This is a genomic window from Planctomycetota bacterium (genome assembly GCA_021414025.1).
Classification (GTDB): domain Bacteria; phylum Planctomycetota; class Phycisphaerae; order Phycisphaerales; family SM1A02; genus SYAC01.
The window spans coordinates 226,698-284,368 of sequence record JAIOPG010000004.1 but is presented as its reverse complement, the minus strand read 5'-3'; the positions used below and the strand labels follow the sequence as shown (position 1 = coordinate 284,368).

Here is a 57,671-nt window from a genome sequence, read left to right as displayed (position 1 = left end):
TCTCGTGGAAACGGGTGAACTCGACCCCGAAAGCATCCACACCCCCGGGATCTACGTCGACCGGATCGTGGTCACCAAATCCGAAAAGCGGATCGAGCAGCGAACCGTGAGCCCCGGCTGAGCGAACCCCGTTTTCGGCGTACATTATGGGCGAAGTCGCGATGCACGAACGAACTTATTGTTCAAGAAATTGCCTTTTGCCCGAATGGGAATGCCTGTTCTTTCGTTGATGAACCCACCCCCTCCGATGGAGATCCCCATGAATCGTCTGCGTTCCGCCCTCCTTGTCCTCTCGCTGCTCGCCCTCGCGCCCGCCGCCTCCGCACAGTTTGGCGGCAAGGCCGGATTCACCGAGGCCTTCAAGCCCGACCTGCTCCCCCGCGACATGACCATGATCGTCGAGACGCTCAAGCTTGAGGATTGGCAGCGCCCCATCGTGCAGAGCCTGCTCGAGGACTATCAGATCTCGTTCAAGACCGGCACCGACGCCATCCGCGAGAAAATGATCAATGCCGCCAAGAAGCAGAAGGGCGGCGCCAAGGACATGCGCTCGCTGCTGGGACCCATCGAGGCATGGGCGCCGGAGAAGGAGCGGATGTTCGACGATCTGATGGCCAGCATCAAGAGCCAGCTCTCGGATGCCCAGCAGGAGCGCTGGCCCAAGTTCGAACGCGCCGTGCTGCGCACCCGCTCTCTTGAAGATTCCGATTTGATGGGCGAGGGCGTTGACCTGGTCCTGATCGTCCGCCAGATGCAGTTGCAGCCGGATGTCCTCGCCACCGCCGCGCCGGCCCTGGACCAGTATGAGCTGGCCCTGGACGCCGCGCTCAAGGCCCGCGACACCAAGATCACGGCGCTGCTGCCCAAGTTCACCGACGCCATGGACTCCATGAACTCCAACGCGGGCTCCGACCTGCAGGAGCAGATCATGGCCGTGCGTGTCGCGGTGCGGCAGGTCCAGGATGAGTCGATCGAGAAAATCGCCGCGTCCCTTCCGGCGCCGCACGCCGAGGACTTCCGGACCCGCGCCCTCTCCCAGGGCTACCGCGAAATTTTCCAGCCCGACGCCCTGGCCAGCTTCTTCGCCGCGGTGCTGAACCTGAACGATCTCACCGCCGAGCAGCGACAGGGAGTCGACGCCGCCCAGACGGCATGGAGCGGCGCCCTGGCCTCGCTGCAATCGCGCATGCTCGAGACCACGCGGGCCGAGGAGCCGAAGAAGGCGCGGCGCAAGACGCTCGCCGTGGCCGCGAAGAAGGCCGCAAAGGATGGAACCGAGGCGCCGGCCGTTCCGCAGGATCCGATGGTTCCCCTGCGCAACGAGAAGAACCGGATTGTGCAGGAGACTCGGGAAGGCGTGCTGAAATTGCTGACACCGGACCAGACCGAACGGCTCGCCGCCGGCGTGCCCGGCTTGCGTCCCCCGCCGCCAACCAGCACGCCGGGCATGTACGAGGGCGCCAACCATCATCCCAAGCCCAAGGGACCCGGAGATCCGCCGGCCGCACCCGCCGCTCCAGGCAACGCCGACCCCGCTCCGCCTGCCGCGGGCGACGATCCCGCACCCAAGAACCAGGAGACCGTGGAGTAATCCCTCGCGACCCGTGCCCGAAGTTGTCCCCAGTCGTGATGCCAATGGACGAGTCGCCGCGATGCTGCGAGCCGCGGCCGCGAACTCGCCCCAGGAGCGCTGCGCCGCCGCGGGATTCACCTGGCTCGCGAAGCCCGTCGCCTCCGACGCCGACGCGGTCCGCCTGATTCCCTCCGAAATCGCCGTGCGGCTGCGGGTGGTTCCGTTGTCGATCGCCGGAGGCAAGCTCCGCGCCGCGATGGCGGATCCCTTTGATCTGCACGCGGTGGACGAGGCGGCCACCATCGCCAACATGCCGATCGAGCGGGTCGGCGTGGCGCCCGAGGCTTTCGGCGAGCTTATGCGGCAGTCCTACGGCGTCACCGCGGCGCGGATGGCGGAGAGCCTGGCAGGCAACAGCGAAAGCAGCGGCGAAGTCGAGCAGAATCTCGACGCGATCCAGGCCGACGACGTGCATCGCATGGCCGAGCAGCCCACGCTGGTCAACCTGGTCAACCTGCTGATTCTCGAGGCCATCCAGAAGCGCACCAGCGACATTCACATCGAGCCCTTCGAGGGCGAATTGAAGGTCAAGTACCGCATCGACGGCGTGCTGGTGGAGCAGCAGAGTCCGCCCAAGCATCTGCAGCCCGCGATCATCGGACGCATCAAGATCATGTCCATGATGAACATCGCGGAGCGCTACGTTCCGCAGGATGGCCACATCACGCTGCGCTTCGAAGGCCGCAAGGTGGACATCCGCGTCTCCACCGTGCCCACGATCTACGGCGAGAGCGTGGTCATGCGCATCCTGGACAAGTCGTCGCTGCCCCTGGACCTGAAGAGCCTGGGCATGCACCAGCACCAGGTGGAGATGATGGACAAGCTGATCTCCAAGCCGCACGGACTCGTGCTGGTGACGGGACCAACCGGCAGCGGAAAAACCACCACGCTCTACGCGGCGCTGAGCAAGCTTTACGACCCGCGCAAGAAAATCCTGACCATCGAGGACCCGGTGGAATACGAGCTCGCCGGCATCAACCAGATTCCGGTGAACCCGAAACGCGGCCTGACCTTTGCCAGCGGTCTGCGCAGCATTTTGCGCCAGGATCCCGACGTGATCCTGGTGGGTGAAATCCGCGACGCCGAGACCGTCGACATCGCCATCCGCAGCGCGCTGACCGGACACTTGATCCTGAGCACGCTGCACACCAACGACGCCCTCTCCAGCGTGGGCCGCATCGTCGACATGGGCGCCGAGCCCTACCTGATTGCCAGCGTGCTCGAAGGCGTGCTGGCGCAGCGGCTGGGCCGCCGGGTCTGCCGGGCCTGCGCCCAGAAGGTGGCGATGTCCGAGGACGACCGCGTGCGCATCTCGCCCGCGGAGTTCGAGCAATTCGCCGGCATGGTCACGATCGGCGCCGGATGCGAGGCCTGCTCGGGCAGCGGATTCCGCGGCCGGCTCGGCTTCTTCGAGCTGGTCCGGATGAATCCTTCCTTGCGGGCGGCGATCGCGGAGAACCAATCCGTCATGGAGCTTCGGCAACTGGTCGACTCGGGATTCGTTTCGATGCGCGAGGACGGCATGGCGAAGGCGATCGGCGGCGAGACCACCATCGCGGAAGTCATGCGCGCCACCCAGGACGTGGACGAGGCCTAATCGATGGCCTCCTGGCGCTACGACGGGCTTGACCGAAGCGGACTGGAATCCAGCGGCGTGGTGGTGGCTACGGACCGCGCCGCCGCGCTCCGGCTGGTGCGCAGCCGCGGCCTGACCCCGCTCAAAGTCGAATCGAATGAAATCGTCGTCTCCACCTCGCGAATTTCAACGCAGCGAACATCAACCTCAACCACGCCAAGGCCCGGCGAAAGCGCTCTGCCCCGCTGGATGACGCTGGGTCCGCGCCGGCCGACCCTCACCCGCTCCGAGCTCTCCAATCTGATCCGCGAGCTGGCCACTGCGATCGAGGCGGGACTACCGCTGATGCAGGCGCTGAAGATCGTGCGCAAGCAGGCTCCTGGCAAATCGCAGCCGGTCATCCTGGACACGCTGATTGAAAAAGTCGAGGCGGGCCAGCCGCTCTACGAGGCCATGAAGTCCTACGGCATTCCCTTCGACGACATGACCGTCGGCATGGCGCGGGCCGCCGACGCGAGCGGCCGCATGCCGGAGGTGCTGCACCAGCTGGCCGACCTGCTCGACCGCTCGGTGGAATTGCGCCGCGAATTGATCGGCGCCACCGTCTACCCGATGATCGTGGCGGCGCTGATCCTGGCCAGCGTCACGCTGCTGGTCACCGTGATCCTGCCGCAGCTGATGATCCCGATCGTCGGGCAGCCCGGCATGGTGCTGCCGCTGCCGACGCGGATTCTGCTGGGTTTCGCTTCGTTCATGCAGCATTGGTGGTGGCTGGTGATCCTGCTGGTCTTTGGGGCCATCATCGGCGCCCGCCGCTGGCTTCAGGACGATGAGCATCGGCGCCTGAAGGACTACGCACTGCTGCGGACGCCGCTGCTGGGCAAGCTGCTGAGGGATGTCGCCGTGGCCCGCTTCACCCGGACGCTGGGAACGCTGGTGAGCGCCGGCCTGCCCATCCTGCAGTCGCTGCGGATCACCAAGGACACGCTGGGCAACGCCGTCCTGATGAGGGCGATCGACGAAGTGGAGGAGAAGGTCACCACCGGACAGTCGCTGGCGGAACCGCTGGAGCGATGCGGATTCTTCCCCCCGCTGCTGGTGCAGATCGTCAACATCGGCGAGCGGTCGGGCCGGCTGGAAGGCATGCTGCTGCACGCCGCCACGGCCTTCGACCGGCAGGTGAACACCAGCATCAAGATCTTCACCAAGGCCCTGCCTCCGATCCTGCTGGTCTTCATGGCGATCATCGCCGGCTTCGTGCTGGCGGGCATCTTGATGCCCCTGCTGCAGTTGCAATCCGCCCTCGGAGGCTGAATTCTTGCCGCTCCGCGGCTACGCTATGGGACCACTGTTCCCGTCGAAGCGGGAAGAACTTTCACTCCAATGGGCAGTAAATTCGCCCGGCCAACGTTGGGAAGAGCCCCTTCCTTATCTGGAACACACCGAAGAGACCCTCATGAAACCCCAAGCCCTCCATCGCCCTCTCCGTCAAGCACGCCGCGGTTTCACCCTGCTTGAAGTGATCATCGCCGTCACCATCGTGGCGCTCCTCTCCATGCTGATCGTCCCCAACGTGATGAGCTTGCTGGGCAACGCCAAGGTCAACAAGGCAAAGGCCGACGTGAACACGCTGGCCCAGAACGTGCGCCTGTACATGGTTCAGAACGGCATGAGCCACGTCACCGACGACTTCGAGCTCACCAAGCTCTGCGAGGGCGACGACGCCCTGCTGAGCAACGCCAACCAGCTGATCGATCCCTGGAAGCACCAGTACGTCCTGGTCTTCCCGCCGACCTACAACAAAGATTTCGACGTCGTGTGCTACGGCTCCGACGGGCAGCCCGGCGGCGAGGGACAGGCCAAAGACATCATCAACGGAGCGCCGTAAAAAGGCGGTGCCCATGCGCCGCGCCTTCACGTTGATCGAGCTCATTGTGGTGATCGCGATCCTGGCGGTGGTCTCCGCGGCGGTGATCCCCAGGCTCCGGGGCCTCTCCAAGGGACAGGCCGACGTGGCCATCGAGCGCCTTTCGGAATTGCTCAGCCTCTTCGCGTGGCGCGACAACGCCGGCTCGCAGCAATGCGCGATCTACATGAACCCCGACTCCAACGCGATCGAGCTCTGGACGCTCGAGCCCAACCCGGCCCGGCCGGCGGATCCCGCCGAGTGGGTGCCCGACCGCTACGTGCAGCCGGTCCGCATGCCGGAGAGCGTCGAGCTGGCCGACGTGCTGGCCGATGGCATGCGCATCGGCGGATCCGAATGGCGCATCGTCGGTTCCCCTTCGGGCAACCGTCCGCGCATCGAGATGCGCGTCATCGCCGACGGCCTCGACACCTCGCTGGTGCTGGAGCCCGGCGCCGCGATGCCGATCCGAGTGGACAATGGACGCATCGTGGAGGACCAGCGCACCATGCGCGATCTCGACGCGCGGGGAATGAGCCGCGAGCCATGGTGAGCCGCGCTTCCCATCCCGTCCGCCGCGGTTTCGCCCTGCTGGACGCCATTCTCGGCGGCGTGCTGCTGGCCCTGGGGCTGGCGGCGGTGATCACGCTTTCGCAACGCAGCCTGGTCATGCTGCAGCGCGGCGAGCATGAGGCCCAGGCTTCGGCGCTGCTGGATGAATTGCTTGGGCAGGTGCTCGCCGAGGGGCCGGTCCAGTTCGCCCGCCGCCGTCCCATCGAGGGCCGCTGCGAAGCCCCCTGGAACGAATGGAGCTTCTCCATCGACATCACCTCCACGGGCGAGGGGGACGCGTGGGACGTGATGGCGACCGTGACCGACACCCACGGCGTCAAGCACCGCTGCGCCACCAAGGTCGCGCCGCGCGACGTGCAGACACCGCCGACCCGCAAGCCGGAGCAGCCGATCGACCGCAAGGAACGGTTCGAGAAGAAACACGAGGCGGCCAATGGCGGCTAGGCGCGGATTCACCATCATCGAGCTGGTCGTCGCGATCATCATCGCCGCGATCATTTCCGGCGCCGTGGCGAGCTCGCTGAGCCAGCTGGGCCGGGCCCGCGACGCCTCGCGCATCCGCATGACCGCCTCGCGCCGCGCCACCGACGCGCTGGAGAACATCCGCCGCGACGTGCAGAGCGTGCTCCGCAGCGACGATCTCTTCGACACACGCCTGCGGCTGGCCCCCGAAGTCACCCGGACGCCGATGGGCGAACTGGACCGCGACCAGCTGCTCATGTTCGCCACGCGGCTTCGGCCCATCCGCTCCATCGACTACTCGGGCGAGGGCGAGGAGTACGAGACGCAATACCGCATCGAGGATGACCGCGACGGATCCGCACTGTGGCGCCGGCGCGACGCGGTGCCCGACGAGTACGAGGACGCGGGCGGCATCGCCGAGCCCGTCGGCGATGGCGTGATCGCCGTGCGCTTCGAGGCCTACGACGGATCGAGCTGGGTTCAGGAGTGGGACAGCGACATCGACGGCCTGCCGATCTCCATCCGGGCCACCGTCACGGCCAGCGGCGTGCGACCCGGCGAGGACGCCTACGAGGATCCGCGCGCCATCACCGTCATGCGGACCGAGATACCCATCGATCGCGTCGCGGCGCCCAAGTTGGACGAGGCGACACTCGCGGCCAATGCCGCCGCCGAGGCCGCGGCGCAGGGCGGAGGCGCCGGCGGCACTGACGCCGTCGGCGGAGGCGCGAGCACGGGCGGAACTTCCAGCGGCGGATCCGGCGCCGGAATGATCAACAGCGGCATGAATCCATCGGGAGGCGGACGCATTCCCACCGGCGGCGGCGGCCAGGGAACCGGCGGAAATCGCGGCAAAATGCCTCCCGGCGGTCCCTCCACCGGCGGTCGCGGCGGCCCTCCCCCAAGCGGCGGCGGCAACCGCCCCGGAGGTCCCTCATGAGCGCGGCCCGGATCATTCCGTTCGCCGGCGGGCGCCGAGGCGTGGTGACCATCACGGTGATCTGGGCGATTGCCATCGCCGCCATCGTGGTCGCCGCCACGCAGGTCATCGCCTTCCGCGAGGCCACGATCGGACGGGAGTCGATCTCGCGGGTGCAGGCCCGCTGGGCCGCCCGCGCCGGCGTCGAGACCATGATCGCGATCATGGAGTGGCACAACAAGAATCCCGATCCCGACGACGCACTGGCTCTTACCCGCGACCTGGAGAGCAACGCCTTCGGCTCGGTGGAGACCGGGACCTGGGACATCCGCCACTTCATCGACGGACAGGAGTGGGCCGGTCCGCTGGACGAAAACTCAAAGCTGAACATCAACGTGGCGACGCGCACGCAGCTGCTCGCCCTGCCCAGCATCACCCAGGACGTGGTGGATTCCATCTACGACTGGCGCGACGCCGACAACGATCCCCAGCAGCTCGGCGCCGAGGCGGAGTACTACCGCAACCGCGGGCTGGGCTACGAGCCGCGCAACGGAAATTTCCATTCCATCGCGGAGCTGGAGCTGGTCGCCGGCGCCTGGCCGCAATACGTCCGCGGCGAAGACTGGAATCTGAACGGACGGCTCGACCCCAACGAGGACGACAACAAGCGCAGCGCGCCGGACGACAATGGGGATGGGAAGCTGGACGCCGGATGGTCGCAATACCTCACCGCGGCCACGCGACCGGTGACGACCTCCGCGAGCGGGCAGCCCCGCCTGGACCTGCGCAAGGCGACGGCCGCAGAGCTGTCGGCCCGCACCAACATCGACGCGACGCAGGCCGCGGCGATCCTGGCCTATGCGAAGACCAACAACGCCCGGATGGCGAACATCCTGGCCACGCCGCTCTCGCAGCTTTCGGCCTCCCGCAACGCGGGCGCCACCGGCGGGACCGCGGCCAACCGGACCGGGCGCTCCAGCGCCGGCCGCGCCGCCGGCAGCGGCGCCGCCGCGACCACCGCGAGCACCATCAAGAATCTGGACAACAAGCAGCTGCGCCTGGTGCTCAACGAATGCTCCCTCGAGGACTCGCGGACCTCGCAGGCCAACGCCGGCAAGGTCAACCTCAACACCGCCAGCCGCGGCCTGCTGCGCGACATCCTGCAGCTGGACACCCGCTTTGCCGACTCCATCCTGAGCCGGCGGATTTCCAAGGCGGAGGGGCTCGTGAGTCTTGCCGATATCGTAGATTTGTCCGGTGCCACGCAGGAGCAACTCATGATTTTGGGACAAGTCGCCGATGTGACCAGCACCGTCTACCTGATCTCCAGCCGAGGCCGGGCCGAAGGCTCGGGCGCCGAGGCCGAGATCGTGGTGCAAGTCGATCGTTCCGAATCCCCCGTGAAGATCCTGGAGTATCGCGAGCCATGAAGCGTCGAACCCGAGCCCAGATCGATCCGGACTGCGTGGTCGCGCTTTCGGCGAGCGACGAGCGGGCGATCCGCTTCCGCCGCAGCGCCGCCGGCGTGGTGATGGAGGGCGACTGGGACGCGAGCCAGGCGGCGAATAACTTCAAATCCCCCGCCGCCACGATCGCGGTGCTGCAGCCGGCGCGGATGGTCTGCCGCACCTGCGAGCTGCCGGACACCGACGAGGACAAATTGCAGGCGGCCCTGCAGCTGCAGGCGGAGACGCAGCAGCTGGGATCGGTGCCCGCCTGGCGCACGGCGAGCCTGGTGCTGGCGTTCCGCTCCGACGATGGCGGACGCACCGGCGTGGTGGTGGACTGGCCCTCGAGCGATCCCGGCCCCTCGCTGGCGCGGGATCTGCCCCCGGACGGAGAGCCGCTCTTCGCCGGCGACTCGGCCATCCTGGCCGCGACGATGGATGGATACGCGGACGGCCCGCTGGTGACCGTCACGCCGGACCGCACGGCTTTCTCCTTCGCATTGCGGACGCCGCAGGGACTGACGGTGCGCAGCACGCGCATCGACCCGGAGCAGTGGCCCGAGGCCGCGACCGTGGCGGTCGTGGAGAGCGCGCTGCGCGGCGGCATGAACGCGGCGCAGGCGGAGACGCTGGTCGCCCAGCTCGACGAGGCGATCGCCGCGGCGGGCGAGGGCGGATTCGGCTGCACCCTCGGCGACCGCACCGCGCTGGAGGAGCGCGTGAACGGACTCAACGACGCCGCGGCCTGGCGCGAGCATGGCCTGAAGGCGCTGGCGGCCCTGATCTGGTTCAGCCCGAAGAAGCCGCTGGTGTCGCTGCGCGCCCAGCCGATGGGCGAGCGGCCCAAGCGCCTGGGCGAATGGCTCAACCGCCTCGCCGAGCCCCAGTCGCTCGTGCGGGCCGTGCTGCTCTGCCTTCTGGTGCTGGTGCTGGCCCCGCCGCTCTTCGCGGGAGGTCGGCTGCTGCTCCTGCACTGGAAAGTCGGCGACCTGGATGTCAAGGAGCGCTCGCTGCGGGCCTATCAAAAGCAGCTGGATCTCTACTCGGATCTCGAGCGCCGCGCCTGGCCCATGGGCAAGCTGCTGGGCGACATCGCCAACGTGACGCCCGAGGGCGTGGAGTGGGACGACCTGACCATCTCGCAGGATCGCAACGTCTCCATCCACGGACAGGCGAAGAGCCACGATGGCCAGTCGGGCATGGAAGTGGTGCTGCTCTTCGAGCGGCAGATGCGCGACTGCAAAATTTTCGACAAGATGACCAAGCGGCTGGAGCCGCCCGACGGCAAGGGAATGGCGAAATTCACGCTGGCGGCGACTGTGACCAAGCCGACCCTGCGACCCAATTACAAGGAGACGCAGGATTTCGCCCGCAAGACTTTGTCGGAGCGCCGCTATGGACCGGCGCCCGCCGGCGCCAAGCCCGCCCACGACGCGGAGGATGCGAGCGCCAAATCCGAAGAGAAACCCGCGGCTTCCACGGAACTCGCCGCGCCGACCCATGGCGCTGCGTCCGCCGACGCCCCCTCGACCGATCCGATGAAGGAGGAGCCCGCCGCCCTTCCATCGGGAACCGCGGCGACGGAGAGCGGCGGCGCGGAGGCCGCCCCCGAAGGCGAAGCCAAGAGTGCGACCGCACCGGATTCGGGCACGCGACGGGGCAGCCGCGGCGCGCGCTCCTCGACGGCAAGGCCCACGGATCTTCCGAAGCGCTCCGAGCGCACGCCCGACAGCGCCAATGTCGCGGCGCCCATCCCGCCGGCACTGAGCGACACCGAGATCAACGCCATGAGCAAGGAAGAGGCTCAGGCCGCGATCAGCCGCGTGGCCATCGCGCGGCAAAGCGCCGAGGTGGACGACGAGACGAAGAAGCGGCTCAAGGAGGAGTTTGACAAACTCACCAAGCACCTGAGGGGCAAGAAATGAATCTCAAGCTCGACTTCAACCTCGATCGCAATCCGACGCTGGCGCAGATCCGCTCGCTGCCCCCCGCCGGCCGCTGGGGCGTGCTCCTGCTGGCCCTCGTGGTCGCCTATTTCGCCGTCGACGCCCTGAGCTGGAGCTGGGCACGATCCTGGAACGAGCAGGCTGACCGAATCCAGAAGATCCTGAGCGACACTGCGGAGACGATCGCCAACAACGACTCCGCCTCGAACGTCGGGCCGGAGACCTTCGGCCCCGCCGAGCCCATCGGCAGCGAGTCCGAGGGCGCCGAGTCGATGGCCAAGGCGATCGTGGGCATCGTGAAGAAATATTCCACCACGAATTTCGGCTATGACGCCCAGCGGGCAAGCACCCGGCTCTCGGGCATGTCCGCCGGCGGCGACAAACTGTCGAAGGTGAGCGGCGAGCTCCAGTTCGAGTGCTCGCCGGAGGTTTTCTCCAAGATCGTCGCTGACATTGAGTCGCACCCGGCGATTGAATCGATCTCCTCCATCCGGCTGCAGCGCAAGGAGGCCGAGCGCAAGGTGGTCGTGCACATGACGGTGGACGCCTGGGTGGTTCCGAGCAAGTCCGCCAGCGGTGGAGGGATCGGCTGATGCCCCTTCCGACCTGGATTCATCCTCCCAAAGGCGTCCACTGGACGCCTCGTCTCTTGGCCGCGCTGGCCTTGGTCGCCATCGCCGGAGGGATCGCCTTCGCCGGCGTGTTGAACGTGCTCTCCGCCCTGCTGGTCTTCGGCGGGGACATCGATCCCGCCTCGGCGCTGCAGGGCTCGCTGCAGAAGCACGAGCAGCTGGCCAAGCTCGACCGCGACCGCTTCGACGGACGCAGCGCCTTCTTCATGCCGACTCCGCCGGTCCGAGCCCTGCCCAAGCCGCCGCCGCCGAAAATCGAGAAACCCGTCGAGCCGCCACCCCCGTCGATCCCCGCCGAATACACGGGCAAGAGACCGATCGCGGTGCTCGGACCGATCGTCTACTTCGACAGTTTCCAGATCAAGACCGGCGAGGAGAGCAACGGCATCAAGGTGATCGCCACCAATGCACCGTGGAGCGTGAAGCTCGGCCACGAGGGCGGCGAGTATGACGTGGCGATCTGGCCGACGAAAAAGGAGGAGTTCTTCAACGGCAAGTGGTCGACGGCGCGGACCGCCGGCATCGAATCCACGGCGCCTGTGACGGGCTCCAAGCAAAAGAATCCTGGCCTTGACTCCACGGGCAAGGGCAATGCACCAGGCTCGAAAAACCCGGGAAACACCAATCGAAATGGGGCCAATGGAGCCGCCGCGCCTCCCCCGGGCACACCTCCGGGATCAACGTCGGACTCGCCTCCCAGCGCCGTTCCCGGTGCGGCGCCGGCCAACCAACCGCAACCCGATCCCGGCGTCGGACCAGCCACGCCACCGGCCGATACCCCGGCCGTTCCCGAACCGATTCCACCGGTGCACCCCCCCGTCCCGGCCCAGCCAAGCGTCGCTGATTCGGCGGCTTCCAACTCTCCAAGTACCGCTCAATAAAAGGGTTGGGACTCGAAGCAGATGGCCGCACCGGCGCCATTCACCACTGATGCAGATCAACGGCATGGCGTTGAACGCAGCCATCACGCCCCAAGCGACGATTGAGAAGGCCAAAACCAATCCCGACCTCGATGGCCCGACGAAGGAGCGCCTGGACAACGAGCTCGCCCAACTCGCGCAACGCATAAATGAATTAAAAAAGGGGCAATCTCCACCTCCCTGAACCGTTGACCGGCGTCTCGGTTGGTACCTTTCCCACGCCGGACCTCGGCGCTACCAAGCCCTGTTTTTTCACTCAAAAAGTGACCATTTGGTCGATATCGAAAGAGTTGTTTGACTCGGATTTCCAAAGCCTTGCGACCATCCACGATCCAACTCCGCGCCATTCGCTCCGTGCTGCTCCTTGCAGCGGCGGTGGTGGCGCCGGCGCTGGCGATGTCCTCGTATGACCGACCGGCGCGACCGCAACCGGCGCCGCAGCCGACCGCGACGATCGCTGAGAAGCCCGTCGCGTTTCACTCGGCGGTGATCCTTCCGCAGGATGCGGGTCGTCGCCCCGCCGCCACGCCGCAGCCCGCCGCCGGTTCCAAGACTTCCGCACCGACACCATCGACCGCGACTCCGGCGCCGCCAACGGATCCCGCCGCGGCGCACGAGGAAACTTCGACCACCGGCGCTCAATCGACCGAGATCGCGCCGGTTCCCAACGAGGTGCCTGCCGGAACGATCCAGCTCGAGGGCTCGCTCCTCTCGCAAGGCGCCAAGGAAATCCGCGGCGCACGCCGTCAGGGTCCGACCGACAAGGTCAAGCTGACGTTCAAGGAAACGAAGATCGAGGACACGATCCCCTTCATCGTCGAGACCACCGGCAAGGCGGTGATGATCCGCCTGCAGCAGGTCGCCGCCAGCAAGATCACGCTGGTCATGGACAAGGAAGTCAGCCGACAGGACGCGCTGGACCTGCTCTTCCAGGCCTTCCGCCTGAACGCGGTCGGCGTGGTGGAGACCGACAAGGTCGTCATGATCGACATGCTGACCGACATGAACAAGCTGCAGCCGATCACGGTGCTCGGACCGGAGATCGACGTTTCAGCGCTCGCCGAGGATGGCACGATCTGCCTCAAGATCTTCAAGATCGAGAACACCAAGGCGCAGAACGTCTACGACCAGCTGCAGAGCAATCTGCCCGACTACGTCCAGTTCAGCGTGGACAACAATTCCAACCAGCTCATTTTGGAAAGCGACATCGGCTTCGCCAAGCGCGTGCAGCGGATGATTTCGCTGCTGGACGTGCCCGCCTACCTCGAGGTCCGCACCGAGACCTTCAAGCTGAAGTACGCCGACGCGACGCAGATCTCCACGCTGATCCAGGAGCTCTTCGCGGCCAAGACCGTGGGCGGCGGCAATACCCAGCCGCAGCAGCCCGGCCAGCAGGGCCAGCCGCAGCGACCAGGGCAGCCCGCGGGGGCCCGCCGCTCCTCCAGCGGCAGCGGCGGCGAAGGCCTGATTCCCGGCACCAGCGAGCAACTGGTCGTCACCGTGCTCCCCACCATGAACTCGCTCACGATCCGCGCCGAGCCGGAGATCCTGCAGGAAATCCGCCGCCTGATCACCACCGCGTGGGACGTGCCGATTACGAAGGACGGCCAACCCTTCCGGTTGTATGACCTGAAGTACACCGATCCGATCAAGGTGAAGGACATGCTGCAGGCGCTGCTGGAATCCGGCGGCGGCGGCAGCAGCACGACGCGGCGCCCCTTCTCCGGCGCGGCGGGCGCGGCGGGCGGAGCCAACCGGAACAACGCCGGCGGCGCGCGGCAAGGCGCGGGCGGCGGCGACTCCACCGGCGCCGACGTCGCGGTCTCCAACGTCTTCCGCATCGAGGCCTATCCGGACTCGGGCCGCCTGCTGGTCGTCACCAAGACTCCGGACAATTTCGTCTGGCTGGACAAACTGATTCAGGACATTGACCAGCCGCTGCAGGCGGGCCTGCCCATCAGCGTGGAATTGAAGCACGCCAACGCCGTGCAGGTGGCCGAGATCCTCAACGCCCTGCTGGCCGAGGCCGGCAGCGGCACCGGCATCAAGGCGCCCAACGAAGGCCTGACCGGCATCGACTTCAGCGGCGCCGCGGGCGGCACCACGACCGGATCCTCCTCGACGAGCCAGCCCACCGGTGTCACCAGCAACGGCTCGACCAGCGGCACCTCGAACGAAATCAAGTTCCCCTGGCAATCCGCTCGGGGAGCCGGCGACACGGCCACCGAGGTCAGCGCCCTGGTGGGCAAGACCCGCGTCGTGCCCAACGCCGGGCAGAACAGCGTGTTGGTGCTGGCGGCGCCGGAAATCCAGCAGGCGATGATGGACATCATCGAGAAGCTCGACAAACCCGGGCGTCAGGTCATGATCAGCTGCGTCCTCGCCGAGGTCCAGCTCGGAGACCAGTTCGCCTTCGGCTTGAAGTTCGGGCAGCGCGGCACCATTCAGCCGCTGACCGGCGCCAACGCCATCGTGGTCAACGGGCAGGGCACGACCCCGATCTACGAAGGCTCGCGCACCGGTGACTTCATCGGCGACCTGACTTCAAGCGTGCTGGCCTTCGGCGTGGACGCGACTGTGATCCTGCAGGCCCTCGAGGAGCAGACCCAGGTCCGCATCCTGCAGCAGCCGCGCGTTTTCACCAGCGACAACCAGGAGGCGAAGTTCTTCGACGGGCAGGATGTGCCCTTCCAGACCGGCCAGACGACGGGTGGCACCACGGGCGGCGGCACCACCGCGAGCTTCGACCAGATCGCCGTCGGCATCGGACTGAATGTGCGGCCGCGCATCACCAAGGACCTGAATGTCGCGATGCAGATCGAGATCCTGCTGAGCAATGTGGACACCACCCCCACGACAGTGACGGCCCCGGGTTCCAATCCGACCATCAAGCGTCGTCAGACCAACACCTCAGTCGTGATCAAGAACGGGCAGACCATCGTCATCAGCGGCATCCGCAAGGAAACCGAGAACAAGGTGAAGACCAAGGTGCCGATCCTTGGCGACATTCCGGTGCTGGACTGGGTCTTCTCCTCGACCGAGAAGGTGGACGCGGCGACCGAGCTCGTGCTTTTCGTCACGCCGCTGGTCGTCGACAATCCGGACGAGAACGACACCAACTTCAATGTCATGGAAATCGAGCGACTGCGGGCGCTGGAGAAGCCGCTGGACAGCAAGCTGGAGGAAATGGTGAAGCGGCTCGATGAGAAGAAAGGCTCGAAGGATCCGCAGAAGCCGAATCCAACCAACGAGCCGCTTGAGCAAGTCAACACGCCGCTGCCGCCCGCTCCGAAGATGCACGAGATGATCCCGCAGAAGACGCAGGAGCCGCTTCCGCCCAAGCCCGAGTGACCGGCGCCCGACGCGCGGACTCGCTTTCCACATTCAAGATTTCGCCTGCGAATCCGCCCTGCCGGTGTCGTACACTTTTGCCCGTCCCAGGAATTGACGCATGAGACGAAACCCCGCCCATCCCATTGCGCGCCTGGCACTGGCCTTGAGCCTGGCGGCATGCGTGAAGCAGGTGACGCCGCTGGGCCCCAGCCGCCTGGTGGTGAACGAGGGCGGCAGCGACCAGGTGGTCCGCAACGATTCCGGCGCGGTGACGCGGGACACCTCGCTGCGATTTCGCATCGAGCCCCTGCCCTCGCTGGCGACCGACGGATTCCAGCTGCCCCTGCCCAGCGCGGATGGCATGCAACTGGCCTGGCAGCGGCAATCCAACTTCAACTGGCCGATGCTCACGGCGGCCCCCGAGGCGCCCCCGGCGGTTCATGGCATTGTCTCGGTGCGCGGCATCGAGGAGTCCGAGGCCGCCCACACCTGGGAAGGCCCCTACATGCTGGGCCGCGGCTGCGACGCGCGGGGCGTGCTGGTGGAAAGCCCGCAGGAGGATGGCTCGCGATGGATCGGCCTGCTGCCCTGGGATGGCGGCGACCCGCGCTGGCTGGTGCAGGATTCCGCGGTGAACGCCTTCGCGTCGCTCGGGCCGCGCGGCGAGTTGGCCTGGTCGCGCCGCGCCATTGGCGAGCGCGAGTTCACCGTGATCGTGGAGCGCCCCGAGGGAAGGTTTGAATGGCCGCGCAAACCGGAGGAAAGCTGGATGCTTCCGATCGTGGCGCCGGACGGCATTTTCGCGATGCGACTGCGCGACGGCACGCTGGAACTGGCCTACCTGCCGCTGCGACCGGGCCAGACGATGAAGACGGAAGAGTCGCGGCCGGCGATCATCCGCCGGAGCCTCTCCATGCGCGGCTCGGAGCGACTGGCCTACCAGTGCTTCAGCTCGATCCCGCCGGACCGCGCGGTGCGGGCGGATGGATCGCTGATGTTCTTCCATCCCGACCTGGGGCGCATGGCGATCTGGCAGCCACGGACGGACACGCTCACGCCCCTTCCGCTGGGAACCCTTTCGGCGACCTCCAACGGCGACAAGCAGCTTCTGGTTTCGTTCAAGGACCGCCTGGCCACGCTTTCACTGCCGGTGGATCCGGTTCGCGGCCCGGTGACGGTGATTCAGGAGCCCTGGCTCGCCCGGTCGCCCAGCGGCCCGGGAAGCAACCCCGGACGAGTGATTCTGCTGCTGCCCGGGGCGGGAACCTGCCGAATCGCGGCCCTGCGCCTGGACTGAGCCGGGTCAGACTTCCTCGTCTTCGTCCTCTTCCTCATCCTCGTCGTCATCGTCGTCGAGGTCCTCGTCGTCATCGTCGTCCTCATCCTCGTCGTCGTCCTCTTCCTCGTCTTCGAGGTCGTCATCGTCTTCGAGGTCGTCCTCCTCCTCCTCGGCGTCGTCCTTCTCTTCCTCGACGACAATCTCGTCCTCCTCGTCCTCGTCGTCGTCGAGATCGTCGTCCTCCTCGACCTCCTCCTTCTCCTCGACTTCAACGTCCTCGTTGCCGAAATCATCCTCCTCGGCGAAGTCGTCGTCGTCATCCTCGAAGGGGTCGATGTCCTCGTCGTCGTCGGGACCGACCATGGCCGGCGCCGCCGTTGCGCGTGCGAGCAGCAATTTCAGAAGATCATGGTCGAGCGTGTTCATGGTCGCGGCGCGGGTCCCTTGGTGGTTGAAAGTCAACAGGGTTTATCCATGAGAACGGGCGGTTTGTCAATGGGGCAAAGGTGCCGGAATCGCGATGGTTCGGTCATCCCCGCCGAGGAAGATCCATCCGTCGATGGCCTCGGCACGGGCGATCCGACCGACCGTGGTCCGCACGGCGACCGGCGCGCCGATGGAGCGAAGTCCGTCGGAGGGGCGGAACTCGCGCAGCAGAAACTCCGGACCGCCGCCGGGCTCGGCGAAGAGATCGGGACGGGTGCCGTCGATGACGAACACCGCGTTGTCGCCGATCACCGCGTTCTCGTAGCGACGGTCCACCGCGACCGCGTCGGCTCCCTGCAGGGATCCATCGTCGGCGTGCAGGCTCATCCGCTGCATGCGCTGCACGAGCCACTGGTTTCGATAAGGCTGCACCGAGATGCGGCCCGACTCTCCCTCGCCGCCCGAGGGAACCACGAAGGGCATCGCGCTGGCGCGCCCGGTGGCCATGCTCAGGGCGACGACATTTCCGGATCGCTCGCGCAGCAGGCACCAGGAGCCCGCAACCTGCGCCGGCGGCGAGTCCTTGTAGCGCCGGTCCAGCTGCGTCCAGCGCGTGGGCAGGCCGCTCTCGAGCTCGAGCGCCGCCACCATTTCATCGGTCGCCACCAGCAGGCAGTCCGGAAGGATCTGCAACCAGCGCACCCGTCCCCATTCCTTGGGCAGGACGCGCTGGGCCGAAACAGCGCCCTTGGCGGCGTCGATCGCCTGGATCAGGTTCGGATTGCTGGTGAGTTCCTCGCTGGTGGCCGTCTCGCGCCCGGCGATCACCACCAGGCTCGGCGAGGATTCCTGCCAGTCGATCGCGTGGATCGCGGAGGCGAAGGACCACTGGACCGCGCCCGTGGCATTGGAGACGCCGACCACTTCGCCGTCGTTGCGGATCAGGGCGCAGACCGGTCCGGCGCGCAGGCAGGCGAGCGCCGCGGCGTCCGCCCGGTCGTTGGCGGTGGCCAGTCCCATCGACGCGATCCGCTCCGGCTGGAACAGCGTCTGAACCGAATCCAATCTCCACACCGTGGCACCATCCTTGGGGTTCAGCGCCAGCAGCGCGCCATCGTCGCGGGATTGCGGGCACCAGAGCACGATGCCGGGCGACATGGCCATCACCGAGGGATCGCGGTCGCCGAAGTTGCTCCGCCAGATGATGCCCAGGTCGTCGCCGCCGCGCAGCAGCAGCGAGGCGGGCTCGGCGAAGAGCATGGAGGTGCGCGGCCGCTCGTCCTGGGCCTCCGCGGACATGGAAAGCAGGCGGCCGACCAGCGTGGTCGCGCGGGGCTCGGCGGAGCCCAGCTTCGGCAGCGGGCCCGCGCCCGCCTCGCCGGGCCAGCGCGTCCCCGGCGGATCGTTGGTGCGCATCGCCTTGCAGATTTGAGCGGCATTCACAAGGCCGCGGCTGCGGGCCAGCTGCTCCGCCTCCTGGAGCACCGCACCCGCTTCGCCGGGGGCGCCCGCCAGCAGTGCGGCGACATGCGCGGCGTGAACCAGGGCCAGATCGCCGCACTCGCGCATCTCGGCGCGGGCCTTCTCGGCGGCGCGCCGACGCGGCGCCATGACGGCGGTCAGCGGGCGCGCCACCACGCGCTCCAGCGCCGCCACCCGCGCCGAGGTCCGCCGCGGATCGTCGCCCACCAGCTCGTCGCGCATCTCTTTCGATTCCAGCAGGGAAATCCACTGATCCAGCGCCTCTTCCAACTTCCCCTGCTCGGCCGCCAAGTCTCCCATGCGCAGGGCCAGCGCCGCCCGCTGTGTCGATGTGCGCGCCGTGCTCCGGGCGATGGCCAGGAGCTTCGACTGCGTGTCCAGGTCGATCTCCTTCATGCCCAGCACCTCCAGCAGCCTGCGCAGCAGCTCGTCGCGCAGGGCGCCGGACGGGCTTTCATCCTTGTTGATCGCCGCGGACATGGCGGTGGCGCCGTCGAGCATCAGCGCCGATCGTCCCCAGGTGCGACCCAGCTCGAAGAGCGCCAGACCGCTGCGCGGATCGCCGGGATTCAGGGCCAGCCGCGCCCGCAGCAGGCGCTCGCCCTCCGCGGCCTCCATTGAAAGCGTGACCCGCTGCGCGTCGACCGTGGCGAGCTGGCCCTCGCGCAGGGAGAGATTGCCTCCTGCTTCCAGGGGCAGCTCGCCCACCAAGCGTCCGGTCTCGGGATCCAGCAGCACGGCGCGACCCGCCAATGGAACCGCCAGCAGCGGCCGTCCGTTGCGATCGGCGCCGAGCGAGCTCTCCCCGCGCACCGTGACCGGCTCCTTCAATTGCTCCGACAATTTCCAGATCGCGCGGCGCGGATCGGCGATGTCCACCGCGACCACGTCCTCGCTCAGCAGATAGAGGCGCTGCGCGTCCGCCAGCAGCGAGCGCGCCGCCGGAAGCTGCTCGTTCACGCCCAGCATCGCCGACCAGATCTCCGAGCCATCCGCCGCGGAGAGGCAGACCAGCGTGTTCTGGTCGGGCTGGATCCAGTAGACGCGGTCGTTGGCGACCACCGGCGAGGGCAGTTGCCAGGCGGGGTTTGAAGTGCGCGGCTCGCGCAGCGGGGCGCTCCAGCGCCGCAGCCAGAGGACATGGCCGTTGGAGGCGTCGATCCGCGCCACCACGCCCAGGCTGGTGGCGGCGATCACGTCCCCTTCGAACTGCGAGGGGGAACTGAGCGGCCGCGAGACGGCCAGGCGGACTCCGCCGGCGGCGCCAAGCGAGTTGGCCCATCGCAGCGCGCCGGTGGCGCGGTCCAGGGCGATCAACCATGCGGCGCTTTCAAGGCGCGAGTTGCTCTTGCGCGCCTGCACCACGACCACGTCGTCAAAGACCAGCGGCTCGCCGTGGGGAAAGAGCTCGTCGAATTCCGTGCGGCCCAACCGGTCGAAGTGCACGTCCCACTGCCGCGCGCCGTTGAGCAGCGAGAGGGCCGTCACGCGGGGCAGACCGGAGCGCTGCTCCAGCAGCGCGTGGCCCGGCAGCGTGATTACCAGATCCCCCGCCGGCACCGCGACGGCCAGGTCGCTGGGCACCAGCTTGGCCTGGTCTTCGGGGGAGCCGATCGAATGTTGCCAACGCTCCAGCCCCGAGTGCCGGTCGAGCAGGCGCACCGTGACGCCGTCGGCGATCAGCACGCCGTCGCCGGAGAAGCGGGCTGTCGCCAGCAGGGCCGTGCCGGTGGCCGCGGCGTCGCGCGTGGCCAGCGCCAGCGCCTGCGGGTCCGCCTCGGCGACATGCCGATTGAGCCAGGCCTCGGGAAGCCACGCACTCCAGAGGGGCCGCCACTGCGCGACCGTGGTGGCTTCAGCCGAGGCTTCGCGTGCCGGCGGCGCGGCGGCGGCCGGCGCCGGGGCCTCGATGCTGCGCCGTGCGTTTTCAAGAAGTTTCTTCTTCGCCGGATCGAGCGAGGGATGGCGCAGCGACTTGTCGATCCAGCGCCGCGCCGAGGAGACGCGACCCTCGTCCAGCGCCTGTTGGGCCAGGAGCATCATGGCCTGCAGCCCCGCCGGCGTCAGTGCCCGCAACTCGGCGACCTGCTGCGCGTCACCCTGGTCGAGCTGACGCTGGGCCGCGGCGGATTCCTCGCGCAGCCAGCTCTCGCGCACCTGTGCATTGGAGAGCAGGAAGCGCTCCGCGGCGTCGGCGGTGTTCTGGTAGCGATCGGTCGAATCGTCCCAGGGCACCAGCTTGCGCGAGAAGCGGTCCACCGCCTCCTGCAGCGCCCGGGCGCTCTCGACCGGATTGGCAGCGGCGGATTCGCGGGCCCGGCGCAGCAATTCCGCCCCGGTGGGACTGGCGTCGATCGTGACCGGCGCCGATTCCTGTGCCCGTGCGATCGGCGCCAGGAGAACCGCCGCCAGCAGGGCCGGCGCGGTCATGCGAAGGAGTCGGGGTCCGGTCGCGACGCGTTTCACGCCTGAACGATACATTGCAACCATGCCGGAGTGCATCCGCCCCCAAGCCGATTCGCGAACCTTTCCCCGCTTTTTCCAGCGTTGGATGGCCGCCTCGATCGCGTGCGCCGCTGCGCTGCTGACGGCCTGCACCACCCCGCCAGGCATCTCGGTGACCGGGGTTGACGTGGTCGAGGTCGGCACCAACTCCAACGAAGTGGCGATCCGACTGCAAATGAGCAATCCGACCAAGGTGCCGATCCGCATCGACACCTGGAGCTACTCCATCCGGGTCCGCAACGAGAGCGTCTATTCGGGTGAATGGGTCGCCGCGGTCACAATCCCGCCGGAAAGCCGCCTGATCACCGCCATCCCCGCGGTCGTGCCGGTCAAGAGCCGGCCGGGGCCGGATTCCCCCTGGAGCGTCAGCGGCTCGGTGCAATATCTTGAAACCAGCCGCTTCAGCCAGCTGCTCTATGACCTGGGCCTGAACCGCCCCTCAACGTCGTTCTCATCCTCCGGCAGCGGGATGGGCTCGGGCGGCTCCATCCCCAGCGCCGGTTAAGCACCAGCCGCCGGCAATACGACAGCGCGGGCTGAGCGCCGTCATTGCAAAGCCACAGCGCCGCAGAGCACCGCGCATCAATCACAACGTGTTCGGGTGAGAAAGCCGGCGGTGCCGCTGGGTTTCGCTGTTCATCAGGAACTGATGCACGCCGATGGCGCGGGGATCGGCGGCGTCGAGGTGATCCCAGCGGACGCGCTCGTAGGTCCCGTCGCCGCGCATCTGCCAGGCCTGGCGGCAATCGTTGAGGCAGGTCTGGATGACTTCCCAGAGACGGGCGCGATGCTCCGCCAGCAGGATCGGCGTGGCCGCCTCGACGCGCGTCTGCAGGTTGCGGTACATCCAGTCGGCGCTGCCGATGTACATCTCGCCCTCCAGCGGATCCTGCTTGCCCGCCTGGAACCAGAAGATCCGGCTGTGCTCGAGGAAACGGCCGACGATGCTGCGGACGCGGATGTTCTCGCTCAGGCCGGGCACGCCCGGGCGCAGGCAGCAGAATCCGCGCACGATCAGGTCGATCTGCACGCCCGCCTGGCTGGCCTTGTAGAGCGCGTCCATGATGCCGCGATCCTCGAGCTGGTTCATCTTGGCGATGATCCGCCCCGGCCTGCCCGGCTTGGTGAGCTCGATCTCCTGGTCGATCAGCTGCACGAATCGCTTCTTCATCGCCACCGGTGCGATCAGCAGGCGCTGGTAGTCGCGCTGGCGGCTGCGGCCCGTCATGTAGTTGAAGAGGCCGGTCAGGTCCTCGGTGATCTCGGGATGGCAGGTCAGCAGACCAATGTCCTCGTAAAGCTTGGCGGTCTTGGAGTTGTAGTTGCCGGTGCCGATGTGCCCGTAGCAGCGGATGCCGTCGGCTTCCTGGCGCACCACCAGCGCCGTCTTGGTGTGGGTCTTGAGTCCGACCACGCCGTAGGCGACGTGCACGCCGGCGTCTTCGAGCTTGCGGGCCCAGCGGATGTTGCGGGCCTCGTCGAAGCGGGCGCGCAGCTCCACCAGCACGGCGACCTGCTTGCCGCTCTCCGCGGCCTGGATCAGGCTGGAGATGAAGGGACTGTCGCCGCTGGTGCGGTAGAGGCTCTGCTTGATGCAGAGCACCTTGGGATCCTTGGCGGCCTGCTCGATGAACTGCTCCACGCTCGCCTCGAAGCTCTCGTAGGGATGGTGCAGCAGCACGTCGCCGCGACGGATCCGCGCGAAGAGGTCGTAGTTGCCGTGGTCGTAGTCCACCGGCTTGAGCGGCGTCCAGGGGGTGTAATGCAGATCGGCGTCGTCCAGGTCGGCGATCTCGTTGAGCGCGCCATAGTCAAGCAGCCCATCGGACTCGTAGATGTCCGCCTCGTCGATCTCCAGTTCGTCCATCAGGAATTTGAGGATGCGCGGATTGGCGTCGGAGGGAATCTCCATGCGCACCACGCGGGCGAAGCGGCGCTCGCGCAGTTGCTGCTGGATCGCTTCGAGCAAATCATCGGCGTCGTCGTTGTCGTTGTCGATCTCCGCGTTGCGGGTGACGCGGAAGGGCAGCACCTTGAGAATCTCCATGCCGGGAAAGAGCTCGTCCAGGTTGTGCTCGATGATGTCCTGCAGCGTGGTCCATCGCCGCGTGCCGGGGACGCGGTAGAGACGCGAGGGAATCTCCGGCACCTTGACCCGCGCGAAGAGCTGCTCGCTTTCGCCCGGCCGCTGCAGCATCACGCCCAGGCTCACGCTCATGTTGGAGATGAAGGGGAAGCGGTGTCCCGGATCGACGGCCAGCGGCGTCAGGATCGGGAAGACATTGTGGCGGAACCATTTGCGGGCCTCGTTCTGCTCGTCGATGTCCAGCCCCTCCCACTTGAGCAGTTCGATGCCGCTCTCCAGCAGCGCCCGCGAGAGCTCGTTCTTGAGCAGTCCCGCCTGCGCCTTGCCCATGGCCTGCACGCGGTCGCGGATGCCGGCGAACTGCTGCGTGGGGGTGAGCGCCTCCACCACCGGGCCGGCGCGGCCCTCCTCGATCTGGTTGCGCAGCGAGCCCACCCGCTTCATGAAGAATTCGTCGAGGTTGTTGGAGAAGATCGAGAGGAAGCGGACCCGCTCCAGCAGCGGAACGCCCGCGTCGCCGGCGACATCCAGGACGCGCCGGTTGAACTCGAGCCACTCGAAGTCGCGGTTGAGAAAGCGGGCGGGATCCGTCAGCGGAGCGGGCGCGGCCTCGCTGCCGGTGCTGGCGTCGGTGGCGATGGGATCGAGATGGATGCGCTCGCGTTTCAAGCCGTCGCCTCCTCGAGGGGCTGGTAGCACGCCTCGCACTGCGGGGCCTCGGTCACGCGGACTTCCTTCACGCGGACGCCGCCGGGAAGTCCGGTCATCATCTTTTTCGCGATGTGCCGGGCCACATGCTCGGCGGTGGGATTGATCTTGTCGAAGGGCGCCGTCTCATTGAGGGAGCGGTTCATGAAGGGGCGGATCGTCTCGTCGAGGGAGCGCTCCAACGCGTGGAAGTCGCAGAGCAGGCCGTCGCCGTCGAGCCGGCCGCCGCACACCGCCACCGTGACTTCCCAGTTGTGCCCATGCATGGGCTCGCGCACCCCCGCCATCACGATGGCGTGGGCGGCCGGAAAAATGCGGCGAACGCGGAGCTCGAACATGCGATCGAGTATATGGCCTGAGCGGGAAACGGCGGCCGGAATCGATGTTTCATCGCGCCGCGGAAAGCGTTATCGTTCCGGCATGGACTCAGCGCCCCTGATGCTCAGCGTCTCCGGTGCCCGCGGCATCGTGGGGCAAAGCATGACGCCGGAGGTGGCCGTCGCGTTCGGCCTTGCATTCGGATCGTGGCTGCGCGACCACGTCGAGGGGACGCCGCGGGTCATCACCGGGCGCGACGGGCGCCACAGCGGTGCGGCGCTGCTGGAGTCGGCGATTGCGGGTCTCGCCTCCACCGGCTGCCGCGTCACCGATCTCGGCGTGGCCATGACGCCGACCGTCGGCGTGATGGTGCTGCACGACAAGGCGGATGGCGCCCTGATCTCGACGGCGAGCCACAACCCAATCGAGTGGAACGGCTTCAAGTGCCTCGACGCTTCGGGCGCGGCGCCGCCGGCTGCCCAAGCCAACGCCATCATCGAGCGCTTCAAGGCCATGGGCAGGGCCCCCGCCGTATCCGCGCCGGCGACTCCGGTCGCGCGGCGCCACGACGCGGATGAAATCCACGTGCAGCGCGTCTTGAAGCTGATCGACCGCGATGCGATCCGCGCCGCGAAACTGAGCGTGGTGGTCGACAGCGTCAATGGCGCGGGCTGCCACGCGGTTCGAGTGCTGCTGAAGGCATTGGGCGTGCACCTTGAGCATCTCAACGGCGAGGTGACCGGCCAATTCGCCCACACGCCGGAACCCATCGAGGCCAATCTGCGGCAACTGGCCGGCGCGGTGGCCAAGGGTGGCTTCGCCTGCGGGTTCGCCCAGGATCCCGATGCCGACCGGCTGGCGATCGTGGATGAGCGCGGACGATTCATCGGCGAGGAATACACGCTCGCCCTCTGCGCGCTGCGCGTGCTGGAGCGCGGCGGCCCCGGCGCCATGGCGACCAACCTCAGCACCAGCCGGATGATCGACTCGGTGGCGGCGATGTTCCCCGGCAGCCGGGTGCTGCGCAGCGCGGTCGGCGAGGCGAATGTGGTCTCGGCGATGAAGGCGGCGCACTGCGTGGTCGGCGGCGAGGGCAATGGCGGCGTGATCTGGCCGAGCGTCTGCTGGATCCGCGATTCGCTCAGCGGCATCGCGCTGACGCTTGAACTGCTGGCGAAGCGCGGCACACCGCTGTCGACGATCGTTTCGGAAATACCCGCCGTGTCGATGATCAAGCGCAAGCTCGAGCTCGCCGGCATCGGCGGCATCGCTGCGGTGCGGCCTGCTCTCGAGCGCGTGACCAAGTCCTTCGCCAAAGCCAAGCTCGACACCACCGACGGCGTGCGCATCGACCTGCCCGAGGGCTGGGTGCATCTGCGCGCCAGCAACACCGAGCCGATCATCCGGCTGATCGCCGAGGCGGGCAGCGTGAAGGCGGCCAACGACCTGGCCGACGAAGTCGCCGCCAGCGCCGGTTTGCCTTCGTAATTCTTGATCGCCGGCGCAGGGCCGGTCGTCGCTCAATTATTTTTTGACCGCGTCGGGAAGCTTGCTCTCGCACAGGACGTGCGTGGGCGGCTCGGTCGAGCAATCGATGTGCACCATGAAGAAGCCGCCGTCCTTGTGACGGCGCACCGCGGGCCACATGATGTGCCGGTCGGTCCAGGGAATGTTGAGCTTTTCGACGTCGCTCAATGGAACCCATTCCAGGCGCCCCTCGTCGAACTCCTGCTCGGGAATCAGCGCGGGATCGATCTTCCGTGTGGTCTCGAAGAGAAAGATCAGCCAGTGCGTCTGCCCCTGGTAACCCTTCTCGCTCACCACGCCCAGGCAGCGCACATCGTCGCTGGCCAGCGTCACGCCCGCCTCTTCGGAAATCTCGCGGATCGCGCACTCGTGCGGCCCCTCGCCCTGGCTGATCTCCAACTTGCCGCCGATCGGACTGCACATGCCGAGATTGGGCTGCTTCTTGCGGTGCAGCATCAGCACGCGCCCCTTTGGATCCCACAGATAGCAGAGCACCGCGACCTTGTAGGGCAGCTTCTCGATCTGGTATTCCGCCGAATGCATGTCGCTCAACGGATCAACTCCGCGGGAGTCGCGCCGTCGCGCCGGCCCGATGGAAGCCCCGCCTCCTTGAGCAGCGCGGCGATGGACTTGAGCGCAGGAGCCGCCGCCTTCACCAGCGGCAGGCGCAAAGCACCGCTGTCGCGGCCCAGCAACTGCATGGCGGCCTTGACCGGAATCGGATTGGTGTCCAGCGCCAGCAGCCCCCTGGAGAGCGGCAGCATCGCTTCATGCAGCGTGCGGGCCTGGATGAAGTCTTTGGCCAGGCAGGCGTCGATCAGCGAGCGCACCGCCGCCGGCAGAATGTTGCTGACCACGCTCACCACGCCGATCGCGCCCGCCTGGGCGAAGTCGAGCGTGAGAATGTCGTCCCCCGAGAGGATGGGCAGGGAGCAGCGGCGGCGAATCTCCCGCGCGGACTCGACGCTGCCGGTGGCTTCCTTGATGGCGGCGATGTTCGGATGGCGCGAGAGGCGCTCGACGGTCTCGGGCAGAATGGCGACGCCGCAGCGGCCGGGAATGGAGTAGAGCACGACCGGCAGATCCGCCGCATCGGCGACCATCATGAAGTGCTGGTAGATCCCCTCCTGGTTCGGCTTGTTGTAGTAGGGAGCGACGTGCAGCGAAGCGTCGGCGCCAAGGGACGCCACCAGTTTTTGCAACTTCACGGCGCTGGCGGTGCTGTTGCTGCCGGCCCCCGCCATCACCTGCAGGCCGAGAGGCTTCGCCGCGGCCACGGCGGCTTCGACCACTTGCCTGTGCTCGTCGGGCGTCAGCGTGGGCGCCTCGCCGGTGGTGCCGCAGGGAACGACCCCCGCCACGCCGCCTTCGGACTGGGCGCGGATCTGCTCCTTCAATCGCGGCAGGTCCACCTGCGATGCATCGGCGGTGAAGGGCGTGATCAACGCCGTCCAGCAGCCGGGGAGTTTGAGCGCTTTCATGGGAGGCATCGTGCTCATGAAAATATCGCCGCTTTCATTTCGCGCACCGCCTCCTTCAGGCCGACGAAGAGGGCGCGGCTCACGATGGAATGACCGATGTGCAGCTCGTGCAGCCCGGGCAGCCTCGCCACCGGCCCCACATTGTGCGTGTTCAGGGCGTGACCGGCGTTGAGCTGCAGCCCCGCGGCGAGGACGAGCCTGCCCGCGGTTCGCAATTTCTCCAGCTCCGCGTCGGAGCGTTTCCCGGCCAACTCCCCCCGCTGCTCCTGCACGGCGTGGGCCCAGGGCCCCGTGTGCAGTTCGCAGATGGAGGCGCCGACCTGCTTCGCCGCGTCGACCTGACGCGCCTCGGCGTCGATGAAAAGGCTGACGGGAATCCCGGCATCACCCAGCATCTTGATGGCTTCGGTCAGCCAGGGAACCTGCGCCGCGGCGTCCAGCCCGCCCTCGGTGGTCAGCTCCTGGCGGCGCTCGGGCACCAGCATGGCGGTCACGGGCTTCACGGCGGCGGCGAACTGGATCATCTCACGGGTCGCGGCCATCTCAAGGTGGAGCCGCGTGGCGACCGCCCGCCGCAGGCGTCGCACGTCCTCGTCCTGGATGTGGCGGCGGTCCTCGCGCAGATGCACGGTGATGCCGTCGGCGCCGCCAAGCTCGGCCTGCTCCGCCGCGAGTACGGGATCGGGTTCCGCTCCCTTTCGAGCCTGTCGAACGGTGCAAACGTGGTCCACATTGACGCTCAGTAGAGGCACAAACAAAGAGTAGCCGCTAAGATCGGCCCGAGATGAGCGCCTTCGACACGCAGCTTGCGTCGCTGAAAAAAGAGATGACGGTGCAGGGCCGCCGCGTCCTCGACCTTTGCACGCGGGCGGTCGACTGCTTCTTCGACTCCGACAAGGCGAAGGCCGGCGAGGTGATCCGAGCCGACGAGGAGATCGACAAGGCCGATGTCGAGATCGAGCGCAAATGCATTCCGCTGCTGGCGATGGGTCAGACCGAGGAGCATGCCATCCGCTCCGTGCTGACCCTCGTGAAGGTGAACAACGAGCTCGAGCGCATCGCCGACGACGGCGTCACCATCGCCGAGCGCGCCTTCGATTCCCGCAGCTTCACCGAGCGTCCGCCCAACACCTTTCGCGTCATGGCCAACAGCGTGCTGGGCATGCTCCGCGACGCAACGCGCTCGCTGGAGCGCGAGGACGCCGAGCTGGCCCGCCAGGTGCTGCTCTTCGACGACACGGTGCAGCGCTTTAAGCAGGAAATCCTGATGGACACCGAGCAGCAGGTCACCAAGGGGGTCTTCAGCGCCGGCTTCGCCTTCCGCCTGCTGGCCGTGGTCAAGGCCGTCGACCGCATCTCCGACCACTCCACCAACATCTGCGAGCAGGTGATCTACCTGCGCCGCGGATTGATCGTCCGGCACCGACCCGAGGGTTGGAGCGATCCCGAGTCGCCGGAGTCCAAGGGCGACGGGACAAAGGGCTGAGGCGACGATGGACCGACTGCAGGAAACCAAGGAGCGCTTGAGCCGGGTGTCGCAGACGCACCTGCTCGACGGCACCGAAAAACTGGGCGCCGCCGCGCGTGAGTCCCTCCTCGACCAGATCCAGTCGCTCCCGCTGGAGGAGCTGGCGGGCATGATGGCGGAGACGAGCGCGCACCATTCGCGCGACCTCTCCACGCTGGCGCCGCCCAATGTGATCCACCATGACGCCCCGGGCTCGCGCGAATTCCGCGAGGCTGGCGAGCAGATGATCCGGCGCGGACAGGTCGCGGCCTTCACCGTCGCCGGCGGCCAGGGCACGCGGCTGGGCTGGCGCGGACCCAAGGGCACCTACCCCGCCACCGTCGTCACCGGCAAGCCGCTCTTTCGCGTCTTCGCCGAGCAGCTGCTGGCCACCGAGCGCCGCTTCAGCGTGCGCATCCCCTGGTTCATCATGACCAGCCCGCTCAACGACGACGACACGCAGGCCTTCTTCGCCGACAACAACTTCTTCGGGCGGCCCAAGCAGGAGCATGTTTTCATTCCGCAGGGTGTCGTCCCCTGCACCGATGAAGAAGGTCGCGTGCTGCTGGCGGCGCCGGGCGAAGTGGCGACCAATCCCGACGGCCATGGCGGCGCCATCCGCGCCCTGCATCATTCCGGCGCGCTGAAGGAGATGGCCGCCCGCGGCATCACCCAGCTGAGCTACTTCCAGGTGGACAATCCGCTGGTGCGCGTCGTCGATCCGATCTTCCTGGGCGCCCACGTGCATGCCCCGGGCTCCAGCGGCGAGATGAGCAGCAAGTGCATCCCCAAGCGCAACGCCGCCGAGAAGGTCGGCGTGCTCTGCCTCACACCGACACCCGCCGGCAACCGCACGACCGTCATCGAATACTCCGACCTTCCCTCTGCGATGGCCCATCAGCGCGACGAGAAGGGCGAGCTCGCCTTCGGCGCAGCCAACATCGCGGTGCACGTGATCTCCGTCGAGTTCGCCCAGCGTCTGGCCGCCAGCAGCGACATCAAGCTGCCCTGGCACCGCGCCCACAAGAAGGTGCCCAGCTTCGACGCCGCCACCGGCGCGCGGATTCTTCCCGACAAGCCCAACGCCTTCAAGTTCGAGTGCTTCATCTTCGACGCGCTGCCGCTGGCCCGCAACAGCGTCACGCTGCAGACCAGCCGCATGGAGGAGTTCGCGCCGATCAAGAATGCCGAGGGCGAGGACAGTCCGGCCAGCAGCCACCGCATCCAGAGCGACCGCAACGGCGCCTGGCTCGAGGCGGTGGGCGTGACCATTCCCAAGCGCACCGACGGCAGCGTGGACGCGAAGATCGAGATTGGCCCGCTGGCCGCGCTCGAGGCCGCCGATCTGCGCAACCGGATCACCGTGCGCACCATCCGCCGCGGCGAAGAATTCGTGATTTAGCCGCCGTCGTGAAAGCGGACATCCTTGACATGGATCGACGGGGGAAAGCGCGGATTGCTGCTGGGTTTGGGACAGCCCACCGCGTCGAAGCGCCGGCCCGGCGTGAAGAGTCCGCGCAGATGTCCGCAGCGCCAGAGAATGAGCTCGCCCTTGGCGTTGGCATCGTCCTCCACCAGCAACTTCAATCCGGTGCCCGCGAGGATGTCGGTGCGCAGGACCCGCAGGCCGCGGATGAGAATGTTGGGCTCGGGGAATCCCTGGCCAAATGGCCCGAGCGACTGGATCTCGGCCAGCGCCGGCTTGTCTTTGGCCGTTTTGTAGGGAAGCTCCGCGTCGATGAACAAATCGGGCTTGCGCACTCCCTCGCGCATCTGGGTCCGCGCCGCGACTTCGAAATCCTTCACGAAGGGCTCGAGCTGATCGAAGGACATCGATCCCCCCGCCGCCGCCGCATGGCCGCCGAAACTGGTGAAGTATTTGGCGCAACTCGTCAGGCAGGCGTGCAGGTCGAAGCCGCTGGGCGCCCGGCCGGAGCCTTTCCATCCGCTCTCGCTGGCGCCGAAGAGCAACACCGGCCGGGCGAATTCCTCCGAGAGCCTCGAGGCTGCGGGGCCGAGAATGCCCGGATTCCAGCTTCGGTCCGCCAGAACGATCGAGCAGGAATCCGCGGCGTTCAGTCCGCCCTCAAGCACCTTGCTGCGGGCGAGCAAGTGCACCACTTCCGTGTCCTGCTTGCGCTGAAAGTTCAACTCGTCCAGCTTCGCGGCCATTTTTTTGCACGCATCGGGCTGATCGCTCAGCAGCAGATCCAGCGCCTGCGTCGCGTGCTCCAGCCGCCCGGCCGAGTTCAGTCGCGGCGCGATCTGAAAACCGATCACGCTTGAATCCATCTGTGGCGACTTGAAGGCGGAGCCGGGGATGACCGAGCGCAGCCCGACCAGGGTGGTGGTGCGCAGCGCCGCCAGCCCGTTGCCGACCACGATCCGGTTCTCGTCCAGCAGCGGCATGACGTCGGCCACCGTTCCCACCGCCGCCAGCGGCAGCGCCTCGTTCACGATCCACTGCGTCATGACCAACGGTGGTTTTTCGCCGGTGCGAATTCGGATCAACCGCTTGGCGATCTTCAGCGCCACCATCGCGGCGCAAATCGGTCGGAAGGGTGTGTCGCCCAGCTCCGGATGGGCCAGCGCCACGCATTCGGGCAGAATGACTTTTCCATCGACATCCCGCAGCAGCCGGTGATGATCCGTGATCGCCAGCTCCATGCCCAGCGATTTCGCCAGCTTCGCCTCCTCGATGGAGGAACCCCCGCAGTCCACGGTGATGACGGCGTCGATCCCCTGCGCGTGCAGCTCCTGCAGCGCCTCGGCGTGCAGGCCATAGCCCTCAACCACGCGATGCGGGATGTAGGCGATCGCGGGCGGCTCCACGTTCAGCAGGCGAAGCAGCCGGATCAGGATCGCGCAGGCGCAGATGCCGTCCGCGTCGTAGTCGCCATAGACCGCGATGCGCCGGCTCTCGGTGATCCAGCGGTCGAGCGTCTGGGCGACCTCGATCGCGCCATGCAGGGAGCCCGGGTCGTGCAGAAGACTCAGCGACGGCTGGCCCGAGGCGAAGAGCTTCTGGTTGCGCTCCCCCAGCAGCCCGCGCCGGCGGATCACCCGCTCGCGCAGCGGAAGGGAGGGATCCTGCGCCGTCGCCTCCACGTGCCACTGGTGCTTGGGAAATTCCACGCACGGAGAGTAGCCCCATTCGCTTTCGCGGAATGGATTCTCATGGCATACTCCGGCGAACCGCTGAGGAACCCCGATGAGCCATCGATACAAATGCATTCTTCTTTTTGGCGCCCCCGGATCCGGCAAGGGCACGCAGGGAAAAATCCTCGGGCACGTGCCGGGCTTCTTCCATCTCGCGTGCGGCGACGTCTTCCGCTCGCTGGACCTGAGCAGCCCGCTGGGAAAGAAGTTCCTGGCCCACTCGAGCAAGGGCGAGCTGGTTCCCGACGAGCTGACGGTGGAGATGTGGCAGCAGAACATGAAGGCCCAGGTGGCGCTGAGTTTCTTCAAGCCCGCGGCGGACCTGCTGGTGCTTGACGGCATCCCGCGCACCGTGAGCCAGGCGAAGGCGCTCAAGGACTATCTGGATGTGCTGGCCGTGCTGCACCTGGTCTGCCCGGACCAGGCGGAGATGGTCCGCCGCATGCGCCGCCGCGCGATGAAGGAGAACCGCCTCGATGACGCCGACGAAAAGGTGATCCAGCACCGCTTCGACGTCTACCGCAAGGAGACGGAGCCGGTGCTTTCCTTCTATCCCAAGAACATCATCCACGAGGTGAATGCCACCAGCAGTCCCTCGATTGTGCTCATGTCGGTGCTCGATCTGGTGGCGCCGATCCAGGACCACCACTTCCGCAATCCGCTGGTCGCCTGAACCGGGTCGCCCACGTCGGGGTCAGGGCAGATCGACCGGGCGCAGCCCATTCGCGGGCGCCGACGGCGCGGCGAAGCGGCGCAGAATGATCGCCGCCTCCAGTTTTCGCTGTTGCAACTGCATGTTCTGCCCGGCTCGGGGATCGCCGGGATCGGCGCGATCCAGATCCTCGGCGTTGCCCAGAGGCATCGAGAGGTCGATCGGCCGCTCGATGTTCTTCTGGTCCGGACCGAGGAGGAACCGCCCCTGCGGGTCGCGCTCGGGCCGCCGCAACTTGATCTTGATCTCACGCCCCGGCGCGAAATTCTGGATCGCATCGACGAGCGCGTTGGTGGTCGGCACGGGTTGGCCGTCGATCTCCTCGATGACGTCCCCGGCCTTGAGGAATTTCTCCGCAGGCATTCCCGGCAGGGTCGCCTGGATGATGACGCCGGGCCGGCCGATCGCCGCCGTGCCCATGCGGATGCCCAGCGCGCCGCGCGGCCGCTCGCTGACGCGCCGATAGGCGACGGTGAGAAGCCGGCCGCGGGCCTCCTCGCTGAGCTTGAAGCGATCAAGCACCGCCCAGATCGCCTCGTCGGGGAAGGAACGGTCGAGCAACTTCTGCGAAGCCGCTTCGCGCACTGCAAAGGAGGGATCGTCCAGCGCCGGCAGGAGATTCAGGACCGCGGCAGGCGGCTCGACGGTCAGCAGCCTTTCGTGCGACATCGACTCGATGATGGCGCGGTCCTGCACCATGTTCATACCGCCGAATCCGCGGCCGCCCGCCTGGTTTCGCATGATGGCGTTGGGATTGGGATTCAAGTTCGCGGGCTTGAGCACCGGCATGCGGACATTGGGATTGGCCGCCGGATTCTGGGGCTTCACCGGAGGATCGGGTGCCTTCGCGGGAGGCGCATCCGCCGCGGGAGGCTCGTTGGCGGGCGGATCGGGCGCCTGCGCCTTCGACGCGGCAGGCGAGGCGAGCAACGCCGCGATCACGACCACGAGATGAAATCCCATCCCTCTCCAGCCCGATGTCAAACCTTGATCTCCAGGGCGAGCCGCTTGGAGAGCATGGCCGCCTGGCCCTGGATCCACGAGGCCCGCCGCAGAATCAGCGACAGCATCTGGTCTCCGGGAATGGTCGCGAAGATCCCGGTCTTGGCGATTGGAATGGCGGCTTCCGCGATGCACGCCTCGATCATAAGCCACGGCACCATCTTCACGAACTTGAGCAACGACCCGGAGTCGGCGCTGGCGATCCCGCGGGCGAATCCAAAGAAGAGGGCTTCGTCGATTTCATGGGGCCATTGGGCGACGGCCCTTCGCGGCCCCGCCCGCACCGAATGCTGCAGCAGGCCGTTGGCGACATCGGCGATCGCGGGCTCCAGCCGCGCCGAGTCGAAGTCGAGCACGCCGGTGACCTCATCGCCCGCAAAGAGGATGTTTCCCGGATGCCAGTCGCCATGCACGACCTGGCTGTCCAGCGCCTGGTACTCCAGCTCATCCACCTTCTCCGACGCCACCTGGTAGAGGCTGGAGAGTTTCTGGCATTGATCGATCAACGGCTGCTGCGGCGTTTCCGGCTGCGCGGCCAGGATCGCCTCGGGCACGCGGCGCAGCGCCTCCACCACCACCAGGTTGCCGTGGTAGCAGGAGGCCTTCACGTGGCCATGCCATTGCATCTCCAGCGCCGCGCGATGCAGGCGCGAGAGCGCCCGCCCCGCCTCGTAGGCCTGCAGCTCGCTGCGCTTCCAGCGCTCGCCGCCGAGGAAGTTGAACAATTCGTAGATGCCGTGCGGGCGGACCTGGAAGGTGGAGCGGTCGCGGGCGGGCTGCGGCAGCGCGACCGGAAGTCCGGCGGCGGCGACCGTGCCCAGCGCGTGGTGGGCGAAGCGGATGCGCTCGAGGTCGGTCTGCTGGACCGGCCGGCGCTTGAGCACGAAGGCGCCGCGCTCGGAGTGGATTCGCATCTTCGGGTTGGCGCGGCTGCCGCCGGTCAGCGGCGCGATCTCGCGCACCGATCCGATCTCCCACTGCCCCAGCGCATCGTTGACTTCCTCGAGCGACACTCCCCCCGCGGGGGCTTCACTCGGCATTCGCCGCCTGTTCCTTGATCCGATCGATGGCGGTCTTCATCTCCACCACGCGCTTGCTGATCTCGTAATCGGAAGCCTTGCTGGCGATGGTGTTGGCCTCGCGCAGCATCTCCTGGGCCAGGAAGTCCAGGGCGCGGCCCACGGCGTCGGGGCGCTTGGGATCGAGCAATTGCCGGTACTGCTCCAGATGCCCCTCGAGCCGGTGCACCTCCTCGGCGATGTCGCTGCGCTCGGCGAAGGCCGCCACCTCGCGGAGCATGTCCTCCTCGCGCACCGCGGCGCCGGATTCGGCGAGCAGCGTCTTCATGCGGGCGCGGAGCCGCTCGCGGTAGAGATCGGCCACGTTGGGAACGCGCAGCGCGATCTCCTTCAGCCGCTCGTCCAAGGTCGCGCCGAACTGCACCAATTGGCCGCGCAGCGCCTCGCCCTCGCGATTGCGCATGTCGTTCATCTCGGCGACGCTCTTGTCAAGCAGCGCGTCGATGCCGGCGCGGGCGGTGTCGCACATCCGCTGCGAGCCATCGTCGATGATCACGCCGGGCAGCGAAAGGAGCGAGCTCGCGTCGAGCGATCCCTTGCGGCCGTCGGGCATCACGCTCTCCAACTGCGAGAGGTAGCTCTTGAGAACTTCGGTGTTGATGCGGCCGGCGCTGCGCGACGTCGAGTCGGTGGCCCGCACGGTCAGGGTCACGCTGCCTCGTGCAACCCGCGCCGCCAGCTTGGCCTCGAGCTCGCCCTCGAGCGGGGCCAGCTCTGTGGGCAGGCGAATCACGCCCTTGAAATAGCGGTTGTTGACCGAGCGGACCTCAAGCGAAAGATGCAGGCCTTCGTGCGTCCCTGACGCCGATCCGAAGCCCGTCATGGAGCGAATCATGATTGCCGAGGCTTCTCGGGATTTGCGGGCGGCGTGGAGGCCGGAGCGCCGGCGGGCGGAGCCGATGGCGCGGTGCTCGGCGGAGGCGTTGTCGACGCAGGCGCCGTGGCCGGAGCGGTCGCGGGTGGCGTCGCAGGCGCGGTCGTCGGTTGCGTCGCAGGATTGCCTGCGGGATTCGCTCCCGGTGGCATGGTGACCGGTCGCATCGGAAGCGTCGCCGCGGGAATGGGAGTGCTGCCGGGATCGGTCGGACTTGCCGGAGTGGTTGAATTGGCCGGAGCCTGCTCGGTCGTGGTCGATGCGCTGCCGGGCACGAGCGAAGACATCGTGGTCTGCGGATTGAAGATGTTCAGCGCCATCGCCAGCAGCAGATAGACGGCGAAGACCGAGACCGTGCCGACCGTCAGTGCGTCGCCGGTCCGTCCGCCGAAGGCCGTATCGGTTCCGCCGCCGCCGCCGAAGGCGCTGGAGAGTCCGCCGCCCTGGGGCCGCTGCACAAGAATGACCAGCACCAGCGCCACGCTGATCAGGATGAAGAGAAAGGTCAAGACGGTGAAGAAGACGCTCATGAAGTCCAAGCTCCTAACTGCGGCGGCTTGATGCCGCCTGTGATGCGCCTCGAAGAATCGAGGCAAAGTCCGCCGCCTTCAAACTGGCACCCCCGACCAGCGCTCCCTGGATTTCAGGTTGCGAAAAAAGGGAGGTCGCATTCGCGGGATTCACCGATCCTCCATAAAGGATTCGGGCCGCTGCAGCGAGCGAAGGATCATACAGATCCCGGATGTCTTTCCGCAGCGACGCGTGGCTTGTGGAGGCATCCTGGGGGCTTGCCGAACGCCCGGTGCCGATTGCCCAGATCGGCTCGTAGGCGATCAGGATCGAGCCGAGGTGGTCCGTGTGGATCCCCTTCAAAGCCGCCGTAATCTGGCGTCTACAGACGCTTTCGGCTTGGCCGGCCTGACGCTCCTCCCAGGTCTCCCCCACGCAGAGCATCACTGAGAGCCCGGAGGAAACCGCCATGGAGACTTTCTCGCCGATCAGGGAATCTGGCTCATTGAGGAGCTGGCGACATTCCGAATGTCCTATAATTACTATCTGGACCCCCAAGTCGATCAACATTTCGGCACTCACCTGGCCGGTGAAGGCTCCATTGGCCTCGGCACTGACCTGCTGCGCCCCAAGCAGCACTCCACTGCCCCGGATGATCTCGCCGACCTGCTGCAGGTAGGGGAAAGGCGGAAAGATGGCCGCGTCCACCGAAGCCGCCATGGGCTCGAAAGCGGCGGCGATCTCCCCCGCCAACCGGCCGGCCGCCTCCCGGGTTCCATTCATTTTCCAGTTGCCGCCCACAAAGAGCCGCTTGGAATCGTGCTGCGCCATGCCCGGCAGGATACCCGCAGATTTCTAGAATCGTCGGATGCGAAGCGCCGCCGACATCCGGAAAACTTTTCTCGACTACTTCGCCAAGCACGCGGGGCACGCGGTGGTGCCCTCGAGCCCGGTCGTGCCGCACGACGATCCGACGCTGCTCTTCACCAACGCGGGGATGAACCAGTTCAAGGATGTCTTCCTGGGCCGCGGCACGCGCTCCTACGTCCGCGCCGTCGACACGCAGAAGTGCATCCGCGCCGGCGGCAAGCACAACGACCTGGAGGACGTGGGCCGCGACGCCTATCACCACACCTTCTTCGAGATGCTGGGCAATTGGTCCTTCGGTGACTACTTCAAGAAGGAGTCGATCGAGTGGGCGTGGGATCTGCTGACGCGGGTCTATGAAATTCCCAAGGAGCGCCTCTACGCCACCTACTTCGGCGGCGACACGAAGGCGGGCCTGGAGCCGGATGAGGAAGCCAAGGCGCTGTGGTTGAAATTTTTGCCGGCCTCGCATGTTTTGCCCGGCAACATGAAGGACAACTTCTGGGAGATGGGCGAGACGGGCCCCTGCGGACCCTGCAGCGAAATCCATTTCGATCGCATCGGCGGGCGCGACGCGGCGGCGCTGGTGAACTCGGGCGATCCCGATGTGCTTGAAATCTGGAACCTGGTCTTCATCCAGTTCAACCGCGAGAGCGGCGGCAAGCTCACCCCGCTTCCCGCCAAGCACGTGGACACGGGCATGGGGCTGGAGCGGCTGGTGTCGGTGCTGCAGGGCAAGCGTTCGAACTACGAAACCGACCTGTGGACGCCGCTCTTCCAGGCGATTCAGACCGCGACCGGCGCCAAGCCCTACGGCAACACGCTCGACGATCCCGCCGACATCGCCTACCGCGTGGCCGCGGATCACGTGCGCTGCCTTTGCAGCGCGATCGCCGACGGCGCCGCGCCGGGCAGTGAGGGGCGCAACTATGTGCTGCGCCGGATTCTTCGCCGCGCTGCGCGGATGGGCCACCAGCACCTTGGCGCGCGCGGACCCTATCTGCACCAAGTGGTGCCGGCGGTCTGCCAGTCGCTGGGTGAAGTCTTCCCCGAGTTGCGTCAGCAGCAGAAGCGCCTGACCGAGGTCATCCGCGACGAGGAGGTCGCCTTTGGCAAGACTCTCGAGCGCGGCATCGAGCTCTTCGAGGCGGCGGCGACCGTGGCGCGGACCAAGGGCGATGTCATTTCCGCGGAGGACGCCTTCCGACTGCACGACTCGATGGGATTTCCGGTCGACCTGACCCAGGTGATGGCCCAGGAGCGATCGCTCACCGTGGACATCGCGGGCTACCAGAAGCTGATGGAGCGGGCCCGCGAGACCAGCCGCGCGGGCACACAGGACGAGGCCCGCATCACGCTGACGCCGGACGCCATCGCGAAATTGCAGACGCTGCATGTTGCGCACACCGACGAGGCCCCGAAGTACCTCGGTCGGCCGGTCACCAGCCGCGTGGCGGCGATCTGGGATGGCCGCCACCTGCAGGAAAAGCTCGAAGCCGGCGTCACCGCGGCGATCATCGTGAAAAGAACCAGCTTCTATGCCGAAAGCGGCGGACAGATTTCCGACACTGGCATCATCGTGGCGGAGCATGCCCTGGGCGCCCGCAAGACGTCCATCGAGGACAACGACGAGTTCACCGGCGGCGTGCTTTCGGCGGCCACCGGCGGGGTGAGCCACAACAGCGACCGGGTCAACGCCGTCGAGTTCGAGGTGAAGGATGTCTTCAACGAGGCGGGCTACGTGCTGCACCTGGGACACGTCAAGCATGGCGAGATCCACCGCGGCGACTCGGTGATCATGGACTTGAAGCGGCCGCGGCGCCACCTGATCGCGGCGCACCACACGTCGACGCACCTGCTGAACTGGGCACTGCGCGAAACGCTGGGCGACGAGGTGCAGCAGCGCGGCAGCCTGGTGGCGGACGACCGTCTGCGCTTCGACTTCTCCTATCCGCGCGGCATGACCGGCGAAGAAATCGTTCGCGTCGAGAAGCTGGTGCGCGAGCACATCGCCCGCAACAGCGTGGTCAACGCGGCCAACGCGCCGCTGGATCAGGCGAAGAACATCGCGGGGGTCCGCGCCGTCTTCGGCGAGAAGTACCCCGACCCGGTGCGCGTGGTCTCCATCGGCGCCACCGTGGACGCTTTGCTGGCCGATCCCGCCAACGCCAAGTGGCGCGGTTGCAGCGTGGAATTCTGCGGCGGCACGCACCTGGCCTCCTGCCGCGAGGCCCACGATTTCGCCATCATGGGCGAGGGCGCGCTGAGCACCGGCGTGCGCCGCATCACCGCGCTGGCGGGCGTGGCTGCCACCGCCGCGATCCAGGCGACCGAATCGTTGCGAGCCCGCATCGAGCAGGCTTCGACGCTGCAAGGTGCGGCTCTCGCCGAGGAAGTTTCCGCGATTGGACAGTTGATGCAGTCGCTGCCGCTGGTCCACTCCCAGCGGCCCGCGCTGAACACCGCGATGGACGCGCTGCGCGAGAAGGCCAAGAGCGCCCGCCGCGAAGGCGAGGCTTCCAGCCGCGAAGCCGCCGTGGCCCGCATGCGGTCGCTGCTCGAATCGCACATGGGCGGGCCGCTGGTGGCTCGCCTTGATCACGCGGATCCACCCGCCCTGCTCGCCGCGCTGGATGCGGCGAAAGCCAAGGCGCCGGAGACCGCGACGCTCGTCGCTTCGCCCGATGCGGAAGCGGGAAAAGTTTCCATCGCCGCCCGCGTGCCGGCTTCGCTCATCGCCAAGGGCCTCAAGGCGGGCGACTGGGTGAAGATCGCGGCGCAAGCCTGCGGTGGCAGCGGCGGCGGCAAGCCCGACATGGCCCAGGCCGGCGGCAAGGACGCGTCGCGACTGGGCGAGGCTCTCGACGCCGCGCTGGCCCACGCCTCGAAGTTCGCCTGATCCAGCGACCGACGTCGCGGTAGCGCCGCGGGTTCAATGGTGGGTTGCACTTGCGGCGCACGCGGGACACCGCCATCATGCCGACATGAAGAGCACCGGCGGAATCCAGAGCATTCAGAATGATTCGGCTGTTTTTCAGGCTTCGAAGGAGTTTGCCGCGTCGACCGGCACGCTCCATGTCCCGGACATGGCGGCCTATCAAAAGCTGCACGAGCAGGCCATCAAGGAGCCGGAAAAATTCTGGGGCGACATCGCCAAACAATTCCACTGGTACAAGCCGTGGAGCAAGGTGCTGGAATGGAAATGCCCCGACGCCAAATGGTTTTCAGGCGGCACCACCAATGCGTGCTTCAACGCCGTGGACCGCATCGTGGCCGAAGGCCATGGAAACGACGTGGCGATCCTCTGGGAGGGCGAACCAGCCGGCGCCGATGGAGACTCGCCCGAGATCCGAAAAATCACCTACGCCGAGCTGCAGAGTGAAGTCTGCCGCATCGCCAACGCGCTCAAGCACATGGGCGTGCGCAAAGGTGATGTGGTCACGCTCTACATGGGGATGGTGCCGGAACTCGCCTTCGCCGTGCTGGCCTGCGCCCGCATCGGCGCGCCGCACAGCGTCATCTTCGGCGGATTCGCAGCCAGCGCCATCGTTGATCGCGTGCATGACGCGGGCAGCAAGGTCATCCTCACCTGCGACGGCGCGTGGCGGCGCGGCTCAGTGGTTCCGCTGAAGGAGAATGTCGACAAGGCCTGCGAGCAACTGCCGGAAGTCAAGAATGTCCTGGTGCTCCGGCGCTGCGGAAACAAGATCACCCTGCACGGCGGGCGCGATCAATGGTGGCACGAGGCGGTCGCAAAGGAATCAGAATCATGCCCCTGCGAACCGATGGAGGCCGAGGATCTGCTCTTCCTGCTCTACACCTCGGGAAGCACCGGAAAACCCAAGGGAATCCGCCACACCACCGGCGGCTACATGGTCTACACCGCCTACACGGCGAAACTGACTTTCAACCTGCTTCCGAATGCCAAACAAGTTTTCTGGTGCACCGCCGACATCGGTTGGGTCACCGGCCACAGCTATGTGATCTACGGCATCCTTCCCAACCGCGTCACGACTCTGATGTTTGAGGGCGCGCCCAACGCGCCGAAAGAAGACCGCTTCTGGCGAATCATTCAGCGCCACAAGGTCACGCATTTCTACACCGCCCCCACCGCGATTCGCGCCTTCATGAAGTGGGGCGACGCGCTGCCCGCGGCGCATGATCTCTCCAGCCTGCAACTGCTCGGATCGGTCGGCGAGCCCATCAACCCCGAGGCGTGGATGTGGTACCGCGAAAAGATCGGCCATGACCGCTGCCCGATCATGGACACCTTCTGGCAGACCGAGAGCGGCGGACACCTCATCACGCCGCTGCCGGGGTGCACGCCGCTGAAGCCCGGGTCATGCACGCTGCCCTTCCCCGGCGTGGACGCGGCCATCGTCGACGAGCAGGGCAACGAGCTGTCGCCGAACTCGGGCGGGCTGCTGGTCATCCGCAAGCCCTGGCCGGGCATGCTGCGGGGCATCCACGGCGACCGCGATCGCTTCATCGAGACCTACTGGAAGCGGATTCCCGGCATGTACCTCGCGGGTGACGGGGCGCGGCGCGACGGCGACGGATTCTTCTGGATCATGGGCCGAATTGACGATGTGCTCAACGTCAGCGGTCACCGCCTTGGAACTGCGGAAGTGGAGAGCAGCCTGGTGGGCAGCAAGATGGTCGTCGAGGCGGCCGTGGTCGGCATGCCCCACGAGATCAAGGGCACGGGCATCGCCGCGTTCTGCGTGCCGCACCCGGACTTCGCCCACGCGGCCGACGACTCGCTGCGCCAGATGCTGATGGAGCATGTCGCGGGCGACATCGGCGCGATCGCGCGGCCCGACATGATCCGCTTCACCAACGGGCTGCCCAAGACTCGCTCGGGAAAAATCATGCGCCGCCTTCTGCGCGACGTCGCCGCCGGCAAGGAGACCACGCAGGATGTGACCACCCTCGAGGACTTCAATGTGCTGGCGAAGCTCCGCGAGAGCGAAGAGTGATTTCCGCGCGGAGGATCGCTCTCCTTGCGCCGACCCTGCCTCTATTTCCTGGCGTCAAAAATAAAAACGCCGCGTGCGAATCCGGTTTGAATTCGCCGCGGCAAGTGAATGGAGCCGAGGGGAGTTGAACCCCTGTGCCGAAACGCCCTGACAAAGGCCTCTACGCGCGTAGTCAACTCTTTGATTTCGGACTTGCTTCGGCTATTGACCGCCTGCGCAAGACCTATGCATACAAAGTGTCGCGGGAAACCGCATGCCAGGGTTTCTCCGCCAGCCCGATGTTTTTTGGATGCCGCCCCATCGGACGTCAGACGTCATCCATGCAGCCTAATTAGGCTGCGATTGCGTACTGCGTGTTGGCAGTCGACTTTGTGCCTACTTTTTACGTGGCCAGCAGGCTCCACGGCGCGCCACCAGTGTCTGGAATCGTCCGGTCGATACCGGTACGGCCCCGTCCAAGAACGAGAGTGTAGCCCGTCCGACGGACAAATTGAAACCGCCGGAGAATTTATTTCGTCGTCGATTCAGCTTCCACGGCGCGGAAGCGGTTCAGCGCGTTCAGCGCCGCCACCTTGTAGCACTCGGCGAAGGTCGGATAGTTGAAGACCGTGTTCACGAAGTAGTCCAGCCCGCCGCCCAGGGCCAGCACCGCCTGGCCGATGTGCACGATCTCCGTCGCCTGGCTGCCGATGCAATGCACGCCCAGCAGCTTGCGCGAATCGCGGTGGAAGATGAGCTTGAGCACGCCCTGGTCGTCGCCGCGGATCTGCCCGCGGGCGCTTTCGGAATAGCGGGAAACGCCAATCTCATAAGGCACGGCGTCGCGAGTCAGCTCCTGCTCGGTGGCCCCCACCATGCTCAGCTCCGGCACCGCGTAAATGCCGTAGGGCCAGTGGCTGGGTACGCCTCCATGAGAGAGGCCGAACATGTCGCAGGCGGCGATGCGCCCCTGCTCGTAGCTGGTGGCCGCCAGGCCCGGCGCGCCGATGACGTCGCCGGCAGCGTAGATATTTTCAACGGTTGTCCGGTAGCGCGGGTCCACCTTGATGCGCCCGCGCTCGTCGGCCGCGATGCCGATCCGGTCCAGGTCGAGCCCCTCGATGTTGCCCTGCCGGCCCGCGCTGCTGAGCACGACATCGGCCACGATCCGCTTGCCGCTGCGCATCTCGATGTTGACCGTCGGCTTCTCGCCGTTGGTCCGGGTCACGCTGGCCACCTCCTCGTTCAGGCGGAAGGTCACGCCTTTCTTGCGCATCTGATGGACCAGCTCGTCCACCAGCTCCGTCTCCATGAAGGAAATCGGCCGGTCCACCTTGTCCAGCACCGTCACCTGCACGCCGATCTGGGCGAACATGCTGGCGTATTCGATGCCGATCACGCCGGCGCCGATCACGACCATGGTACGCGGGATCTTGGGTATCGACAAAATGGTGTCGCTGGTGAAGATGCATTCGAGGTCCGGGATCATCTTCACCGGCGTGGCGGCGCGACTGCCCGTGGCGATCAGCGCGAACGAGGTGTGCAGCGCGCGGTTGATGTCCACTCCCTCGACATTGATCTCATGGGGCGAGACGAAGCGGCCCAGGCCGGGCACGATCTCGACGTCGTTGCGGTCGAACTGGTCGTGCACGACCTCGCTCTCTCGGTCGACCACCATGTCGACGCGACTCAGCAGCGCCTCCATCGTGGGGCGCACCGGCCGCGTGCCCAGGGCGTGCATGCTCAGCGTGATGCTGCGGCGGGTCAGGCTGCGGACCGCCTCGCGAAAGGTCTTGCTGGGAATCGTCGCGGAATGAATGCAGGCGCCGCCGATGCTCGGGGCCTTCTCCACCACGCAGACGCGCTTGCCGAGCTTGCTGGCCTGCACCGCGGCGCGCTGCCCTGCCGGACCGCTGCCGATCACCACCAGGTCATATTCAAAGGACTCGGCCATGGATGGGCTGAAGAGTAGCGGCTGCGATTGGGGTCAACCGTGCCGCCGCGCGAAGTCGACCATGAGGTCGGCCAGCGCCTTGGCCCCCGCCACGGGCATGGCGTTGTACATGCTGGCGCGCATGCCGCCGGTGGCGCGATGGCCGGCCAGCGCGTCGAGCCCGGCTCCGGCCGCCTCCTCCAGGAAGGCGGCCTCGTGCTTCGGATCGGCGGCGTGGAAAAGAACATTCACCAGGCTCTGGCATTCGGGCTCGGCGTTGGCGATCCAGAATCCCTTGGAATCCTTGATGGCCCGCATCACCAGGTCGCAGCGGGTCCGCGAGCGCCGGGCCATTTCCGCGAGCCCGCCCTGGCGGAGGATCCACTCGCACATCACGCCGACGGCATGAATGCCGAAGGTGGGCGGCGTGTTCAGCCGGCTGGCGGCGTGCACATGTTCGTCGTAGCGCATCATGCTGGGCAGCGTGCGCACCGGCGCCTTCACCAGGTCGCGGTGCATCACCACCATGGTCATGCCCGAGGGGCCAAGATTCTTCTGCGCGGAGGCGTAGAGGAAAGAACAGCCGGTCAGGTCCAGCGGCTCGGCGTAGATGTCGCTGCTGGCGTCGCGGGCCAGCCAGGCGCCGGCGGCGGGCTTGGGCGGCGCGACCCACCGCGTTCCATAGACGGTGTTGTTGGAGCAGTAGTGCAGGTAGGTCGAGCCCGGCGTGGTCTTGAGCTCACCCGGCCGAGGCGTGCGGCGATATCCGCACTCTTTCCCCTTCCAGATTTCGTTGACGCGCCCGACCAGCTTGGCGTCCGCGATCGCCTTAGAGGCCCACACACCCGTGTCCGGATAGTCCGCGCTGCCGCCGTCGGGCAGGAAATTCATCGGCAGCATGCCGAATTGCTGCGTCGCGCCTCCGGGAAGAAAGAGCACCGCGTAATCGTCGGGGATGTTGCCGACCTTGCGGAAGGCCGCCTCGCTCTGAGCGAGGACCTTTTCAAACAAGGTTCCGCGATGGGAAATCTCCAGGATGCCGGCGCCGCCGCGCTCAAGGTCGATCAGATCGGAGCGCAACTGCTCGAGAACCTCCAGCGGCATGCCGGCGGGACCCGCGGAAAAGTTGTAGACGCGGCCGCCGGGCAGCGGTCGCACGGCGCCGGCCTGAGCACCAGTGTGCGTGGCATGGATCACGGCTTGCTCGCGATCGATGCGATGCTGGCACTGAGCACGTTGGCGTTGCGGCGGATGGTGTTCATCTGCTCCTCGGTCGGCGTCTGGTTCAGGTGGATGCGGGCCAGCGCCGCCTCGCCTCCCTCGTAGATGATGTTCTCCATCTCCTCGGCGTTGATGCCTGCCTGGCCCAATGTGTAGAAGACATGCGCCAGCACGCCGGGCCGGTTCAGGTGCCGCACCGAAAGCAGCGTGGTCGCCGGCGTCGAGCGGGCGCGGTTGACGCAGTTGGGGGCCGAGCCGCTCTCCAGCCATTCGCGGATCACCCGCACCGTCTCCGCCGCGACCGCCAGGGCCGCCTGCGTGGTCGAGGCTCCGATGTGAAAGGTTCCATAGACGCCCGCCATCTTGGCGAGCGGCTCCTCGAAACGATCGTCGTCCTTCTCCGGCTCATGGGCGAAAACGTCCAGACCGGCGCGGATGCCGCGGCTCTTGACCGCCGCCGCCAGCGCGGCCTCATCGATCACGCGGCCGCTGGAGGTATTCACCAAAATCGAGTTGGGCTTGAGGGCGTTGAGGAATTTCTCGCCGATCAGCCCGTCGGTCTCCTCGTTCACGGCCAGGCTCACGCTGACCACGTCGGCCAGCTTGGCCAGATTGACGATGTTGGCGCAGAAGTGCACGCCCGCTGCGTCGGCTTTCTCTTCGGTGAGATGACGGCTCCACGCCACCACGCTCATGCCGAAAGCCTTGGCCCGCCGGGCGATCTCCATGCCCACCTGGCCCAGACCGACCACACCGAGCGTTCGACCGTGCAGCCCCGCCGCCTGCAGAAATTCCTTGCGCTTCCAGAGTCCCTTGCGCATCTCGATCACCTGGTCGGGCAGGCGCCGGTCGCAGGCGAGAATGTGCGCCCAGGCCAGCTCGGCGACGGCGTTGGCGTTGCGGCCAGGGCAGTTGGCTACGAAGACACCGCGCCGGCTCGCCGCACCCAAGTCAATTTCATCGACGCCCGCGCCGGCCTGCACCACCAGCGCCAGCTTGGGGCTCGCCTCGATGGCCTCGGCGCTCACGGACGTTTCGCGCACCACCAGCACTTCACTCTGGGTGTCCGCCAGTCGCTTGGCCAGGTCCTTGGCGGCCAGATCGGGCTCGTGGAGGACTTCGCAGCCCAGGTCCTGAAGCGCGCGGACGCCATGATCGCCGAAGGCGTCGGCGACCAGCACCCGCACCGTGCTGCGCGGAATGGAGTTCGGATTCGAGTTGCTGCGGGAAAAGACGGTCATGCGCCAAGTGTATCGGCGCGTTCACTCGATCGGTTGAATGAAAAGTCCGCTGGGCACGGCCAGGTCGACCGTGATGGCGCCGTGGGGCACGCCTTCGCCGCCCCGGGCGATCTCCAGGAGATCCTCCATCGATGGAATGGCGAAGACGAAGGCTGCGGCGGCCTCGCCCGAGTCCACCATCTGGGCCAGTGCCGTGGGGCTGATGGTGGCGCTGACCGAGCATTTCCGGGGGGAATTGACCTGATTTCCCGCAGACAGCAAAGGTTCGAGCACTCCACGTTCGAAGCGCGTCCGCTCCCAGTTGGCCGCCGGGGAATGCCCCGGCTTGGCGGGCGGGATCCGGCAGCGGATCCAGGAGCCCTTGCCGGAAGTTGCCGCGGTGCCGCGCAGGTAGGCGTCGAAAAATCCCGCCGGTGGCATGCCCGGATTTTCCGGATTCTTTGCGCATCCTGACTCAAGCAGCTCGGCAAGTTTTTTCTCCAGCGCCGCTTCGTCGCCTCCCTGCACGATGAGATGCGATGCGTGGATGGAAATGTGCTCGAACTCCACCAGGGCCATGGCTCGGGCCGGCGGTCGTCCGGGCGAGGCGCCCTCTGCTGAATACAATTCGTCTCCGTTCACCGCCACCAGCGACTTCAGATCGTTCACCAGCTTCGTCACCAGCGCCGTCTCACGGCAGGCCCAGATCGTGTGCGTCGCGCCATCCTTGCCCAGGAAGTGGGCGAGCGGCCTCTCGATGGTGCTGCCTCGGATCGCGCTTCCAAGCTCCTCCTGGTCCATGAATGCAAAGAGCGGAATCTCGGCGTGGGCGCCAAGCTGTCGATCCTGCTCACTTGTCTCCTGTGCCTTGGCGGCGTCGCCGGCCTGAAGGCGCAGAATCCCCTTGAGGAAATTCTCGGAGAGATCCATGGCCGCGATCAGGGCGACCGACTTCTTCTCACCGCGGACTTGCCGGTAGACGTACATCTGCGGGAGCGGATCCTGGACGAGCCACTTGCTGGCCTTGAGCCGCTCAAACTGCTTCACGCCGGCGTGGGGATCGCCGAGCTTCTGCCGAAGGTCCGCCCGAACCGCCGGCAGCCAGGTGTTGGGCACCTCCTCCAGCCGGCGCATGGCTTCCGCCAGGGAAAGCCGGCCGCCGGGCTCACAGGAGATGTCCGCGGACTTGGCCGGGATGGGTCGAAAGGCTGCGAATTGGTGAATTCTGAACACGAAAGACGATCCTGGCGGGGATGGTAGCCGCCGCTTCCGGTGACCGTGGAGGCGAAATTATGGACTGCCCGAAGGCGCCGCGCCGGTTCCGTCTGATCGGTCTATGCGGACGGGGTGTGACCCTTTGCTCTCGAAAACACCAATGTGACTTCAGCGTGAAGTTTTTATAACCGACCTTCCCCATGGAATTGTCTTGTGAAGACAGTCTCAGCTTGAACCACTTCGGAGAAGTACCCCCATGCTCGTCGAATCGACTTTGGATGCGAATGTGTTCTCACTCGACGCACACATTGAAGCCCCCTCCGCCAGCGACCGCGTCGGGGAACGATTCGAGAGACTCGCCCACCGGCTCCGCAAGGCGGGCCTGATCTGGGCCCAGGCCGAACCCAGTTGCCTCCGCTTCTCCACCGCCGACGAATGGCTGACCCGACTCACCTCGGGCAGCGCCTGGATGCGCCGCGCCGTCGACCAGGTCATCACGCAATGGAACGCCAACGGCTGCGTCGCCTCCATCGAAGCCATCCCCGGATGCTGGGTGCTGCCGGCGGGAGTCAAGGTGCGCTCCGACGGCGTTTCGCGCGGGCTGGTGGTGGCCATCACCCGGGACGCGATCGGCCAGCATGGATCGTTCCAGGCCCTCTGCCAGTCTTCCGGCGTCGACTTCGAGCTGACCCGCGACCTGCTGCGCCGCGAGCCGGCGATCCTGCGCCAGGAAATTCCCCGGCTCAGCGCCATGGTATCGCTGGTGCGCCCGGCGGCTCTTCGAACCATGTCCGCGATCCCGACCATCGAAGCCCTGCTTCGCGCGGTCGAGACCGCGGACCAGTCCATCCGCGGCCACAGCGAGCGGACCGCGAATCTCGCACTCCGCCTGGCCACGACCTGCCGCCTGAACCCGACGGATCAGGAAACGGCGCGCGTGGCCGGGCTTCTGCATGACGTCGGCAAGATCGGCATCCCCACTTCCATTCTCCAGAAGCGCGGCGCCCTGACCCTGGAGGAACGGGCCCTGGTGAACATGCATCCGGAGATGGGCAAGCAGATCGTTTCCGGCCTGGGCGGGCTGGAGCGCACGGTGCCCGCGGTGCTTTGGCACCACGAACGATGGGATGGCGCCGGCTATCCCCACGGACTGGCCGGGGAGAAGATTCCCGTGCTGGCGCGGATCATGTCGGTGGTGGACAGCTTCGACGCCATGCGCCGCAACCGCCCCTACTGCGACTCGATGTCGATCGAGGCGGCGCTGCTGGAGGTCCAGAACGGCGCCGGCCGGCAGTTTGACCCGAAGATCGCCCACACCTTCGTGGGCCTGATCGACCGCGAGCCCGTGCTCGCCGCCTGAAAAATATTTTTCCGGGAAAGCGCTTCCCCCCTTGTGCCCGCGCCGCGGCGGTGGCACAATTCCGGCATGGGCACTGAGGCCAAGGAAGGCTTCGCTGGACATGACGCCACAGAGCATCCGTACCGAACTCTGAGAATGGCGGTTGGTTCCCTCACCAAATTTGATCGGCGCGTCCTGTTGCTGCGATGGGGCGACGAACTGACCCGGCATGAGACCGCGGCCGTGCTGTCGCGCGAGCCCGCCTCGGTGCTGGCCGCGGAAAATCGCCTGCGCGACTGGATGCGCGAGCAGATCGACCTGGCCCAGCACACGCTGGTGTGAGCCGGGGCTCTGCCGCTCAATCGGAAATTATGGAAGGATTCGCCCCGGCAGGCGCCCCCGACGGCTCGGGCGATGGCTTCGGCTCCACCGGTGGAGTCTGCGGCGCCGGCACGCCCGTCGACGGCATGGGCGGAGCGGGCGAGATCGCCGCGGGATTGGCGGGATCCACCGATGTCGGATCCATCTTGGGCACCGCATTGGGCAGCGGCGTTTTGAGCCCGGCGATGGGCTCGACCGGAGGGCCGAGTTCCGGCATCTCGAAGGGCTTGGTATCGGTCTTCTTCAGCGCGGAGCCGGTGGTGTCGTTGGGCTGGTTGCCCTCCTCGTAGCCGACGTTGACGCCCCAGGCGCCCCAGCCCGTGGTCGCCTCGGTGGCGCTGGGCACCTTGAGCTCGGCGGTCCAGTCGATTTGCGCCTGGCCCAGCTGAGTTCCGGTGGCGAAGGCCAGGTCGACCAGCGAGATCTGCCATCCCGCCAGCGCCGTCACTTCCTTGCTTTGCGCGTCGCCCAGCTGGTTCGCCGCGATGAGCACGTCGGTGCTGGTGCGAATGCCCAGGTCGAACTGGCGCTTTTCCGCCTCATAGGTCCGGCCCGCCAGCGCCGTCTCCAGGCGCGCCGCCAGGATGCGCCGCCAGGAGTTCTGCAGATTGTCCATGGCGTTGAAAAGCTCCTGGCGGATCGTCTGGCGGCGCAGATCGCGCGTGGCCAGTCGCTGCAGACGGGTCAAAATCGCCTGCTGAACCCGGTTCTTGGCGGCCTCGTTGCCCAGCGGAATGTTGGCGTTGGCGGAGGCCGTGAAGCCATCGTCGTTGCCGATGTTCCAGCTCTTGGCGAAGTCGTCGTTGGTTCCCTGGATGTTGTACTGGTAGGCCACGGTGAAGAGTGGCAGCGCCGCGTTGCGGGCCAGCCCCAGATTGGTGGCGTCGACCGCCAGCTGCAGCTCCAGCTCCAGCATCTCCATGCGATTCTCCACCGCCTGCTGGGCCAGCTTCTCCGGGTCGAACTTCAGACCCAGCGGCCTCGGCTCGGTGACTGTGATCACATAGATCGGCGTGTCCATGTTCAGCTCGGGGTCATTGATCAGGCGCTTGAGGTCGCGCTGCCGCAGGCGCAGCAGGTTGTCCGCGATGATGATGTTCTCGATCGTGCTGCCCAGGCCGCTCTCGGCGCGGATGACCTCGATCTGGGCCGCGTCACCGGCGTTCACGCGCCGCCGCGCCCGCTCCAGCTGGGCCAGCGCCAGCTTGTACTGGTTGAGGCGCACGTCCAGCTCGCGCGACGCCGCGTAGACGTTCCAGTAGGTCTTGTCAACGTTGGCCAGCAGCCGGATCGATTCGAGCTTGGTCCGCGCGTCGGCGATCTGGCTGTTGAGCTTGGCCACGCGGATGCTGGCGGTGTTGGCCTCCACGCCGGCACCCTGCAGCAGCGGCTGGCTGATCGAGAAGGCCATGCCGCTCTGCCAGTTGTCCGTGCCCGTCGCCGCGGCGACCGTGGGCGTGTTCTCCGTGGAGAGCGCCGAGGCGGTGAAGGTGCCGCCGGTGGCCAGCGGAAAATTCAGTCCGGTGGTGAAGTTGTCCGTGGCCAGGTTCCCGGTGGTGGGGTCGTTGCCGACCAGATTCGACGACTGCTTCTGCCAGTTGGCGGTGATGGCGGCCTCGAACTTGGCCTCCTCCTGGCTCACCTGCGAGCGCGCGATCGCCGGGTTGTAGAGCTGCACCTTCAAGTCCAGGTTGCGCTGCAGCGCCGCCGAGCGGCACTCCGCCAGGGTCAGCTCGCGCGTCGGCCGATCCTCCTGCTTGGGCAGCTTGTCCGCCGAGAGGCTCTTCTCGATTTCCTTGAGGGTCTCCGGCGGCTGCGACGCCGCCTTCACCGGATTGAAGGTGCCGACCTCGTGCAGCCGCTTCGCCGGCGCGGTGTAGGGCGTCTCGGCGTCCTGAAAGAGCTCGTTCTGGCAGCCGCACAGCGCGGCGCACAGGATCAGGCCGGTCGTTCGTGCGATGCGCGACGCGTCAATCATGCCGCAGCGCCTCGATGGGATCCAGGCGCGAAGCCTTGATCGCGGGGAACATGCCGAAGACCACGCCGACGATCGCGCTGAAAAGAAACGCCAAGGCGATCGCCCAGCCCGGAACGCTGGCTTCCTTGAGATAGGTGCCGAGAAACACTCGCAACAGCATGGCGAAACTCTGCCCGATCATCACGCCGACCATGCCGCCGACCAGGCAGAGCGTGACCGCCTCCAGCAGGAACTGCAGCAGGATCGCCGACGGTGTGGCGCCGACCGCCTTGCGCAGTCCGATTTCGCGGGTCCGCTCGCTCACGCTCACCAGCATGATGTTCATGATGCCGATGCCGCCCACCAGCAGGCTGATGGCCACGATGCCGCCCGCCACCGCGGTGATGCCGCTGGCGATGCTCTTGAACTGGTTGATGAACTGGTCGATGGCCTGCACGCGGAAGGTCTCGGGATCGTCGGGCCCCAGCTGGCGGATCTTCTTCATCACGCGGGTGATCTCCATCTTGGCATCGTCGGCGTCCGCGGGGCTGTTGGCCATGGCCACGATCTGCATGAAGTAGTCGCGATCCTGGAACTTCTCCATCATCGGAAAAGGGATGAAGAGCTCGGCACTGATGGTGCTGAAGCCGGTCATGCGCTCGGTGATGGTCTCGACCACACCCACGATCAGGAAGCGCCGGCCGCCAATGATCAGATGCTCCCCCACCGGGTCGTTGGGCAGCTTCAGGTCGCGGATCCCCAGCTCGTTCACCATGCAGACCTGCCGGGCGTTGTCGATGTCGGCGGCGCTGAAGGGCCGCCCCATGATCACCTGCCGGTTTTCGGTCTGGTGCCATGCGGGCCACATGCCCGTGATGGACACACCCTCGAGCGTTTCGTTGAGGCTCTGCACGCTCAGGCTGGTCTCGCTGATGGGAGTCACGCATTTCACGCTGCGGCACTGATCCGCGATGGCCTGGGCTTCCCGGGCCTTCAAGCGCACTTTTTCCCAGGGATACTTGTTGCGCGGAGCGTTCTCCGGCCGGCTCGGCCACACATAGAGTCGCGCCGCGCCGAAGGTCTCGAACTCCTTGAGCACCTGGGTCTTCATGCCGGTGAGCGCCGCGATGACCGCGGTGGTGCTGGCCACGCCCACGATGATGCCCAGCGCCGTCAGCGCGCTGCGCATCTTGTTGGCCCAGATCTGGCGGAAGGCCAGCAGAATGCTTTCGAAATAGAAGAGCGGGCTCAGCATGCGACGGTGAGCCTCCGGGCCTTGGCCAGCGGCCCCACGGCCTCGTCTTGCTCAGCGGGAAGATCGCTCAGGATCAGCCCGTCGCGCAGCCGCAGCACGCGCTCGCAGTGCGCGGCGACGTCGATTTCGTGCGTCACCATCACCACGGTCTGGCCGTCGCGGTGGATCTTCTCGAAGAGCTCAAGGATCTCCAGGGTGGTGACGGTGTCCAGGTTGCCCGTCGGCTCGTCGGCCATCAGAATTTTCGGGTTGGTCAGGATGGCGCGGGCGATGGCCACGCGCTGCTTCTGGCCGCCGGAGAGCTGGCTCGGACGGTGGTCCATGCGGTCGGCCAGGCCGACGCGGTCAAGCACGTCCTTGGCGATCTGCCGGCGGCGCTTGCGCCAGCCCCAGCCCTCGCCCTGCGCATAGAGCAGCGGCAGCTCGACGTTCTCCAGCGCCGACAGCCGCGGCAGCAGCTCGAAGCTCTGGAAGACGAAGCCGATCTCCTTGTTGCGCACCGCGGCGAGCTCGTTGGAGTCCAGGTCGCTCACCAGGCGCCCGCCGAGGCGGTAGGTGCCGCCGGTCGGCTGATCCAGGCAGCCCAGCGTGTTCATCAGGGTGCTCTTGCCGCTGCCGGAGGCGCCCATGATCGCGACCATCTCCCCCTGGTGCAGGTCGAAGTCCACTCCGCGCAGCGCGTGGATGATTTCGACGCCAACCCGGTAGATCTTGGTGAGCCCTCGAATCTCGATGAGTGGGTGACTCATTCGGATTATCCCATTCTCATTCCGCCGCGCCGGCCTCCGCCTCCGCCGCCACCCGGACCGTTCATGCGCATGTTGCCTTTGTCCTCTTCCTCACGCACGCGGTCGCCCTCCTTCAGGGATTCCAGCGAACGGTAGGGTCCGGTGATGACGGTCTCGCCCTCCTGCACCCCCTGCAGGACGATGGAGTCGGTGAGGTTGCTCACGCCGCTGAGCACCGGGCGCAGCGAGACGCGGCCATCCTTGACCACCAGCACGATCGGCGTCGTGCCCTTGCCCTTCTGCACCAGTGGATCCTTCGAGATCGACGAGGGCAGCTCGTCGACCTTTCGGTCCACGATCGCCTGGCTCGGCACCACGATGCCCTCGTTGCTGGCCACATTCAGGTCGACATTGCCGGAGAGTCCGCTGGGGATCATCTTGCCGTTGAGGTCGAAGGAGACCAGGACCTTGTAGGTGCTGGTGCCGTCCTTCTCGATGGTGCGGGAGAGCGCGATCTCGTCCACCTTGCCGGTGAAGGGCTGGTCCTTGTAGGCGTTGATGTAGATCGTCGCCGGGGCGCCGATGGCGACCCGCGCGATGTCGGTCTCGGAGACTCTCGCGTTGAGGCGCATCTCGGTGAGGTCGGCGACGGTCATGATCCGCGTGCCTGCGTTGTTCATGGTGCCGACCATCACAAGTTCGCCGACTTCCGCCGAGAGCAGGGTCACCACGCCATCGATCGGGCTGGTGATGGTCGTCTTGCGCAGGGCCTCGCGGGCCTCCTCGATCTCGGCCTCGCTGGATTCGATCGCCTTCTGCAGTTGCGACAGCATCTGCTCCGCCGCCTTGAGCTGGGACTGCAGGTCCTTGTTCTTGGTCTGGGCGTCCTCCAGGGCTTGCTTGCTCACGTCCCCGGTTTCAAAGAGGTTCTTCTGGCGGGTCAGCTGCAGCTGCGAATTGTCCAGGTTCTCCTTGGTACCCAGGATCCGGGAACGCTCCGACTCCAGGCGGAATCGCTCGCCGTCGCGCCGGGCCTCGGCGCTGGTCAGGGCCGCCATCAGGTTGCGTCCGTCCAGCTTCACCAGCACGTCGCCCTTCTTCACCTGGGCTCCCTCGCGCAGCGGCAGCTCAAGAATGCGGGCGCTCACCTCGGCGCTCACGTCGACCTTGCGCTTGGGCTCCACGTTGCCCGGGGCTGAGACGGACTCGACCAGGGTCTGCTTTTTCGCAGTGGTCTGGCGCACCGGAATCGAGTTGGCATCCGAGCTGGGCCAGACGAAGTAGGTCCCGAGGGACACGACGACGACTGCGATGGTGGTGATAATGATGGGCTTTCGCATAAGAATCTCCCGTTGATCGGGTGGTCACGAAGAGTAGCCCACCCAACGCAAAATGTCACATGAAATTGCCCCGCACCGGGGAACTTCCGGGACTTCGTTTCACCGAGCCCGGGGCGCCGTTTCACGAAGCCGAGGTCTACGGACAGGCGCCGAAACTCAGCAGCACCAGGCCGATGTCGCCGCCATCCACTTCGCCCGAACCGTCCAGGTCCGTGGTGCATCCCGGGCAGGGACCGAAATCCAGCAGCACCAGTCCGATGTCGCCGCCGTCCACTTCACTGGATCCGTCAAGATCGCCAAAGCAGGCCGGATCCACGATGTGCCCCTTCAAGTTGAAGGCGCAGTTGTAGAGCAATCCCGGATCGTCGCCGGGTTGCACCGAGTAGAGCGCGCCGAGATTGTAGAAGCAGAACTTCGGATCACCGTTCGGGAATCCTCCACCAATGGAACGCCAACCGAATGGCGTGCCGGCAGCGAAGGTGCCCTGCGATGACGAGCTCGCGGCTTCCTCCGCGGAAATCGTGACTGCGGCCGTGGTCACCTGCGGCATTCCCTTGCGGCCATAGAGCAGCCAGGCGAACGCCCCGCCTCCCGATCCATCCGAATTCGCCCCATAGATGCTGAAGTAGTAGCTGCCCGGATCAAGGTGGAAGGGGTTGGTGATGTCGATGAAGAAGCGTTGCTGGTAGTCGTCGCCCACATTCGCGAACACGCTCATGTCCAGCGGCTCGCTCCCTGAGGCGATGATCTGTCCGTCGACATAGTTGCCGTCACCGAAGGGGCGACCGAAGGCGCCATAGGAGGCACCAGGAGCGCGGGCCATGATCTTGTAATGGATCTCATTCGGAGTCGTGCTGTCGAAGGCGGCAAAGTCGAATCCGTCGATCGTGCCTTCGGTGGTCATTTCGAAGGGCACCATGCTCCAGCGCTTGGGCAGCGCCGCGGTCGACCAGCCGGAGATGATGCCGAGGTTCGTATTGACGCCGTTGTTGAGGACGACGCTCTGCAGACCGTGATCCACGAACACAGTGCGGAACGAGATTTCCATGGTCCCGGGGAATCCCGGATTGCCCGATTTCGCCGGATTCAGGAAGGCGCCGACGCGGACCAGGATGTATTCGCCGGCCGGAACACTGATCAAATTGATCCCGGCCGGGCCGTCCACGTCAACACTGCCATCGCCGTTGTCGTCACACACGTCATCACGGCAGCCCACGTACTTGCTCGGCAGATCCTGGGGATTGCCGATGTCATTGCTTGTACCGAGATCGTAGAGGCTGATGACCGCGTCGCCGATGTTGCCCTGGCCGCACATGGTGACCAGAAGCTCGCCCGCCGTCGGCATCGGTCCGACGATGTACCAAAGGTCATGGCATGTATTGGAAGTGCAAAGCTGTGCCGTGTTGTTGGGTCCGTCCGTGTCCGCATCCGTGCAATCAAACGAGATGAACGCGGGAAGACTGACGACCAGTTCGGCATTGGACATGCAATCGTTGGGAATGTTTGGGTTTGCAAAGCAGCAAGGTGAAATGCAGTTGGCGCACATCTCAATCCCGTCATGCACGCAGGATGCATCCCACGCCACGTTGCAACATGCAGGATTCAAGCCACAGACGAGATCGCAGCACACGCTGTCGGTGCAGCCCCCCGTGCTGCTTGTGGCAAGGCAGTCGTTGGTCGACGAGGCGCAGGCGGGATGGTCGTAGGCGGTGACGGAGACATCAACGCCATAATGCAATGGTCCATGGACCTGTGCGGGATTCGCGTAGGTGGTGCCGAACGCTGTGGTCACGATGATCAGGACATCGCCCGCCGGAACCGGAAAGCGGGCCATCTTCGTGCCGTTGGGAAACATGTATTCGGCAACGTGCGGGCAGCCGTCGGCGCCGTACGCTCCATACAGAGTGACCCCCGATTCGGAATTCGAGCCTTGCACGATGTAGAGCAGGTCGTAAACATCGGTTCCGTCCATCACAAAGCCAAAGGCATCGTTCATCTGGAGGGAGACCGTGATGTAGCAGGCTTCGGTCGCGCTGAAGCGAATCCAGTCAAGATCTCGGCTGTCGTCGTCTCCGCTGTCGCAGAGCTTGTTGTAGGTGCCCACGACTCCCTGGACACGGAAGACATCGCCGGGGCTCCGCGAACCGGCCTCGATGAAGGGGCTGCCGGGTTCGTTCCATCCGCCATTTTCATCGACGCCGCCGGTGTTGCTGCAATCGGCGCCGGAATCAAATCGGTTGTCGGTGAAATTGCCGGGACTGGTCGGATCGCACTGCGCGAACGCGCCGGCCCCCGCGAGGGACGCTGCCAGGAAGATCCAGCTTGTCGTTTTGAATGATTTCACGCTGTATCCATGATGCCACGAATCAATTGTGCATCAAGTCATTTCGTACCCATTTAAGGCAATTCAACACATTTTCCGGTCGAACCAATGAAAAACCCCCGGTCCTGCGACCGGGGGTCTGATTTCAATTCTTGAATGGCGGCCTCAACATGCCGCCATCAACTCACATGCAGGCGCCGAAGCTCAGCAGCACCAGTCCGATGTCGCCGCCGTCCACCTCGCCTGATCCATCCAGATCGGTCGGGCAGCTTGGGCAGGGACCGAAGTCCAACAGCACCAGACCGATGTCGCCGCCGTCCACTTCGCCCGATCCATCAAGATCGCCGAAGCAGGCGGGCGCGAATTGCCCCTTCCACTTCACCGCGGGCTTGTAGAACTTGTCGGGATTGTCGCCCGTCTGCACCACATAGGTCGGCGAGGCGACCGCGGCAAAGCGGCCCCACGACGAGCCACTGAGCTCGATGGCGTTGTTGCCCCAGTAGGCGGGCCGGAAGCTGGTCGGACTCTGCTGCGGAATGGCGTTCTCCGCGTAGTAGAACTGCCCCATCGAGCCGGTCGCGCTGCCGGAATCCTCGCCTGCAATGGCGAAGTAGTAGTCCCCCGCCTCAAGATTCACACCCGCACCTTCGGGCAGGTCCAGGAAGTACCGGCGTCCATAGTCGGTGTTGATGTTGGAGTAGACCGACGAATCGTAGGGAATCGTTCCCTGTGCAACCAGCGTCTCCGTGGTGGTAGTGCCCCAGGATGAGAGCCAGTTCGGGCCGCGGTGGTAGATGTACCAGTGGATGGTGTCGCTGACCGTTCCTGCCGGCTGGAAGCCGCAGAACTCGAAGCCATCCACCGTGCAACCGGCGTCGACCGTGACCGGAACCGCCAGCGCGAAGCTGGGCTTGGCCGGCGTCGCGCCCGC

47 protein-coding genes and 1 other RNA gene (2 of these 48 cut by a window edge) are annotated in these 57,671 nt (G+C 66.4%); 24 read left to right on the top strand and 24 right to left on the bottom strand.

Annotated features, from left to right (window positions below):
- The 15 genes from K8R92_05800 to K8R92_05730 form a co-directional block, all read left to right on the top strand.
- A protein-coding gene (locus K8R92_05800; GenBank protein ID MCE9619402.1) for a CoA transferase subunit A crosses the window boundary here: on the top strand, positions 1-121 show its end. 575 nt of this gene lie to the left of the window's left edge; 121 of the gene's 696 nt are visible here — the last part of the coding sequence; its start codon lies off the left edge, out of view; the stop codon is at positions 119-121.
- A gap of 138 nt (positions 122-259) precedes the next feature.
- A complete protein-coding gene (locus K8R92_05795) occupies positions 260-1,591 on the top strand; it encodes a hypothetical protein (protein MCE9619401.1) in 1,332 nt (443 codons plus the stop codon).
- Positions 1,592-1,652: 61 nt separating this feature from the next.
- On the top strand, positions 1,653-3,230 hold the full coding sequence (locus tag K8R92_05790; protein ID MCE9619400.1) for a GspE/PulE family protein: 1,578 nt from the start codon (positions 1,653-1,655) through the stop codon (positions 3,228-3,230).
- A 3-nt stretch (positions 3,231-3,233) separates the two neighbouring features.
- Entirely contained in the window at positions 3,234-4,523 is a 1,290-nt protein-coding gene (locus K8R92_05785; GenBank protein ID MCE9619399.1) for a type II secretion system F family protein, read from the top strand.
- A gap of 142 nt (positions 4,524-4,665) precedes the next feature.
- Entirely contained in the window at positions 4,666-5,097 is a 432-nt protein-coding gene (locus tag K8R92_05780; protein ID MCE9619398.1) for a type II secretion system protein GspG, read from the top strand.
- Positions 5,098-5,110: 13 nt separating this feature from the next.
- Positions 5,111-5,668, top strand: a complete 558-nt coding sequence (locus K8R92_05775) for a type II secretion system GspH family protein (protein MCE9619397.1) — start codon at positions 5,111-5,113, stop codon at positions 5,666-5,668.
- Positions 5,662-6,132 carry a hypothetical protein gene (locus tag K8R92_05770; protein MCE9619396.1) on the top strand — a complete coding sequence of 157 codons (471 nt, stop codon included), beginning with the start codon at positions 5,662-5,664 and terminating at the stop codon, positions 6,130-6,132. Before K8R92_05775 ends, K8R92_05770 begins: the two co-directional genes overlap by 7 nt.
- Positions 6,122-7,090 (top strand): prepilin-type N-terminal cleavage/methylation domain-containing protein, encoded by a 969-nt coding sequence (locus K8R92_05765; GenBank protein MCE9619395.1) that lies wholly within the window; start codon positions 6,122-6,124, stop codon positions 7,088-7,090. The genes K8R92_05770 and K8R92_05765 overlap by 11 nt, the downstream gene beginning before the upstream one ends.
- On the top strand, positions 7,087-8,499 hold the full coding sequence (locus tag K8R92_05760) for a general secretion pathway protein GspK (protein ID MCE9619394.1): 1,413 nt from the start codon (positions 7,087-7,089) through the stop codon (positions 8,497-8,499). The genes K8R92_05765 and K8R92_05760 overlap by 4 nt, the downstream gene beginning before the upstream one ends.
- Entirely contained in the window at positions 8,496-10,442 is a 1,947-nt protein-coding gene (locus K8R92_05755; GenBank protein ID MCE9619393.1) for a hypothetical protein, read from the top strand. Before K8R92_05760 ends, K8R92_05755 begins: the two co-directional genes overlap by 4 nt.
- Complete coding sequence (locus K8R92_05750) at positions 10,439-11,056, top strand: hypothetical protein (GenBank protein MCE9619392.1); 618 nt, start codon at positions 10,439-10,441, stop codon at positions 11,054-11,056. Before K8R92_05755 ends, K8R92_05750 begins: the two co-directional genes overlap by 4 nt.
- Positions 11,056-11,976, top strand: a complete 921-nt coding sequence (locus K8R92_05745; GenBank protein ID MCE9619391.1) for a hypothetical protein — start codon at positions 11,056-11,058, stop codon at positions 11,974-11,976. Before K8R92_05750 ends, K8R92_05745 begins: the two co-directional genes overlap by 1 nt.
- Positions 11,977-12,025: 49 nt before the next feature.
- Positions 12,026-12,199 (top strand): hypothetical protein, encoded by a 174-nt coding sequence (locus tag K8R92_05740; GenBank protein ID MCE9619390.1) that lies wholly within the window; start codon positions 12,026-12,028, stop codon positions 12,197-12,199.
- A gap of 131 nt (positions 12,200-12,330) precedes the next feature.
- Complete coding sequence (locus tag K8R92_05735) at positions 12,331-15,366, top strand: hypothetical protein (protein MCE9619389.1); 3,036 nt, start codon at positions 12,331-12,333, stop codon at positions 15,364-15,366.
- A 100-nt stretch (positions 15,367-15,466) separates the two neighbouring features.
- Positions 15,467-16,645 (top strand): hypothetical protein, encoded by a 1,179-nt coding sequence (locus K8R92_05730; GenBank protein MCE9619388.1) that lies wholly within the window; start codon positions 15,467-15,469, stop codon positions 16,643-16,645.
- A 6-nt stretch (positions 16,646-16,651) separates the two neighbouring features.
- Here K8R92_05730 and K8R92_05725 read toward each other — a convergent pair whose 3' ends face one another.
- Both K8R92_05725 and K8R92_05720 read right to left on the bottom strand, forming a co-directional pair.
- Positions 16,652-17,053, bottom strand: a complete 402-nt coding sequence (locus K8R92_05725) for a hypothetical protein (GenBank protein MCE9619387.1) — start codon at positions 17,051-17,053, stop codon at positions 16,652-16,654.
- 66 nt (positions 17,054-17,119) lie between these two features.
- A complete protein-coding gene (locus tag K8R92_05720) occupies positions 17,120-21,001 on the bottom strand; it encodes a PQQ-like beta-propeller repeat protein (GenBank protein MCE9619386.1) in 3,882 nt (1,293 codons plus the stop codon).
- A 22-nt stretch (positions 21,002-21,023) separates the two neighbouring features.
- On the opposite strand from K8R92_05720, the gene K8R92_05715 reads away from it, so the two are divergent.
- Positions 21,024-21,545: a hypothetical protein gene (locus K8R92_05715; GenBank protein ID MCE9619385.1), complete on the top strand. Its 522-nt coding sequence runs from the start codon at positions 21,024-21,026 to the stop codon at positions 21,543-21,545.
- A gap of 81 nt (positions 21,546-21,626) precedes the next feature.
- On the opposite strand, the gene ppk1 is transcribed toward K8R92_05715, so the two are convergent.
- The gene (ppk1, locus tag K8R92_05710) at positions 21,627-23,795 is read right to left on the bottom strand and encodes a polyphosphate kinase 1 (protein MCE9619384.1); all 2,169 of its coding nucleotides are present in this window, start codon (positions 23,793-23,795) and stop codon (positions 21,627-21,629) included.
- Positions 23,792-24,172 carry a 6-carboxytetrahydropterin synthase gene (locus K8R92_05705; protein ID MCE9619383.1) on the bottom strand — a complete coding sequence of 127 codons (381 nt, stop codon included), beginning with the start codon at positions 24,170-24,172 and terminating at the stop codon, positions 23,792-23,794. Before K8R92_05705 ends, ppk1 begins: the two co-directional genes overlap by 4 nt.
- Before the next feature lie 82 nt (positions 24,173-24,254).
- Here K8R92_05705 and glmM point away from each other — a divergent pair, with 82 nt between their 5' ends.
- Positions 24,255-25,640: a phosphoglucosamine mutase gene (gene glmM, locus K8R92_05700; protein ID MCE9619382.1), complete on the top strand. Its 1,386-nt coding sequence runs from the start codon at positions 24,255-24,257 to the stop codon at positions 25,638-25,640.
- A 36-nt stretch (positions 25,641-25,676) separates the two neighbouring features.
- Here the strand turns inward: glmM and K8R92_05695 are convergent, their stop codons facing one another.
- From K8R92_05695 to K8R92_05685, 3 genes are read right to left on the bottom strand one after another with little or no spacing between them, the layout of a single operon-like run.
- On the bottom strand, positions 25,677-26,231 hold the full coding sequence (locus tag K8R92_05695; protein MCE9619381.1) for an NUDIX domain-containing protein: 555 nt from the start codon (positions 26,229-26,231) through the stop codon (positions 25,677-25,679).
- Entirely contained in the window at positions 26,228-27,160 is a 933-nt protein-coding gene (dapA, locus tag K8R92_05690) for a 4-hydroxy-tetrahydrodipicolinate synthase (protein ID MCE9619380.1), read from the bottom strand. Before dapA ends, K8R92_05695 begins: the two co-directional genes overlap by 4 nt.
- Positions 27,161-27,174: 14 nt before the next feature.
- Positions 27,175-27,912 carry a pyridoxine 5'-phosphate synthase gene (locus tag K8R92_05685; protein ID MCE9619379.1) on the bottom strand — a complete coding sequence of 246 codons (738 nt, stop codon included), beginning with the start codon at positions 27,910-27,912 and terminating at the stop codon, positions 27,175-27,177.
- Between the two features lie 32 nt (positions 27,913-27,944).
- Between K8R92_05685 and phoU the strand changes: the two genes are divergently transcribed.
- The gene (phoU, locus tag K8R92_05680) at positions 27,945-28,646 is read left to right on the top strand and encodes a phosphate signaling complex protein PhoU (protein MCE9619378.1); all 702 of its coding nucleotides are present in this window, start codon (positions 27,945-27,947) and stop codon (positions 28,644-28,646) included.
- Between the two features lie 7 nt (positions 28,647-28,653).
- Entirely contained in the window at positions 28,654-30,069 is a 1,416-nt protein-coding gene (locus K8R92_05675; GenBank protein ID MCE9619377.1) for a UTP--glucose-1-phosphate uridylyltransferase, read from the top strand.
- Here K8R92_05675 and K8R92_05670 read toward each other — a convergent pair.
- Positions 30,066-31,802: a DHH family phosphoesterase gene (locus K8R92_05670; protein MCE9619376.1), complete on the bottom strand. Its 1,737-nt coding sequence runs from the start codon at positions 31,800-31,802 to the stop codon at positions 30,066-30,068. The two genes, K8R92_05675 and K8R92_05670, sit on opposite strands and share 4 nt — an antisense overlap.
- A gap of 76 nt (positions 31,803-31,878) precedes the next feature.
- Between K8R92_05670 and K8R92_05665 the strand changes: the two genes are divergently transcribed.
- Positions 31,879-32,499 (top strand): nucleoside monophosphate kinase, encoded by a 621-nt coding sequence (locus tag K8R92_05665; protein ID MCE9619375.1) that lies wholly within the window; start codon positions 31,879-31,881, stop codon positions 32,497-32,499.
- Between the two features lie 21 nt (positions 32,500-32,520).
- Here K8R92_05665 and K8R92_05660 read toward each other — a convergent pair whose 3' ends face one another.
- The 5 genes from K8R92_05660 to tpiA are packed head-to-tail and all read right to left on the bottom strand — an operon-like array spanning position 32,521 to position 36,834.
- Positions 32,521-33,501 carry a PDZ domain-containing protein gene (locus K8R92_05660; protein ID MCE9619374.1) on the bottom strand — a complete coding sequence of 327 codons (981 nt, stop codon included), beginning with the start codon at positions 33,499-33,501 and terminating at the stop codon, positions 32,521-32,523.
- 17 nt (positions 33,502-33,518) lie between these two features.
- Entirely contained in the window at positions 33,519-34,580 is a 1,062-nt protein-coding gene (locus tag K8R92_05655; GenBank protein MCE9619373.1) for a phosphotransferase, read from the bottom strand.
- Positions 34,570-35,454: a YicC family protein gene (locus K8R92_05650; GenBank protein MCE9619372.1), complete on the bottom strand. Its 885-nt coding sequence runs from the start codon at positions 35,452-35,454 to the stop codon at positions 34,570-34,572. Before K8R92_05650 ends, K8R92_05655 begins: the two co-directional genes overlap by 11 nt.
- A complete protein-coding gene (secG, locus tag K8R92_05645; protein ID MCE9619371.1) occupies positions 35,451-36,023 on the bottom strand; it encodes a preprotein translocase subunit SecG in 573 nt (190 codons plus the stop codon). The genes K8R92_05650 and secG overlap by 4 nt, the downstream gene beginning before the upstream one ends.
- Positions 36,024-36,036: 13 nt before the next feature.
- Positions 36,037-36,834: a triose-phosphate isomerase gene (gene tpiA, locus K8R92_05640; GenBank protein MCE9619370.1), complete on the bottom strand. Its 798-nt coding sequence runs from the start codon at positions 36,832-36,834 to the stop codon at positions 36,037-36,039.
- 37 nt (positions 36,835-36,871) lie between these two features.
- On the opposite strand from tpiA, the gene alaS reads away from it, so the two are divergent.
- Both alaS and acs read left to right on the top strand, forming a co-directional pair.
- Positions 36,872-39,769, top strand: a complete 2,898-nt coding sequence (alaS, locus tag K8R92_05635; GenBank protein ID MCE9619369.1) for an alanine--tRNA ligase — start codon at positions 36,872-36,874, stop codon at positions 39,767-39,769.
- An 85-nt stretch (positions 39,770-39,854) separates the two neighbouring features.
- A complete protein-coding gene (acs, locus tag K8R92_05630) occupies positions 39,855-41,849 on the top strand; it encodes an acetate--CoA ligase (protein ID MCE9619368.1) in 1,995 nt (664 codons plus the stop codon).
- Positions 41,850-41,955: 106 nt separating this feature from the next.
- On the opposite strand, the gene ssrA is transcribed toward acs, so the two are convergent.
- The 5 genes from ssrA to K8R92_05605 form a co-directional block, all read right to left on the bottom strand.
- Positions 41,956-42,302: a transfer-messenger RNA gene (gene ssrA, locus K8R92_05625) on the bottom strand.
- Positions 42,303-42,357: 55 nt separating this feature from the next.
- Positions 42,358-43,782 (bottom strand): Si-specific NAD(P)(+) transhydrogenase, encoded by a 1,425-nt coding sequence (sthA, locus tag K8R92_05620; GenBank protein MCE9619367.1) that lies wholly within the window; start codon positions 43,780-43,782, stop codon positions 42,358-42,360.
- A gap of 33 nt (positions 43,783-43,815) precedes the next feature.
- A complete protein-coding gene (gene serC / locus K8R92_05615) occupies positions 43,816-44,958 on the bottom strand; it encodes a 3-phosphoserine/phosphohydroxythreonine transaminase (protein MCE9619366.1) in 1,143 nt (380 codons plus the stop codon).
- Positions 44,955-46,223: a hydroxyacid dehydrogenase gene (locus K8R92_05610; protein MCE9619365.1), complete on the bottom strand. Its 1,269-nt coding sequence runs from the start codon at positions 46,221-46,223 to the stop codon at positions 44,955-44,957. The genes serC and K8R92_05610 overlap by 4 nt, the downstream gene beginning before the upstream one ends.
- A gap of 21 nt (positions 46,224-46,244) precedes the next feature.
- Positions 46,245-47,435, bottom strand: coding sequence for a DUF1015 domain-containing protein (locus tag K8R92_05605; protein ID MCE9619364.1), 1,191 nt, complete (start codon positions 47,433-47,435; stop codon positions 46,245-46,247).
- Positions 47,436-47,673: 238 nt separating this feature from the next.
- Here K8R92_05605 and K8R92_05600 point away from each other — a divergent pair, with 238 nt between their 5' ends.
- A complete protein-coding gene (locus K8R92_05600; protein MCE9619363.1) occupies positions 47,674-48,777 on the top strand; it encodes an HD-GYP domain-containing protein in 1,104 nt (367 codons plus the stop codon).
- Positions 48,778-48,912: 135 nt separating this feature from the next.
- The gene (locus K8R92_05595) at positions 48,913-49,098 is read left to right on the top strand and encodes a hypothetical protein (GenBank protein MCE9619362.1); all 186 of its coding nucleotides are present in this window, start codon (positions 48,913-48,915) and stop codon (positions 49,096-49,098) included.
- 16 nt (positions 49,099-49,114) lie between these two features.
- On the opposite strand, the gene K8R92_05590 is transcribed toward K8R92_05595, so the two are convergent.
- The 6 genes from K8R92_05590 to K8R92_05565 all read right to left on the bottom strand — a co-directional run.
- Positions 49,115-51,115 (bottom strand): TolC family protein, encoded by a 2,001-nt coding sequence (locus K8R92_05590; protein MCE9619361.1) that lies wholly within the window; start codon positions 51,113-51,115, stop codon positions 49,115-49,117.
- Positions 51,108-52,349 (bottom strand): ABC transporter permease, encoded by a 1,242-nt coding sequence (locus K8R92_05585; GenBank protein ID MCE9619360.1) that lies wholly within the window; start codon positions 52,347-52,349, stop codon positions 51,108-51,110. The genes K8R92_05590 and K8R92_05585 overlap by 8 nt, the downstream gene beginning before the upstream one ends.
- Entirely contained in the window at positions 52,343-53,098 is a 756-nt protein-coding gene (locus K8R92_05580; protein ID MCE9619359.1) for an ABC transporter ATP-binding protein, read from the bottom strand. The genes K8R92_05585 and K8R92_05580 overlap by 7 nt, the downstream gene beginning before the upstream one ends.
- Positions 53,099-53,103: 5 nt before the next feature.
- The gene (locus K8R92_05575; GenBank protein MCE9619358.1) at positions 53,104-54,417 is read right to left on the bottom strand and encodes an efflux RND transporter periplasmic adaptor subunit; all 1,314 of its coding nucleotides are present in this window, start codon (positions 54,415-54,417) and stop codon (positions 53,104-53,106) included.
- A gap of 136 nt (positions 54,418-54,553) precedes the next feature.
- Positions 54,554-56,761 (bottom strand): hypothetical protein, encoded by a 2,208-nt coding sequence (locus K8R92_05570; GenBank protein ID MCE9619357.1) that lies wholly within the window; start codon positions 56,759-56,761, stop codon positions 54,554-54,556.
- A 163-nt stretch (positions 56,762-56,924) separates the two neighbouring features.
- On the bottom strand, positions 56,925-57,671 hold the 3' end of the coding sequence (locus tag K8R92_05565; GenBank protein ID MCE9619356.1) for a hypothetical protein. Its footprint extends 1,392 nt past the window's final position; only the last 747 of its 2,139 coding nucleotides appear in the window; the start codon falls outside the window, past its right edge — the gene reads right to left on this strand; it ends in the stop codon at positions 56,925-56,927.

Bases quoted from the DNA above. Each gene is read 5' to 3' on its own strand.
- glmM (MCE9619382.1), top strand. From the start codon at position 24,255: ATGGACTCAGCGCCCCTGATGCTCAGCGTCTCCGGTGCCCGCGGCATC.
- K8R92_05575 (MCE9619358.1), bottom strand. From the start codon at position 54,417: ATGCGAAAGCCCATCATTATCACCACCATCGCAGTCGTCGTCGTGTCC.
- K8R92_05780 (MCE9619398.1), top strand. From the start codon at position 4,666: ATGAAACCCCAAGCCCTCCATCGCCCTCTCCGTCAAGCACGCCGCGGT.
- K8R92_05750 (MCE9619392.1), top strand. From the start codon at position 10,439: ATGAATCTCAAGCTCGACTTCAACCTCGATCGCAATCCGACGCTGGCG.
- K8R92_05725 (MCE9619387.1), bottom strand. From the start codon at position 17,053: ATGAACACGCTCGACCATGATCTTCTGAAATTGCTGCTCGCACGCGCA.
- K8R92_05595 (MCE9619362.1), top strand. From the start codon at position 48,913: ATGGCGGTTGGTTCCCTCACCAAATTTGATCGGCGCGTCCTGTTGCTG.
- K8R92_05795 (MCE9619401.1), top strand. From the start codon at position 260: ATGAATCGTCTGCGTTCCGCCCTCCTTGTCCTCTCGCTGCTCGCCCTC.
- K8R92_05580 (MCE9619359.1), bottom strand. From the start codon at position 53,098: ATGAGTCACCCACTCATCGAGATTCGAGGGCTCACCAAGATCTACCGG.
- K8R92_05665 (MCE9619375.1), top strand. From the start codon at position 31,879: ATGAGCCATCGATACAAATGCATTCTTCTTTTTGGCGCCCCCGGATCC.
- sthA (MCE9619367.1), bottom strand. From the start codon at position 43,782: ATGGCCGAGTCCTTTGAATATGACCTGGTGGTGATCGGCAGCGGTCCG.
- tpiA (MCE9619370.1), bottom strand. From the start codon at position 36,834: ATGGCGCAGCACGATTCCAAGCGGCTCTTTGTGGGCGGCAACTGGAAA.
- K8R92_05730 (MCE9619388.1), top strand. From the start codon at position 15,467: ATGAGACGAAACCCCGCCCATCCCATTGCGCGCCTGGCACTGGCCTTG.
- K8R92_05770 (MCE9619396.1), top strand. From the start codon at position 5,662: ATGGTGAGCCGCGCTTCCCATCCCGTCCGCCGCGGTTTCGCCCTGCTG.
- K8R92_05650 (MCE9619372.1), bottom strand. From the start codon at position 35,454: ATGATTCGCTCCATGACGGGCTTCGGATCGGCGTCAGGGACGCACGAA.
- K8R92_05590 (MCE9619361.1), bottom strand. From the start codon at position 51,115: ATGATTGACGCGTCGCGCATCGCACGAACGACCGGCCTGATCCTGTGC.
- K8R92_05790 (MCE9619400.1), top strand. From the start codon at position 1,653: ATGCTGCGAGCCGCGGCCGCGAACTCGCCCCAGGAGCGCTGCGCCGCC.
- secG (MCE9619371.1), bottom strand. From the start codon at position 36,023: ATGAGCGTCTTCTTCACCGTCTTGACCTTTCTCTTCATCCTGATCAGC.
- K8R92_05775 (MCE9619397.1), top strand. From the start codon at position 5,111: ATGCGCCGCGCCTTCACGTTGATCGAGCTCATTGTGGTGATCGCGATC.
- alaS (MCE9619369.1), top strand. From the start codon at position 36,872: ATGCGAAGCGCCGCCGACATCCGGAAAACTTTTCTCGACTACTTCGCC.
- dapA (MCE9619380.1), bottom strand. From the start codon at position 27,160: ATGAAAGCGCTCAAACTCCCCGGCTGCTGGACGGCGTTGATCACGCCC.
- K8R92_05585 (MCE9619360.1), bottom strand. From the start codon at position 52,349: ATGCTGAGCCCGCTCTTCTATTTCGAAAGCATTCTGCTGGCCTTCCGC.
- K8R92_05745 (MCE9619391.1), top strand. From the start codon at position 11,056: ATGCCCCTTCCGACCTGGATTCATCCTCCCAAAGGCGTCCACTGGACG.
- phoU (MCE9619378.1), top strand. From the start codon at position 27,945: ATGAGCGCCTTCGACACGCAGCTTGCGTCGCTGAAAAAAGAGATGACG.
- K8R92_05740 (MCE9619390.1), top strand. From the start codon at position 12,026: ATGCAGATCAACGGCATGGCGTTGAACGCAGCCATCACGCCCCAAGCG.
- K8R92_05610 (MCE9619365.1), bottom strand. From the start codon at position 46,223: ATGACCGTCTTTTCCCGCAGCAACTCGAATCCGAACTCCATTCCGCGC.
- K8R92_05660 (MCE9619374.1), bottom strand. From the start codon at position 33,501: ATGGGATTTCATCTCGTGGTCGTGATCGCGGCGTTGCTCGCCTCGCCT.
- acs (MCE9619368.1), top strand. From the start codon at position 39,855: ATGAAGAGCACCGGCGGAATCCAGAGCATTCAGAATGATTCGGCTGTT.
- K8R92_05705 (MCE9619383.1), bottom strand. From the start codon at position 24,172: ATGTTCGAGCTCCGCGTTCGCCGCATTTTTCCGGCCGCCCACGCCATC.
- K8R92_05760 (MCE9619394.1), top strand. From the start codon at position 7,087: ATGAGCGCGGCCCGGATCATTCCGTTCGCCGGCGGGCGCCGAGGCGTG.
- K8R92_05765 (MCE9619395.1), top strand. From the start codon at position 6,122: ATGGCGGCTAGGCGCGGATTCACCATCATCGAGCTGGTCGTCGCGATC.
- K8R92_05715 (MCE9619385.1), top strand. From the start codon at position 21,024: ATGCCGGAGTGCATCCGCCCCCAAGCCGATTCGCGAACCTTTCCCCGC.
- K8R92_05785 (MCE9619399.1), top strand. From the start codon at position 3,234: ATGGCCTCCTGGCGCTACGACGGGCTTGACCGAAGCGGACTGGAATCC.
- K8R92_05675 (MCE9619377.1), top strand. From the start codon at position 28,654: ATGGACCGACTGCAGGAAACCAAGGAGCGCTTGAGCCGGGTGTCGCAG.
- K8R92_05655 (MCE9619373.1), bottom strand. From the start codon at position 34,580: ATGCCGAGTGAAGCCCCCGCGGGGGGAGTGTCGCTCGAGGAAGTCAAC.
- K8R92_05755 (MCE9619393.1), top strand. From the start codon at position 8,496: ATGAAGCGTCGAACCCGAGCCCAGATCGATCCGGACTGCGTGGTCGCG.
- K8R92_05600 (MCE9619363.1), top strand. From the start codon at position 47,674: ATGCTCGTCGAATCGACTTTGGATGCGAATGTGTTCTCACTCGACGCA.